Raw genomic sequence first — 47,074 nt, forward strand, 5'->3', positions numbered from 1 at the left:
AAAGCATTAAAATTTAAAATTTATCTATTTTATGAGTCCTTTTTCTTGACATAGTACCACTGCCCTCCAGAAAGCTTTAAAATTCGACGATGAATCTGTTCTTGATCTAAACCTACTTTTTCCAATAATTCAATAGCTCTTACTTCTTTATCATTTTGATGCACATTCGCAATATCCATAGATAGAGTAACATTTTCAAGTGCCGTTAACTTATTTAATAAGTACTGACTACTCCTCACCGCAAGCAGTGAGGGTTCTTAACTGACAACATTATGCAGCAATCGTACATTAAGTATTATACAAAAAATTTTTACAGTTCTTAATAAGGATTTGTGCTATAATCTACAATTGAAAATATAACTAGAGGTATAAGAAAGTGAAGAAAAAGACAATAGTTCCGTTGATTGTATTTCTTGTAGGAATATGTCTATTGAGTGTATTTACATATAATTCGAATGTTCAAATTCAAAAAGATAGGCGCACGATCGCAAAATTAAATGCAGTGACATATGGTCAGCGTATAGAAAATGATATTGAAAATGGAATTGAAATAACAGATACATTAAAACAGGTATTAATAAATGGAAATGGCCAAATCATAAATTTTTCCAAAATAGCCGAAAATCTAATGTCTTATTCTATACAAAGTGTGCAATTAGCACCGAATGGAGTGGTAACGAAAATTTATCCTGAAGAAGGAAATGAAGAAGGTAAAATTGATTTATTAAATGATTCAAAGCGAGGTGAAATTTCAAATTACGCAAAAAATCATAATATAACCATTATCCAAGGTCCTATTAAATTGAAACAAGGAGGTTCTGGGCTTGTTGTTCGCAATCCCATTTATCTAGAAGATGAAAATGGACAAGAATATTTTTGGGGATTTACAATTGTGATTTTACGCGTTCCTGAAATTTTTGAGGATTCGACAAACGCTTTATCTAAATTTAAATATAATTATCGACTTTCAAGAGAAGCGTCTGTTTTAGATAAGAAATATGTAGAGGTTGATGCGAATTGTGATAAAATGATTTGCCCAGCCACTTATAATTTGACTGTTGGAAAAGAAAAATGGAAATTGGAAATCATGCCTAGAGCAGGTTGGAGCAATTCTAAAACATTATATTTAATTTTCTTTGGAGGACTATCCTTAGTTCTTCTACTAACTGAAATTATAAGAGTCTTATTCCTATTGGATGAAAGAAGAGTTGAATTAAAAGAACTGGCCCATAAAGATGGACTGACTAAGCTTTATAATCGTTATGGATTTGATGAAATAGCAGAAAAGAGGATTTCAAAGAATCCCAAAGAGCCTTGTGTAGCTGTATTGTTAGATGTAGATGATTTCAAACTTGTGAATGATATGTATGGACATGCCTACGGAGATAAAGCTTTAATTAGTTTAGCTGAAAATATGCGAGAATTCTTTCCATCTTCGGCATTGCTTGGAAGAAATGGTGGAGATGAATTCTGTATTCTTTTGTCAAATTGTACGGTTGAAGAAGCGAAGGAGGCTTTGATTCAATTCACAAAAACTCCAAAAACATTTTCGTATAAAGGGCAAACATATTCTTTTTGTATCTCACTTGGTTATGCTGAATATCCAAATAATGCGATTGAAAGGTCTCAACTCATGCGTTGTGCCGATGCTGCACTTTATGAAGTGAAGCTTCATGGTAAAAATGGGTGTATGGCATATAGTGAAGAATTTCAATCGAAAGTTCGCAAACAACTAGGATTTGTGTTAAATGATATTTCTGAAAATTTACCTGGTGCTTTTATTATTTATCGAGCGGATAAAGAGAATGATGAAATTTTTTACGCAAATAAAGAATTTTTAGATATGGCTGGATATGAAAATCTAGATGCATTCTTTAATGGCACAAAGAAAAGTTTCCGAAACTTAATTCGTGAAGACCAACAAAAAGCGGTAGAAGCAAGTATTTGGAATCAAATTGAAAGTGGAAGTAAGAATGACTATATTCATTATCAATTAAGAAGACAAGATGGAACCTATATTCCTGTACTTGATCAAGGAAGAATTGTGGAAAGCGAACGTTTTGGTCGAGTTTTCTATGTTTTATTTATGGATTGGCAAGCTATGCAGTCGCATTATAGTGAAAAGTTTAACGCAAAAGATGTGTGATAATTTTTGTCACACACCTTTTTTCGTGTGTGCCGGGCATGGCATGAGTTCAGTTGGAGTTAAACCAACCACAGGTAGTTACCGCCAAGTGTAGTGAACCACAAGCCGTTGACAGTGATGTCATGGGTGAAGGAAGTGGTGTAGCAATTCTTTTGAGCGTACGCACAGAAACTTGATGAGGCTAAATGGTGGATGAGAGTGCACGACAAATCAAAGTCCAAAAGGTAAACGTAAAACCAAGACAGTAAATCAAGACGTTGTGAAAGAAATAGGACCCATGTCTTACCCCGGGAGGTCTCATGGACAAGGAATTCTAGTAAACTTTAAAATCAGTGATAGTACCCTTGTAGCGAAAAAGGTTAACCATGAGAATTCAGATGAAGTCATAGTAGGTAGCAATACTGAAGGACTGAAACGTTTATAGAGTGCGAATCTCTATTAGCAATGTTTGGATAGTCCGAATATGAGAATAGCCTAGAACTATGGAGCGTAACCATAGATGGTAAAGGTAATTGGGATGTTTCCAGATAAATTTACAAATAGAAGGAGGAGCAGCAAATGGAATTGATTGAAAAGATTTTATGTGAAGAGAATCTACAGAAAGCAATTCGAAAGGTCAAGAAGAACAAAGGTGCACCAGGTGTGGATAAAATGACTGTGCAAGAGATTGAGGAATGGTTTAATCAATATAAGGAAGACCTAATTTCCAAAATTTTGAATAAACAATACAAGCCCATGCCTGTCAAAAGTGTCTATATTCCTAAACCTAATGGTAAACAAAGACCATTAGGAATACCAACTGTTGTAGACCGAGTAATCCAACAAGCTATGTTACAGGTACTAAGTGAAATCTATGAACCAGTATTTAGTGAACACAGTTATGGCTTTAGACCAAATCGTAGTGCACACATGGCGATGGAAGAAGTGCTTAGCTATCTAAATGAAGGCTATGAATGGATTGTTGACCTGGATATTGAGAAATTCTTCGACACAGTAAATCATGATAAATTAATTTCAATCTTAAGAGAGCGTGTCAATGATAGTAAAACATTACATTTGATACGAGCATATCTTCAGGCAGGAATTTTGGATAAAGGACTAGTAAGTAGTTCTGCTATTGGAACACCACAAGGTGGTCCAATTAGTGTAATTCTTTCAAACATCTATTTAGACAAGTTTGATAAGGAGCTAGAATCTAGAAATCTTCGCTTCGCTAGGTATGCCGATGACTGTATCATTTTCGTTAAAAGCGAAATGAGTGCAAATCGTGTAATGAAATCAGTGACATCGTGGCTAGAAAGGAAACTATTCTTGAAGGTTAGTGCAACAAAGACTAAAGTAGTTAGACCAACTAAAGGTCAATTTCTTGGTTTTACATTTTATAAGAATAGTGGCGAGTGGAAATGTTGTCCTACTAAAGATAGGAAGAAACGTCTATACACAAATATTCAAAAATGGATGGAAAGAAAACATGCAGTTTCAAGACCTCTATCAGTTACATTTGAAAAATTGAATCCAATGGTCAGAGGTTGGATACAATACTTTAAAATCTCGAGTATCAAAGGATTCTTGGATAAATTTGGCCAGTGGTTACGTCATAAAGTTAGATGTATCATCATTAAACAATGGAAAAGACCGTTGCGCATATACAAGAATCTTATGAAACTAAATAAAGCATGCAGAAGTAATCTCACCCACGAAGATATATTTAAATGCGCTAACTCCAGACTAGGATGGTACAGGAGAAGTACTGGGAATATTGTAAATTTTCTTCTTTCTCCTACTGTTCTAGGCATAAAGAAAGGAGATAGACCAGGTTTGGTCAATCCCCTTATTTACTATCTTGAGATTTTGTGATTCGTTTTAGATTCGATATAAATGTAGAGCCGTATACGAGACCCGTACGTACGGTTCAATGGGAGGGGCAATAATCCTTGTGTTATTCCTCTACCCTATTTTATAATGAAACCATGGAAAATAAAAATTTAATTTATCAAATACTAATTAGTTTTGTGTTGGTTTCTGTTTTAACGAATATGGCATGTTTGTTTATTCGTAACAGCGTAATTCAACAAGAAAAATTAAAGGCAGAATATACAGTAAATTCAACAATTAATCGTGTTGAAATAAAGCTTGAGTCGTATATTGAAAAAGTAGGCTTTTTAAAGAAGACCGTTGAGGCTGGAATTGATTTAGACGATGCTTATTTTGAATCTGTGGCATCTAGACTATATGGAGATGATCCGGCTGTTAAGACAATTGAACTTGCGCCAAATGGAATTATTCAAAATGTATATCCATTTAAAGAAAATCAAAAAGCTATTGGCATGGATATGTTGGCAGAACATGAACGTAAAGAGGCTGCTACTTTGGCAAAAGATACAAGGAAATATACATTAGAAGGTCCTTATGATTTAAAACAAGGTGGAAAAGGAGCATTATTATACGATCCCATCTATGTGAATGAAGAGTTCTGGGGATTTTCCATTTTAGTCATTGATTGGGATGCATTTTTAGATGAAGTTCACTTAAGTGATTTGAAAAAAGCATCTTATAATTTTGTCATTTGGAAAACGGATCGTGTCACAAAGAAAAAGATTATTATTTCTCAAAGCTCAAAAAATATAGATTCAAATACATTGTTGGTCAAGTGTAAGCTTCCCAACAATAAATGGAATTTTGAAATTGTGCCAAAACAAGGTTGGATCAATACATATGTAATGATAAGTTTAGCTGTCGCTAGTATTTTGATCGATTTTCTAGTAACGGCAGCCATTGCCCAATTTGAAATTCGCCATCGAAAAGATTTAGAGTATGCGACTCAAATTGAGATGGAGGCCAAAAAAGCACAAGAGGCAAGTGCGGCAAAATCACGTTTTCTATTCAGTATGTCACACGATATTCGTACGCCAATGAACGCAATTATGGGATATACGGAATTAATGGAAAAGAATGTTGGAAATATTGAAAAAGAAAAAGATTATTTATTAAAGATTCGAAATTCGAGTACATTTCTTTTAGATTTGATTAATTCCATATTAGAAATGGCACGCATTGAGAGCGGAAAAGAAACATTAAATATAAAGGCATGTAATATATATGATATTATTGAGTCTTTGAATTCAGTCTTTGAAAAACAAGCCGAACAAAAAGGCTTGAAATATCAATGTACCACAAAGATTCAACATCCATATGTATATTGTGATCGAATTAAGTTTGAAGAAATATTGTTGAACATTGTAGGTAACTCTATTAAATATACAAATGAAGGTATGGTTTTAATTCAAATTGAAGAAGGAGAGCCCGGCCATTTTCAATGCATGATTCAAGATACAGGTATTGGAATGAGTGAAAAGTATCTTCCACATGCCTTTGAAGATTTTACTAGAGAAAAATCGGGTGCACAAACTACTGTAAAAGGAACCGGTTTAGGCCTATCTATTGTAAAATCTTTGGTTGATTTGATGAATGGTACGATTGAAATATCAAGTAAAGTGAATTGTGGAACAATCACGCAAATGGAATTTCATTTTGAAATAGCTGGTGAAAATGAGTTAGAGAATAAACAAGAAACGAATATTATAGATCTTAAAGGAAAACACATCTTACTTGCCGAAGACAATGATTTAAATGCTGAAATTGCGGTAACGCTATTATCGGATTGTGACTTGATTGTAGATCGAGTAGATGATGGTATTTCTTGTGTTCAAAAAGTCAAAGAAAATAAGTATGATCTTATTTTGATGGATATTCAAATGCCAAATATGGATGGATATCAGGCTACGCAAAAGATACGTGAATTCAGTGATATTCCAATTGTTGCGATGACTGCCAATGCCTTTGAGGAAGACAAACAAAAGGCTTTATCCGTTGGTATGAATGACTATATCGCAAAACCAATGGATATGGATACAGTCATGTTAACTATATCAAAAGTATTAGGATTTAAGTGTCCTGTTTGTGGACAGTACGTGTTTAAATCTGGACCCGGAAGCTATGAAATATGTCCAATATGTGGATGGGAAGATGATAAGGCACAATATGAAGATCCCACTTTAGCTGGTGGAGCGAACCACTTAAGTTTGAAGGAGTATAAGAAACAATATGAAAAGAATCATCAATAAGTATTTACTGTTATTCTTCTGTATATTCTCTTTGGTTCTTCCAACGGGATGTGAGGTTAAGGAACAAAAACAAGTTGTCGTTGATTATCAAGAATATCATTTTCGTAATGAAAGCCTATTAGAATCACACTATGAAAAACATGGTAAAGAAATGGGTTTTGCATCCAGTGAAGAATATGAAATGGCTGCAAGTGATGTTATCAATGATCCAAAATCCTTACACAAAACGGAAAAGGAAGATGGAGATGACATATATTATAAAGAGGATACGAATGAATTTGTAGTTGTATCAACAGATGGGTATGTCCGAACGTATTTCAATCCAGATGCGGGTAAGAAGTATTTTGACCGACAATAAAAAAAGACCGAATATCAGATGTAAAATCTGAATATTCGGTCCTTTTAGTTTATTAGGCAAAAACCTTTTCTGTTTGTTTGTAAATACTCTTGTTTAGAATACGAACTAAAACTGGGATGACAATCAATTGAATAATGATACCTGGAAGACAAGTAATAAAGCTAGCTGTCATAAATACAGATAGTGTGTAGCCTTGTGTACTTAGGATAAATGTGCTGACGAATCCATTCACAATTCTTCCTGCAAGCATCGCAATAATCAAACTCATATATAATTTTGTCATTTCATTTTTTTGTGGAATATATTGTGTACATAGACCAGCCACAAGACCATAAACACCAAGTTCAATGATCATTTTAGGTAACATCATTGCAGGAGGCATACCTGTCATTACACTTGAGATAAATGGCGTGATGATTCCGCATGCCAAACCATATGGTGCTCCGCAAAATAATCCACAAATCAATACGGGAATGTGCATTGGTAAGAACACACTTCCGGCATTTGGGATAACATGAAATGCGATAGGAAGTAAGACTCCTAGGGCAATGCATAAGGCGCAAGATACTAATTTTTTTGTGATACTATTCATTGTAAAACTCCTTTTTTCGAAAATATAAATTGTTTTAGCTAGAAAACAAAGGTTTACTAAGCCTTTTGGCAAGTCTGATTGTTATGCAGAGTGAAATACTTTTTAAGCTTGTACATATTGCTCTATGTAATCTATATCTAAAATATATATTTTTTTGTTGACGATTGTGATTACGCCTTCGTCTTTTAGTTTACTTAAAATACGATTTACACTGTTACGAGTGGATATTCCACAAAAACCTGCTATATCATCGTTTGTAACTTGAAAATCAATGAGTGTGCCATTTTGTGTTTTACGACCAAACAAATGAATTAACTGATATAAAAATGCACAAACAGCTCCATTTTTCCCATTCATTGTCATGACTTGTTGGCGGAAAATAGCTTCAGATAATTTGTCTCTATAATATGAATTGACATAGTCCTGTAGCTTTTTATCTTGGTTTACATAGTCCCAAAATAATACTCTTGGTATTCTATAAAAGGTTGCCACATCACTTTCAATACGAACATTAAATGGGGCTGATGTATATTGACTGACTTGATCTCTTAATAAAGAAATAATATCGGGGGCCTTTATATAAGAAATAATAAATTCACGTCCATCCCGTAAAATAATACTTGTCTTAATGACACCTTCCTTTAATACATATGTGTCTTGTTGTTCAAGTCCATAATAAGTTAAATAGGTGTGCCTTTTCTTTTCAATTACAGGCATATTTTTTTCTTTTAAAAACTGCAAAAAGTACTCACTATTCATAACAGATTCTCCTTTACCAATTCCGTAGTATAACATAAAACATATTTTCTGATACACCAAATGTTAACAACAAAAGTAGTTTCAAAAAATATCATTTTGGCTTATATTAATGCCTGAAAAAAAAGGAGAGATAAAGATGTTTGAAATGAATGTACCTTATGATAAAGGTCAAATGAAAATCAAATTAGAAGATAAAAATCTAGCTGGAGTGCTAGAGGGAAGACAAAGTGATTATCAAACTTCACTTTCAGAAAATGAAATTGTAGAACAGTCACTTGACAATCCTATTGGTTCAAAAAGTTTAGAAGAATTAGCTAAGGGAAAGAAAAATGTGGTCATTATTAGTTCAGATCATACGCGTCCTGTACCTTCAAAAATTATTACACCCATTCTTTTAAGAAGAATTCGTAGTGTATCACCTGATGCACGTATTCGTATTTTAGTTGCGACAGGTTTTCACAGACCAAGTACGCATGAAGAGCTTGTAGCTAAATATGGAGAAGAAATTGTTAAAAATGAAGAAATTGTAATGCACGTATCTACAGATGATTCTGCCATGGTCAAAATTGGACAATTACCAAGTGGAGGAGACTGCATTATTAATAAAGTGGCAGCTGAAGCCGACTTATTAATTTCAGAAGGATTTATTGAAGCCCACTTCTTTGCAGGATTCTCTGGAGGAAGAAAATCAGTATTACCAGGCATTGCTTCTTATAAAACAATCATGGCAAATCATAGTGGAGAATTTATCAATGATAAAATGTCACGTCCAGGAAATTTACAACACAATTTGATTCATGAAGATATGGTATATGCGGCAAGAACAGCCAAGCTCGCATTTATTGTCAATGTTGTTTTAAATGGAAATCATGAAATCATTGGTTCTTTTGCCGGAGATATGGAAAAAGCGCATGAAAAAGGCTGCGATTTTGTTCGCTCTTTGGCAAGTGTAAATAAAGTAGATTGTGATATCGCAATCAGTACGAATGGTGGATATCCTTTGGATCAAAATATTTATCAGGCAATCAAAGGAATGACAGCTGCTGAAGCTACATTAAATCCAGATGGCATTATCATCATGATTGCAGGATGTCGTGATGGACATGGAGGGGTAGGCTTCTACCATAACATTGCTGATGTTAAAGATCCAGAGGAGTTTGAACAAAAAGCTATCCATACACCTCGTTTAGAAACCATTCCAGATCAATGGACATCACAGATCTGTGCACGTATTTTAGCACATCACAAAGTAATCATGGTTTCCGATTTAGTAGACCCACAACTTGTAAAAGATATGCACATGGATTTAGCGGCTACAGTCGACGAAGCTTTACAAAAAGCGTTTGAAATTAAAGGAAAAGATGCCAAGGTTGCCGTCATTCCTGATGGTTTGGGTGTCGTTGTAAATATTTAAGGAAGGAAATTTGAATTTATGTTACACAATTTAATTGCGGAATTTTTATCAACAGGACTTATGATTTTATTTGGTGTCGGTGTACACTGCGATGAAGTTTTGACAAATACAAAATATCACGGAAGTGGACACATCTTTGCAATCACAACATGGGCTTTTGGTATCAGTGTTTGTCTATATATTTTTGGCGGAGTTTGTATGAATCCTGCCATGGTACTTGCACAATGTATTTTAGGTATGCTTCCATGGACAAGCTTTATTCCATACGTTATTGCCGAATTTTTAGGTGCACTTGTAGGAGCTTTGATTTGTTACGTGATGTATAAGGATCATTTTACAGAAAGTGAAGGAAATGTGAATCCAATCGCCATTCGTAATATTTTCTCTACCAATCCAAACTGCAGAAATTTGCCAAGAAACTTCTTTGTCGAAACACTCGCAACAACTGTTTTCTTAAGTGCTATTTTAGCGGTTGCCACAAAATATGAAACTCAATTACCAATTGGCGTTGGACTTATTGTATGGGCTGTTGGTATGGGTCTTGGAGGAACAACTGGATTTGCGATGAATCAAGCTCGTGATTTAGGACCTCGTTTGGCATTCCAATTATTACCAATTAAAAATAAAGCCAATAATGATTGGCAATATGGACTATTAGTTCCAGGAATTGCACCTTTTGTAGGAGCTGCAATTGCTGCTTTATTCTGTCATTTATTTTTAGGTATTTAATAAAAGAGTGAATATTCAAAACAAAATTGAATATTCACTCTTTTTATATTTTCTTTTGTGTTTTTAAATCATACAGGGCAATAACTAAACAGAAGATTTCAGAAATTGTACAACTGATCCAGATTCCATTTTCTTTGAATAGTGTTGTACATACAAACAAAGAAAATAAGACAAAGATGATTCCTCGAGAAATGGATAGTACGAAAGCTTTTCTAGGTTCTTCTAAAGCAACCATGTAGCCGCTTGTGATTACGACATGTCCCATAATCAAGAAGACAAAGCTAAATTGACGAAGGGCTGTAATCGTATTGAAATAACTTGTAGTATCTTTAGGAATAAAGGCAGCTGTAATATTTGGTGCAAACACTTCTACAATTAAGAATAATAAAACTCCAGCACAAGAGACTAAAACACGTGCATATTTATGGAAAGTTGAAACGGCTTTTTTATCGTCTCGACCATAGTAATAGCTAACTAAAGGCTGTGTTCCTTGACTGGTTCCAACCATTACCATCAATACAAGATTATAAATATACATCAAGACTGTAAAAGTAACTAATCCATCCGTACCAAGGAGTTGATTGATACGATAATTAAATACTGTAATCATAATGCCTGGAGAGATTTCGGAAATACAATCGGGAAGTCCTAAAGGTAGAATTCTAGAATATTCATGCCATGGATAGCTTGCCTTCACAAAATGGAAGTGTGATTTATGGCTAAACGCAAAATGATAAAAGAAGAAACAGAATGTCACAAGCTGAGATAAACCTGTAGCTAATGCAGCTCCATCAATACCCATGCCAAATAACCCCATAAATAATGGGTCTAGAATTAAGTTAGTTCCAGCACCTAGACAAATACCCATAATAGATTTTTGTGGAAAGCCATCAGCTTTTAAAAGTACTTCAAAACAATAGGAAACAATATAAAAGAAAGAGAAGCAGGATAATACCTTTATATAAGTGTCTGTATAGTTAAAGACATCTGCGTTGGCGCCTAAAAATTCAGTTATATGATGGGAATTTAAGAAGGATAAAATCGCAATACAGAATGCTACACAAGAAATCGTAATTGTGTTCATTGTGAATACTTCATGCATTTTTCTTTCTTCATTCGCACCTCGATAGATGGACATAACAGTACTTGAACCAATCGCAAATAATACACCTATTGAGAAAATGGTTGTGACATATGGACTTGCCACATTTATGGAAGCTAATGCCGTATCACCTTCATAATGGGCAACGAATATACCATCGACTAATGTATATAAATTAAAGATTACCATTGAGCATATGGATGGTATGACAAATTTAAGATATTGTTTTAACATAAAAAACCTCCATCTAAACTGTAAACCTTGGTATAATACTAAGGTCAAGGATGGTTATATGAAAAAATATTATAAAATTAATGAAATCGCAAAATTATACAATATTAAAACAGATTCTCTTCGATATTACGAAGAAGTAGGATTGATCAGTCCTATGCGATCCCAATCCAATTATCGTTTGTATACACTGAAGGATATTTATATTTTAAATATTATTCGTGACTGCTTAAAATTGGGTTATGATACGCATCAAATTAAAGATTATTTAGATAATCGAAGTGTGAATAATACAATTGTGTTTTTAAAGGAAGAAGAGAAATTGATTCAAAAACAGATTCGAGAATTGAATGTGACATTGAATTCCATTCAAACTCGAATTGCATCTTTAGATTATACGAAGCATATTCAATTCAATACTTTTCAGGTGGAATCTTTTCCCAAAAGATATTGTCGGTATCTAAAAGAAAAGATTGATCAAGATGAAAAAATTGATTTCTTATTGACTAAGCTTACGGAATCGATGGAAGAAGATATTTCTGTGTTAGGAAACATGGATTCCGGAAGTATTGTAGAATATAAAAATGATGAATATGTCTATACAAGTGTGTTTGTCTTAACTCAAGAAGAAAAGTATGACTTCATTCTAGAGGAAGGCCTATATTGTACGTATACATACACAGGGGAATATGATCGTACAAATCAAATATTTTATAAAATGAAAGATTGGATCACAGATCACAACTACACAATTGAAGGTCCATTTTTAGAATTTTTATTAATTGATATACATGAAACAAAAAAAGTGGAGGAGTATATTACTTCCATCCACGTTAAGGTTAAACCAAGATGATAAATCCAGATTCAATAGGTTTATATTCTTCTACATCCATAGAATCATAATAAAGATCTCCATTTGAGTCTAATACTAGAATTCGATGATCGTCACAAAGAGTTGGTAAAGTTTCTAATGTGTTGTTGATTTTATAAACCTTATTTTCGTTTTCAAATAATTGAGAATTATATGGTTCTATATTATCTTCACAAATATAGGTATAGCTTGCACAATATAGCTTACCATTTTCAAAATAAGGCTCAATACGATCTCTAGAACCATTACAAGGTGTGTTTAGATAGCTTTGTGCATGCGCATCATCTATAACTTCAATTGGAAATTCAGATAATACAGGCTCAGATTTATTGCCATGAACAATTAATGACATTGTATCTTCAGTCCTGTTAAATTCCACACTACATAACATTTGATTAGTGACAATATCATAATAGGTTGTATCACACACGATATATTTCTTATTTAATCTTGCTTTCCAAACGGAGTTTAGTTCTTGTTTCTTAGCTTTTTGTGCAAACGCAACCGTACGATTTCGTGTTGTCTTTAAAAGATAATTTCCTTCAAAGAAGATTTGATTTCCTTTTTCATTGGTCCATTTACCATCTGCATAATCCAACAAATCACTCATGACCCAGCCTTTTTCCGTTTTATCTTGCACAACCATACTTGATTTGATGGTTGTGATTTTTTGTAAACCAAAGGCATGGGCATAAATTCCTGAATAATCTGGATATGTATTTGGTTCTAAATAGGTATTGAATAGGCGCATTAAAGTTGTAGGAACATCGAGTCCACAATCATGTGTTTCACTTAATGCTAGTACGGCATTGTATTTTGGAACAATGATCAGTCTTGAACTAAAGAACATACTGTTTCCACCTTTAGCTAAAACGCCATCACCAAAATCATAATCTGGATCATGGTGTTTGACTAGATCCCAGCCTAAGCCAAAATCAATGGCTCCTAGATCCGATTCTAGAAAAGTAGCTCCCCAGGATTTCGCCATTAAAGCTTTGGATTCTTCACTAATAATGGAATTGGGTTCAAGAAATAATTGTCCAAACTTACATAGATCAATCATGGAAGTCGTAATGCCTCCAGCTCCTTGAATAGGAAAGTATTCTTTTGGTTTCTTTCCTTCAGAAACTAAAGGATAATTTGAATCAATTGTATATGTTGTATTTGTGCTTTTTGCGCCAATCTTTTCTGTAATATATTTCTTTAAGACCTTTTCATAAGGCATGTTACGCACTTTTGAAACGACCATTTCAGCTAATGTAAATCCATCATTACAATATGTACTATACATTCCTGGATCTGCCTTTAGAGTGCTTTTTGATAAATAGTTTAATACTTCACTATAGTAGTCAAACTTAGAAGTCGTATTCACACTAAAATGTTTCCATTGTGTTCCTGGAAGTCCACTTGAATGATCTAAGCACATGCGTACTGTGATATCTTTATATCTTTCATCTTTCATTTTAAATTCAGGAAGAATATTTGCAACTTTATCTTCTAATTGAATTAATCCTTCATCTACTAGCTGCATGATGCATACAGTACAATAAATTTTTGAGATGGAACAAACATTAAATGTGCAATCCGTCGTAATCGGTTGATTATTGATTTTGTCAATGACACCAATCGCATCGGCACATACAATTTTTCCATTCTGCATGAATGCATAGCTGCAAGCTGTATAGTCTGGTTTTACCATAGCTTTTAATAATTGTGTAACTTGATTTTCCATATGATTTCTCCTTTTTAAAATAAAACGAGAAGATAATAAACCTTCTCGCTAGTCTGCAACGGCATCAATTAAAATGCTGTGATAGGCATTCACAATATCGTCTACTGTTTCTTCAATATTCGCATTGTTGGCAGCTACATAAGCAGCGTATTTTTGGTACAATGGGTATCTTTCTTTATGCATTTGTTGAAGGGCTTGTTTAGAACTTGATAGAGGTCTATTTGGATCAGAACTGATTAATTTATCGATATCGCGATCAATGAAAATCGTGATTCCATTTAAACGCAAGAAGTCCATATTGACTTTATGCTTAACGACACCACCACCTGTCGCAATAATTTTATTGTTCATTTTACTAGCTTCAATTGCTACTTCAGTTTCAATCGCTCTAAATCCAGCTTCTCCAGATTCCTGGAAGATTTCTGGTATGCTTTTTCCAGCCTTGGCAATAATCATATCGTCTAAGTCAAAAAATTCTTTTCCAAGCTTTTCTTCAAGCATTTTACCAATTGTTGTTTTACCAGCACTTGGCATACCAATCAATACAATGTTACAACGATCTTTCAACATTTCTTTTTTGATTTCATCAATGATGGAATCATCAAAAGACATGTTTTCAAAAATTTCAAATGTATATTTTGCCTGCGCAATCAACATCTCCAAACCAATCACACGCTTGATGTCTGCTTCTTGAGCTTCAAAACATAAACGAGTAAGAATTGGGTTGTATACAACATCCAATACACATTCTAATTTGTGGAACCAACTTACATCAATGGGTGCATTCATAATATTTGGAAACATTCCAACAGGACTTGTGTTCACTACAATGTCTGCATCTAAATGCGATGTATACATTTCATCATAGCTAATGGCACCACGATTGGCACTTCTTGAAACAATCACAATGTCTTTGGTTTTTTCATGTTCACAAACGGCTTTAACAGCCGCACAAGCACCGCCATTGCCAATGATCAAGACTTTTTTGCCTTCCATATGCACGTTGTGTGCTTTAACCATATATAAGAATCCGCCAAAGTCTGTATTGAATCCTTTTAATTTACCATCCACATTGACAATTGTGTTGACAGCACCAATGGCCTTGGCACTTTCATCCATTTCATCCAAATATGGAATGACATCTTTTTTATATGGAATAGTTACGTTGATTCCTTTGAAATCTTTCTTTTCCATAAATTCTTTGAATTCATCTTTATTTAATTCCACCAATTGGTAGTCATAATCTTTTACATTCTCAATCTCTGCAATTCTTGTCTGAATTTGTTTGGAGAAACTATGCCCTAAATGCTCACCTATCAATCCGTATTTCATATCATTTCCTCTTTTCTAGAACATCTCTTTAAATGTTAAAAAAAGCATTTCGAAGTAGAAATGCTTTTGTGTAACGCCCTGAAACTTAAAAATAACCATTGTATACATATGGCTTTGTTCAGGGCTATTTAAAGTAAAAGTAATAATGTCTTGAATTGTCCATACGCATAGAATACACCATTTCATTGAAACTGACAACCCTAAAATGAAAATGAATGTAAAAAAACAGAAAGTAGTTTCAAAAGTGTATAATAAAAGTGGTGATTATTATGAATGGCGGATTTGTGGCATGTATTATCTTGGCAGTGTTGTTTCTTGTTTTAGGAATATTGTTTGCGATACTAAAAGAAAAAGGAGCATATTTTGTTTCTGGTTTTCGTACACTAAATCATCCGGAAAAATATGATAAAGCATCTATTTCTTTGGATATGCGAAATCAATGTTTTACATATTCATTGATTCTATTCCTAGGAGCTATTCTTTCCTATTTCATATCTGCCATTATCGCTATACCAACCTATGTTATATGGGGTATTGTTTTCTTTAAGTCTGTACATTTGGATGCAGAAAAGGCATTCGAAAAGTATTTGATCCATTCGAGCATGTAAAGATCTTTGACATCTTGTATATGATTTAATATGCGTATTGACAGGTAGAATGAGAATGTTTATAATCGCTCTAAATCTAACGATTGAAGAGGAACTATTTATGTTTCATAATCGTTTGTCAGATAAGGACAAAAAGGTTGTAGATCAAGCAGCTCAAAATGCGCATGATTATTCGCGTGAACAATGTGATAAACGTGTGTCAGATCGTTTAAGTATCATTAAAGAGAGTGGTACAAAAGAAATCGATTTATCATAAGAAGTATTAAATGAAATGAGAAACCGTTCAAGTTCGGTTTATGAAGAGATCAGACAACAAGTCGGTGATGCGTTGTTTGATGCATATACAAAAAATATGAATAAAGGAGAATAAAAAAATGAATACAGTAACAATGAAAAATGTTGCATTTGGTGCAGGTGTACCAAAGATTTGTGTTCCTATTTGTGGGAAAACAAAAGAAGATGTTTTAGAACAAGCGAAAATCATTCTTGATACACCAGCTGATATTATCGAATGGCGTATGGATTGGTTTGAAGGTGTTGAAAATACTGTGACTGTAGTTGAAATGGCTAAAGAATTACGTGAAGTATTTAAAGAAACTCCAGTCTTAGCTACTTTCCGTTCTAAAAAAGAAGGTGGAGAATTAGAAGTATCTACTGAATATTATGTTGAATTAAACTGTGCCGTTGCCAAAAGTGGATATGTAGATGCAGTAGATGTTGAATTATATACAGGAGATAAAGAAGTTGAAACGATTGTAACGACAGCTCATGAAAATGGAGTAAAAGTAATCATGTCGAACCATGACTTCTTTAAAACACCATCAAAAGAAGAAATCATTTCTCGTTTGTGTGCTATGCAAGAAAAGGGTGCAGACATTCCTAAAATTGCGGTGATGCCTCAATCTAAAAAGGATGTATTGACATTATTGTCTGCTACTAATGAAATGGCTGAAGAACATGCAAATCGTCCAATTATCACAATGTCTATGGAAGCTACTGGCGTTATTTCTCGTTTAGCTGGTGAAGTATTTGGTTCTTGTTTGACTTTTGGTGCAGCTAAAAAGGCGAGTGCTCCAGGTCAAATGGGTGTGAATGATCTTAAGACAGTTCTTGAAACTTTACACAAAAGCTTATAATCAATAAGGCAGGTTAACCTGTCTTTTTTTTGTTGACATTAGATATCAAAATGATATCATTTAGATAGTGGAGGTGCTTATATGACAGAAAAAGTTTTAAGCAACAAAAAGAATGGCATGGCCATGATGATATTATGGATTGTCTTATACCTTGTAGCTTTATTGATGACAATACTTGGTGCATCATTCGTTTGGCCTTTATTTATTATTGGTGTTGTATGGCTATGCATTGGTTGGATTCCATTTCTTGGCTTAAAAGTGTTAAAGCCACAAGAAGCTTTAGTTTTAACGTTATTTGGTAAATATGTAGGTACTTTAAAGGATGCTGGATTTTATTTTGTCAATCCTTTTTGTCAGGCTGTCAATCCTGCCGCAAAGACAAAATTAAATCAGAGTGGGGATGTGGATGATGGTTCTAAGAAGAGTATTTTACAAGCACAAAATAATGGAACGGTAGAAATGACTTCTAAAAAAGTATCTTTGAAAATCATGACTTTAAACAACAATCGTCAAAAAATCAATGATTGTTTAGGAAATCCAGTTGAGATTGGAATTGCCGTAATGTGGCGTGTTACAGATACCGCAAAAGCTGTGTTTAATGTAGATAATTATAAGGAATATCTTTCTTTGCAATGTGATAGTGCATTAAGAAATATTGTTCGTATTTATCCTTATGATGTCGCTGAAAATGTAGATACAACAGGTGATGGTATTGCTGATGAGGGAAGTCTTAGAGGTTCAAGTGAAGTAGTAGCTTCTAGAATTCGTGATGAAATTCAAAGTAAAGTAAAAGATGCAGGTCTTGAAATCATTGAGGCAAGAATCACATATTTGGCATATGCACCAGAAATTGCAGCGGTAATGCTTCAAAGACAACAGGCAAGTGCGATTATTGATGCGCGTAAGATGATTGTGGATGGAGCTGTTGGTATGGTTGAAATGGCGTTGGATCGTTTAAATGAAAATGGGGTTGTAGAATTAGATGAAGAAAGGAAAGCGGCTATGGTTTCAAACTTATTAGTCGTACTTTGTGGAAACCATGATGCGCAGCCAGTCGTTAATTCTGGCAGTCTGTATTAATGGAAAAGAAACAAATTCCTTTGCGTCTTTCAAAAAAATTGTATGATCAAATCGCTTCATGGGCAGAAGATGATTTTCGCAGTGTCAACGGACAAATTGAATACTTGTTGACAGAGTGTGTAAAACAAAGAAAAAAGAATGGCAAATATGTCAGTGATACGATGGATGAGCCTATTGAATTGGACATTAAGTAAGAGAGTGTAGAAATACATTCTCTTTTTAACTTGAAAAAGTATTGATTAATTAAAAGTTTTACAGGTTTACACTGTAAAAATTGTTAAAAATATATACTTTATTTGGTATACTTAGAATAAAGAAGGTGATATTGTGATTATTAATAGACATGATTATATAGAAGCTATAACTCCATTCATTGGTCAACCATTAGTGAAAATCTTATCTGGCGTAAGGCGTTGTGGAAAATCAACTATCTTTGAGATGCTGAAAGAAAAATTGCTTGCTTCTGGAATTGAGAAAAAATGTATTATCTGTAAAAGATATACAGATATGGATATAGCGCAGAATGTTACGGCTAAACAAATGTATGATGAACTAGTTTGTGAATCAAGAGATAATGATTATTCATATTTGATTTTGGATGAGATTCAAGAAATATCGGGATGGGAAAAGGTAGTAAATTCTTTGTTGGAAAAAGGAAATTTCGATATTTACGTGACTGGATCAAATTCAAAATTAATGTCGAGTGAGATCTCAACTTATTTAACTGGAAGATATGTACAAATACCTGTATATACATTGTCATTTAGTGAGTATTTACAATTCAAATCTAAAAGTCAATTATCAAAAAGAGAGTTATTGAATGAGTATATACGTTTTGGCGGTTTTCCTATTGTCGCATTAAATGAATATGAATCAAATGCGGCATATCAAATTGTGAATGGCATATATTATACAGTTGTTTCTAGAGATATAGTAAATCGTCATCGCATTCATAAACAAGAATTGTTTGATCGTGTTGTAAAATATGTGGTTGAAAATACAGGTAAGACATTCTCGGCCAATTCAATTTCTAAATTCTTAAAGAGTGAGAATCGACAACTCTCAAATGAAAGTATATATAATTATTTAAGATGGTTAGAACAAGCCTTTATTATTTATCCATGTAGACGATATGATTTGCAGGGTAAAAATATTTTGAAAACACAAGAAAAATATTATTTGGCAGATATTTCATTGAAATATGCTTTGTTTGGATATAATCGAAATATGTTAGATGCCGTAATGGAAAATATTGTGTATTTAGAACTAAAAAGACGAGGCTATGATGTTTATGTTGGAAAGTTAGGTACAAAGGAAATCGATTTTGTCGCTATTTTAAGAGATGAAAAAATCTATGTACAAGTCTGTGTTCAATTACCCGAAAATTCAGATCGTGAAACTTCGAATTTGAAGGATATTCAAGATAATTATCCTAAGTATGTAGTAACGTTAAATGATTTAGATGTTGGAAATGATGAGGGAATCAAAATTGTGCATCTACAAGATTTTTTATTGCAAGATCGATGGATATAATAGTCATTTTGATAGAGTTGTACATTGTAATGTATATGTAAAAAACATAAAATACTCTAAAAATAGGAGGTATATTTATGTATACAAATAATTATTCAAATTCAGTAAGTACAAATTCACTATATAAAGTATACAGCTGGATGGTGGTAGGACTTGGAATTACGGCAATCACTTCTGCATTGTTGTATGCTTCAGGTATATTCATGTTCATTATTCAGATTCCAATGATTTCATTATTATTGTTGGTGGTACAAATTTCACTCACAGTCTCAATGGGACGTCAATTATCACGTAATACACCTGCTTCTACAATGAAGACAATGTTTATTATTTATTCACTGACAATGGGAATCAATATGACATCATTGGCTTATGTATATAGTGCCGGACAGATTGCTGCTGCATTTGGCATTAGTGCAATTTACTTTGCATGTTTAGCTATTATTGGAAAGACGACTAAGATGAATCTTAGTAAAGTAGGAAACATCTGTTTGATTGGATTGATTGCGATGATCTTTAGTCAATTTTTCTTTATGTTGTTTAGAGTCAGCATGGACGTACGTCTTTGGAGCGTGATTGGATTACTATTATTTACAGGACTTACAGCTTGGGATATTCAAAGAATGAATTATATGTTAAATGGCTATGAAGATGAAAAGATATCGATTTATATGGCTTTACAGTTGTATTTAGATTTCTTAAATATTTTCTTATACATTTTACAATTACTTGGACGTAGAGATGATTAATTTCATCTCTATTTTTTATGGTTGACAAAGTAAACTAATACTGTATACTTTAATAGTTCACAAAATGAACTAAAGGAGTATATATGAAATTATTAAAGAGAATAGGAATTACAATAGTATGTTTATTATTGATCTGTGGAATAGGAATTGTTTGTCTGTTTCATAATGAATATAGTTCATTAAAATCATTAAAAAAAATCGATGCATATCCAATGTATACAATGGATTATAGTGCGGATTATGGATTGGATGAGTTTTTAGAAAAAGGTGCAAGCAATGATAAAGAGCTTGTCGAATTTGTGGTGAATCACGTAATGAAGGGGTTACCATTAAGTATTAAGATTCCAGATTTAGGTTGTTCTACATTTATTGCACATAATAAAGATTCAGGATATCTGTTTGGACGCAACTTTGATATGGATTATTCGCCAAGTGTGTTAGTGAAGACAAAGCCTAAAAATGGTTATGCCTCTGTATCTATGGTGAATTTAGGTTTTGTAGGATATAATGAAAAATATTTACCAGATACATTAAAAGATTCATTGGTAACTTTGGCAGCTCCCTATGCACCACTAGATGGGATGAATGAAAAAGGATTGGCTGTTGGCGTGTTATTGATTGATACAAAACCTACAAATCAAAATACTGAAAAAGTGGATATCACAACCACAACAGCGATTCGAATGATGTTGGATAAGGCAAAGAATGTGGATGAAGCGTTAGAATTATTATCTTCTTATGATATGCATTCAAGCGCAAACAGCTGTTATCACTTCCAAATTTGTGATGCATCTGGAAAAAGTGTTGCCGTAGAATATGTAAATGATGAAATGAAGGTTGTATATCCAGATAAGAATTATCAGTGTGTTACGAATTTCTTATTGACTCAACCGGAAGCAGAATTTAATTTTGGTCAAGACCGCTACCAAATTATTGATGAAAAATTAAGTTCCACAAATGGAAAACTATCGAATCGCGAGGCGATGAAGCTATTGGCGAATTGTTCACAGGATGCACATAAGAATAAAGAAGGAAAAATCTCAAAGACACAGTGGTCTTGTGTATATGATTTAAAGAAGAAGCGTGTAACGATATGTGTGAATCAAAATTATGATACGGAATATTCTATAAATGTGGTAGAATAGAACCATGAAAAAGAATGAACAAGTATTAGAAGCATGGCTTCAAATGACGACAGTTATAAACAATGAAAGAATCACCTCTGATTTACCTTATAATGAATCGATGATCTGTCGTTATTTATATCAAAATCAAAATCAAGATGTTACCGCAACGGATTTATGTAATTATATGCGCATGCAAAAGTCACAGATGAATCGTACACTAACGAGTATGGAGAAAAAGAACTTGATCACGCGTGTTCGTAGTGAACAGGATAATCGAAAGATTTATGTGACGTTGAATGATTCAATGATTCAAATTTATAAGAAACAACATGAAAAAATTTTAAAAATTGTAGATCAGTTATTTGATAAGATTGGTTATGAAAAACAATCTGAGGTCATAGAATTGTTTGATTTGATTACGCAAACCGCAAAGGAAATGTTGTAGATGCAAGCTGGGAAATCCAGCTTTTTTCTTACGTTTAATTTAGTTCGTTTTTTTGATAGAATAAAGATAGGATTTGTGAGGATGAGGGAAATATGAAAAAGACGAATTATGTTAAGGATGTATTGATTGTATTATTGGGTAATTTTATGGTGGCGGTTTCGGTTGCCTTTTTTGTTTTGCCAAATAATACATTGACCGGTGGAGTGGCCGGTGTGGCAGTGGCATTAAAGCCGTTGCTGCCATTTATTCCATCTGTATGGCTTATCAATATATTGATGATAGGACTTTATATTGTTGGTGCTATTTTTTTAGGAAAGGCATTTGCCTTGAAATCATTGATTTCTACATTTAGTTATTCATTCTTTGTTTCTTTGCTGACTTATGTAACAACATTATTTCCTAAAGAAACATTTGTGATGCAGCCCATGTTGGCAAGTATTTATTGTGGTTTGATTTCAGGGATTGGATTAGGTCTATGCTTTAGAGTGAACGCAAGTACAGGAGGGATGGATATTCCAGCCTTATTGATTCATAAATATACGCATATTTCTTCTGGAAATTCTGTTATGATCATTGATGCGTTAACAGTGCTTTTAGGAGTAACAACATATGGTATAGAACCAGCCTTGATTGGTGTTCTTTCTGTGTTCGCATCAGGCTTCGCAATTGATAAAACAATTTTAATTGGATCAAGCACGGCAATCAACTGTATGGTTGTTTCTGACAAATGGGTAGAAATTAAAAATCATGTATTAAATAAAATGGAACGTGGTGTTACAATTTTAGAAGGTAAAGGTGGATACACCAATGAATCGAAACCTGTATTAATGATTGTAATTCCGCAAAAGCTTTACAGCAATTTAGAACATGAAATTATGCAGCTAGATCCACGAGCCTTTATTATAGTGAATAGTGTTCATGAAGTCGATGGTGAAGGCTTTACGTATGAGTTGGAGGATATAATGTGATGCCACAATTAGTTATTTGTGATATTGATGCGACCTTGGTCAATGAGAAAAAAGAATTAACACCAAGGACAAAAGAAGCTTTGATTAAGCTTCATGAAAAAGGAATTTATTTTGGGATTGCCTCTGGTCGTCCTGTTGATGAGTTAAAACGTAATAAAGAACGTTGGGATTTACCGTTTGATTTTGATTTTGTGATGGGTATGAATGGTGCGGAATTATGGGATGGTGTACATCAAAAATTCTACAGCTATTTCATGATGAAAAAAGAATGGTTAAAGGAAACAATGGAAATTATGAATGTTGTTGAATGCAATCCAATGGTGTATTGGAAAGGAAAAATTCGCTGTGTTCGTATTGATGATTGGATGATTCATTCGGCTTCGACATCTCATAAAGAATTAGAAGTAGTAGATTTAGAAGAATTGTATGCGCATGAGAATGCAAAAATCATGTTTCGTATGAAAGAAGAAGATATGCCTAAGGCAGAAGCATGGGTGAAAGAACATCCAAATCCTTATTATCATGGTTTTAAAACACAGACTACATTGTTAGAATTCTGTGATAAAAGAATCAATAAGGGTTATGGCTTACAAAAAATATGTGAACTAAATGACATGGATTTAAAGGATGTCATGGCCTTTGGAGATACATCGAATGATAATGAAATGTTGAAGGTTGCCGGATGCGGTGTCTGTATGATCAATGGTACGGATGATACAAAGGCTTGTGCAAATGCGATCACAAAATTTGACAATGACCATGACGGTTTAGCTGTGTATTTAGAAGAAAGTGGAATCTTATGTCAAAAGTATTAATTGTGGGTGGAGGTCCATCGGGTTTAATGGCGGCATATGCTGCTAGCTTGCAGGGACATCAAGTGGAATTGTTTGAGAAGAATAAACAATTAGGCAAAAAGTTACAGCTTACAGGACATGGACGTTGTAACGTCACAAATAATTGCTCGAAGGATGAATTTTTTAAGCATGTTGTGCATAATGAAAAGTTCTTATACAGTCCATTTTCGCAATTCTCCAATTTGGATATGATCAAATTTTTAAAATCCAATGGATTACCAACCGTTGAAGAGGATCATGGACGTATGTTTCCAGGATCAAATTCAAGTCAAGACGTTGTTTTATTATTTGTGGAATTGTTACGAAAAAACAATGTCATTCTTCATATGGATGAAGCGTGTACAGATTTAGTGGTTGAAGATGATAAAATTGTCGGTATTGAAACCAATAAAGGAACTTATACATGTGATGTGGTGATTATCGCAACGGGTGGCAAGTCCTTTGTTTCAACTGGAAGTAGTGGCGATGGATATACATGGGCTAGTGCACTTGATATCAAAGTCAGTGACTTATATCCTGGCTTAGTTTCTTTGCGCACAAAAGAAAAGTTTGATTTAGCAGGACTTTCATTACAGAATATTGGTATTCAGGTAAAGAAAGATAAAAAGGTTTTATATAAAGAATTAGGCGACATCTTATTTACACATGAAGGCTTAAGTGGACCAGGTGTTTTGGCTATGTCAAGTTATGTCATCAATAAAAATCCGGAAAGAATCCTATTGGATTTGATTCCAGATAAAACGATTGATGAAGTAGATATGTTGTTGTTAGAACGAATGAATCATTCTTCCAATAGACAACTGCATCATATATTAGAGACGATGATTCCTAAGCGTTTAGTGCAGTATGTGATGGATCGTTTAAGTATGGATGTTTATTTAAAAGCGAACGAAACAACAAAGGCACAAAGAAGAAGTATTAGTGAATTATTGAAGTGTCTAGATTTTGAGATTTCAAGCTTTGCGGGTTTTGAGCAAGCGATGATTACTGTAGGTGGAATTAAAACGAATCAAATTCAACCTCAAACGATGGAGTCAAAGAAAATCAAGGGTTTGAAGTTTGTGGGTGAAGTCTTAGACTTGGATGCTCAAACAGGGGGATATAACTTGCAGATTGCCTGGACAACAGGTTATGTTGCGGGTACTACAATAAAAGAAGGGACTGATTAAAGTCCCTTCTTAAATTTTGATGCAGGTATATGGCAATAAGCCCCTGGGTTTTTATCTAAATATTTTTGATGATATTCTTCTGCATTAAAAAAGTTTTTTAATGGTTCTAATTCAACGGCTAAAGCTGAATCGTATTGTTTTTGGATTTCATCGTATTTGATTTGAATCATTTCTAAATCTTTTTCATCAACATAATAAATGCCTGTACGATATGAAATACCAACGTCTTCACCTTGTTGATTGACAGATATAGGATCAATAATGTCAAAGTATAAGTCTAGAATTCTAGGTAATGAAATCACTGTATCATCATATTCAATTTCTAAAGTTTCTGCATGACCAGTCAAACCTTTTTTGACATCTTTATATACTGGGTTTTCTGTGTTACCATTCGCATAGCCAACGGTTGTCTTTAGAATACCATCAAACTGATCGAAATAGTGCTGCACACCCCAAAAGCAGCCTCCTGCTAGATATATTGTTTTAATCATTTTAATTTATAATATTTTCCTTTCGCATCCTTTTTAAAGCGACCCACTTTTTTTGCGTAATCACTCTCTATCCATTTCGAAAGCTTACACTTCTTTTGTTTGTTCGCTAAGATGGGCATTAAATACTTACTTAAATCATCAATAGATGCATAGCGGGTATTGATTTTTGGATATTTCTTTAATGCTTCTATTACCTCTTCATCACTTGCTTCATTTGGCTTTGTGGTATTTGTTTGTTTCTTTTGTTTTTGCGCCTGTTTAGGCTGAGACTTAGGCGTTTCTTCCTTTAAAGGCAACAAGAACGGGTCTCTTGTTTGTAAGATTTCGATATCGATATCTTTTCCTTGAAACAATAAGGCTTGTTTAATTCCATGAAACCCTTGGTCGTTTGTGACAAGAAGAATCTTTTTGGGAACTACATTCGCAACAATTTGTCCAAGTAAGGTTGCACAATAGATGTCCGCAAAATTCTTTTGACTTTGGTGTGTGTTGAAACAATAAGAATTCGGAAAATCCTTGGCAATCGCAAAGATTTGTTGCCAGCACTTTTGCCCTATTTTTTCAAAATTACCAAAGAAAAAGAAGACACTAGGACTTGTAGCGTTGAGTGTTTTGATATCAAATTGTTGAACATTTTCACAATCAATACAATAAAGCGTATAGTCTTCAAAATTGTCGATTTGGATTCTTTGAGGAGAAAAACTCATGCATTGAGAAAAGGCTCCAATAGAAAAAATAAGTTGTGACATTTCATTCATCCTTTCGTAAATAATTATAGCACATCGTGGTATTCTTGCCTTGAATTTGTTATAATAATCTTCAAAGGGGGAGTTTTAGTGGCATATTATCACATCTTAAAAGAACGTCGAACAAATCTAAAACTTTCCATTCAGGATGTTTCAAATCAGACGCGTTTAGCGCCTCAATATATACAAGCAATCGAAGAAAATAACCTAGATGTTTTCTCCGATGACCTTTCTTTTGTACGTTACTTTGTACATGCTTATTCCGATGCAATCGGTGTAAATTGGCAAGCCATTAGCGATGAAGTAGATATGGATGTAAATGAATTTGCTCATCAAAGAGATATGGCTTTAACTATGGCTCAAAGGCGCATGGTAGAACAAATGGCAAGTGTTCAAAAGAGTAAAAAGACAACCAAAAAAAGAAAGAAAAAGTCGTCTTCAGCGTGGTTTCAAAAACATGTTAGTCGTACGAGTTCTTCTTTAAGTACAAATCAAACAAAGGTAATCAAAGTGCTTGTCCTGATTGGAATTGTAGGATTATGTGCATTATCAGCTATTAATGTAGGACTTCGTTCTATTTCAAATCAGAAGCTCGCAAATCAAGAGGAGCTTCGTCAGCAGGAATTATCTAAAAAAGAAAAAGAAACCAACAAATTGGCAAATCAACGTCAAAAAGAAAAGGAAGCCCAGGCTTTGGTAGTTAAGAAGATTACAGGAGAAACCAATGCCTATCAGCTTTCTAATATACAGGATGATGTCAAAACACTAGATTTGACAATCACATTACCATCGAAATCAAAAATTACTGTGAAAAAAGATGGAGAAGCAGTCAATGATACTTCAAAAACGTATACGGGTACGTTTACGCAAAATCTAGAATTATCTGAAAACTGTACTTTTGAAATTAGTATCGAAACATATTCAGATAATGATATCACGGTAGATGGAAAAGAAATTGATTTTGACAAAACAAATTGGCAGGAAGAAAGTCCAGCTGTTATTACTTTACAGGTGGGTAAAGGAAATCAGAATGTGAATGTAAATACTGATTCACAAGATGAAAGTAATTATGATTATGGTTACGGAACAGATAGTTACTATAATGATAATCTTTATACACAGGAGGATGGAATATATGGCCAAAATGAATATACCGAACAGACTAACAATTATTAGAATCTTATTAGTGCCTGTTGTTGTAGCTGTTTATCTTTGTATGGATCCTAGCGTATGCATTATTGATGAAACAAGTGGATTGGCATTGCGCGATGTAATCGCATTTGTGATTTTTGCGATAGCTAGTATTACCGACTTCTTTGATGGAATGTTGGCAAGAAAGAACAATTGGATTACTTCCTTTGGAAAATTTGCGGATCCAATCGCCGATAAAATGTTAGTAAATACAGTGTTGATCTTGATGGTTTATTTTCATCAAGCCAATGTTATTGCAGTACTATTGATGATTGCAAGAGACTTAATTGTCGATGGCTTACGAATGAGTGCTGCAAATTCAGGAGAAGTGGTGAGCGCAGGAATCTTTGGAAAATTAAAAACGGTTCTTCAAATGTTTGCGCTTGTATTCTTATTACTAAAGGATTGGCCATTTGTCTATATGGGAATTCCTATGGATCAAATCCTATTATGGGCAGCTACAGTGGCATCTTTATATAGTGGACTTATTTATTTCAATCAATTAAAGAAATACGTTTTGGAGACGATGTAATATGAATCGTGCAAAACAACTTGTTTTATTATGTACAAAACATCATTTGACCCTATCAAGCTGTGAAAGCTTAACAGCCGGTCTATTCACAAGCACGATTGCTTCCGTTCCAGGAGCTAGTGCCGTTTTAAAAGGCGGTTTAGTTACTTATTTTACACCAATGAAAAATGTATTGGCTCATGTGGATGTGGACTTAATTCAAAAATATGGTGTAATCAGTGAAGAATGTGCCTATGCCATGGCAAAGAACACAAGAGAAATTATGGATGTGGATTATTGTGTTTCATTTACAGGAAATGCCGGGCCTAGCGCATGGGAAGAAAAGCCAGCAGGAAGAGTCTATTGTGCAATTGCCTCTAAAAAAGCGGTACGTGTTTATGGATTTCAATGTACGGGTTTATCTAGAAATGATGTGCGAGAACATGTTGTTTTAGAAATGGTGGATGTGTTGATTAACACAATTCAAAAGGAGAATGTATGCCAAAAGAAAAAGTAGAAACAAATAAAGATAAGCTTTTAAGTGATGTTTTAAATGAAATTGAAAGAGAATATGGTAAAGGCTCAGTCATGAAGTTAGGTGATCGAGCAGCCGTTGATATTGAACCGATTCCTTCAGGAAGTTTACTCTTGGATGATGCCTTAGGTATTGGTGGATATCCAAAGGGAAGAATTATTGAAATCTTTGGTCCTGAATCGAGTGGTAAAACAACACTTGCACTTCATGCGGTGGCTGAAGTACAAAAGAAGGGTGGTCGTGCTGCATTTATTGATGCAGAAAATGCGATTGATCCGGTTTACGCAAAAAATTTAGGTGTAAATATTGATGAATTGATTTTATCTCAGCCAGATTCAGGAGAACAAGGATTAGACATCATGTTGATGCTAGTTGAAAGTGGTGCTGTTGACTTAGTTGTAGTTGATAGTGTGGCAGCCTTAGTTCCACAGGCTGAATTAGATGGTGAAATGGGTGATAATCAGGTTGGATTGCAGGCACGTATGATGTCAAAGGCGATGCGTAAGCTTGCGGGTGCAATGAATCAAAATGATTGTACAGCTATTTTCATCAACCAATTACGTGAAAAAGTAGGGGTTATTTATGGAAATCCAGAAACAACTCCAGGTGGTCGTGCTTTAAAATTCTATTCATCGGTTCGTGTTGATATTCGTAAGGCGGATGCGATTAAGAATGGTACGGATATTGTTGGGAATAAAGTAAAAGTAAAAATTGTTAAGAATAAGGTGGCTCCTCCATTCAAGACGGCTGTGCTTGAAATTATGTATGGAGAAGGTATCTCTTATATTAGTGAACTCTTAGATTTATGTGTAGATGCCAACATTGTGAAAAAAGCCGGTGCTTGGTTTAGTTATGAAGGGGAAAAAATTGGCCAGGGTAAAGAAGCGGCCAAGGCTTATATCAAGGCAAATCCTGAATTTAAATCAATGCTAGAAGAAAAATTAAAGGAATTTAGAACAAAGGAAGAGGTAGAAGAGTAAGAGTTCTGAGTACAGAACTCTTATTTTCCATTTAGAGGTATATATGGCACGTTTAGAAAAAAACAATTATAATCCAATTCAAAAAGAAGAATTAAATGCTCCTGTTGTGTTTGTGGTGGATATGATCAAAGGCTTTGTGGATATGGGAGCCCTACATGATGAGGCAATTGGGAATGTAGAAGAAAATATTCAATCCCTATTAAATTGTTTAGATTGCAATAATGTTTTTGTATGTGATTCACACCCTCCAAAGACGCGTGAATTCAATTCGTTTCCAGTACATTGTGTAATTGGTAGTGAAGAAAGTGAAGTTGTCGATTCTTTAAAGCCATTTATTAAGCATGTAATTAAGAAAAACAGTACGAATACATTTATGGCGCCTGAATTTGAAGAGTTCTTAAACTCGGATTTAGGGTATTATCGTGATATAATCGTAACGGGTTGTTGTACAGATTTATGTATTCTCCATTTCGTGTTGAGCTTAAACACTTGGTTTAACGAACACAATATGAATGAATATCGCATTTTTGTTGTAGAAAACTGTACTGAAACCTATCACATACCAGAAGTACATGATGCACCATTCTGGAATGATATAGCCTTTAAAATGATGGAGGCCAATGGCATTCGTGTCGTTTCTGAAGTAAGGGAGTAAGATTATAAAATGAAAGACAAGAGAAATTTAAGTTTAGTCATGGACTTTTATGAATTAACAATGAGTCAATGCTACTTCAATAATGATAAAGATAAAGAAGTTGTATTTGATTTGTTCTATCGTAAAAATCCAGATGATGGCGGATATTGTGTATTTGCAGGCTTGGAACAAGTTGTAGATTATGTTTCTAACTTGCACTTTGAAAAAGAAGATATCGACTATTTGCGTTCTTTAAATCAATTTAGTGAGGGGTTCTTAGAGTATTTATCTACTGTGCGTTTTACTGGAGATATTTATGCGATTCCAGAAGGAACACCTGTATTTCCGCATGAACCATTGGTTCGTGTAAAAGCGCCGATTATTGAAGCACAATTAGTTGAAACAGCCTTATTATTGGCTATCAATCATCAGACTTTGATAGCGACAAAATCACGTCGTATTGTACAAGCTAGTGAAGGAAGAGCAGTCATGGAATTTGGTGCACGTCGTGCCCATAACTTTGATGCGGCTATTTTAGGAGCTCGAGCTGCTTATATTGCAGGCTGCGCAGGAAGCGCTACAACATATTCTGGTAAAGAATTTGGTGTACCCGTATTAGGAACAATGGCACATTCCTTTATTCAAAGTTTTGATACAGAATATGATGCATTTATGTATTATGCGAAGACCTATCCAAACGCATGTACTTTATTAATTGATACATATTCAACTTTAAAATCAGGTATTGTGAATGCAATCAAGATCGCAAAGGATTATCTAGAACCAAATGGATATCGCTTACAGGGAGTTCGTATCGATAGTGGAGATATGGCATATCTTTCTAAAAAAGTTCGTAAGATGTTAGATGAAGCGGGTATGGAAGATTGTAAAATTGTTGTATCCAATTCATTAGATGAATATGTCATTGAATCTTTAATTCATCAGCAAGGTGCTAAAATTGATTCGTTTGGTGTTGGTGAAAACTTGATTTGTTCAAAGAACTCACCAGTCTTTGGTGGTGTATATAAGATGGTTGCCCTTGAAAAAGATGGTAAAATGATTCCTAAAATCAAAATTAGTGACAATGTTGAAAAGGTAACCAATCCAGGTATGAAGAATTTGAATCGTATCATGGATAAAGAAACAGGTATGGCAATTGCTGATTTGTTGACATTAGAAGATGAAGTCATTGATACTACACAAGATTTAACAATCTATCATCCGATGTCACGTTGGAAATACAAAGTCATTCCAGCTAATACATATACAGTACGCGATATGTTGGTACCAATTTTTAAGGATGGTAAGTTGGTCTATGATTTACCTAGTCTTGAAGAAATTCGTGCTTATAGTGAAAAGGAACTTGCTACAATTTGGGATGAAATCAAACGTTTTGTATATCCACAAGAATATTATGTAGACTTAAGTGAAAAGCTATTGAATCTTAAGTTAGAAATGTTGAAAAAATATAAATAAAAAAAGGGAACCATTTGGTTTCCTTTTTAAATACAGCTTTCAAAGAATTCACGCATATCCTTCGCAAGAAGATCAAAGCTTTCTTTACCAAGATAAGCCATATGGCCACTTGGATATTCACCGATTATAACTCGACTTTGATCTAGATTTGAGTGAGTAGCTAAATATCTAGCATTTCCTGCAGTTGTACATAAATCATATAGACCTGAGGCAAAGAAGACTTTCATCTGTTTATTTCTTCGCATACAACCAGCTAAGGATTGAGCTGGACTTGTCTTAAATTCACGATTCCAAGTCATATTTACATCAAAGACCAATCCCTTTGAAATACGATCACTTGTAATATTTAATTCTTGACGCATGAGTCCGTAGGCAGTTTGGAAAGCTGGTGTATATTGTCCCATAGCTGGATCGTCTGCAATCACATTAGCTTCCATAATTTCTGGATCATCATTCCAAGTATATCGACCGTCATAGAATCCCAATGCCAAACCTTTATCTTCTAATAGTTTGTGCGCAAAACCCTTTTGCATATCCATATGTAGATGATGTCTTAACCAATAAGCTTTATCAATGCCAGAATAGTAAGCTAATTTATTGGCTATTTCTTCTTTGTTTGGACAAGCATCACCTAAAAATAAGGCTGTAACATATTCAGTAGATGCGAATGTAAAGGCTTCTTCAATAAAGTCTTTTTGAGAGATATTTTCTTTGGGGTTATGGAAATAATTCGTAGCTGCCATTGTGATCAAATCCGTAGCACTTGCTTCAACAGGAAGCTTTTCAATAAAGTAACTACCAAGTAAGAAGATACCACTTACACTAATACCCATTGTATCGGCTTTTTCAGGTCCTGCACCCATAAGTTCTCCGGCAAGTAGAGCACTTCTTGCTGTACCATAGCTTTCACCTGCAAGTAATACTGGTGAATTTCTGCGGTTGTAACGAGCTAAAAATTGTTCGATAAATTTAGAAACACTACGAACATCGCCATGCGTTTCATAAAATTCTTTTCTTGCCTTTTCTTGAATTAAACGACCTAAACCAGTTCCGACCGGATCAATAAAAACTAAATCACACAAATCTAATAAACAATGTGGATTGTCTTCTAATTCAAATGGAGGAACCGTTGGAAGATTTAATTCGTCATCTAGTTTGACGATTCTAGGACCAAATAATCCCATATGAAGCCAAAGACTGGCACATCCTGGACCACCATTATAAATAAATAGGATAGGGCGTTTTGAATTGTTTTCTATATCACTTCTAAAATAAGCATAGCTAAATATAGATGCGACAGGATTGTTTTCTTCATCTACAAAGAAATTATCTTCACAAATCGTATGATAGGGAATCGTTTTTCCTTGGATTTGAATACTTCCATCCGCTTCGTATTTTGATTTTTCTAAGTTTTCTTGAATACGCATTTACTTCACCTCGCAATTTTTTAGGAATTCATTAAAGATAGCTTGCATCTCACCATATTTATGTGACATAGCTTCAGGATGAAACTGAACAGCATAGATAGGGAATGACTCATGTTCAATAGCTTCAATGATTCCATCACTAGATTTAGCCGAAACCTTGAAATTTGGGGCTAAGTCTTTGATTGCCTGATGATGAAAGCTATTGACCATAGCTTCATCACCTAAGCTTTTATATAGAAAGCTATCCTTTTCGATGTGGATCTTGTGACTTGGATTTTCTCTTTTTTCCTGCTGTGCATGCTTCAATACACTTCTTTTACAATACGACAAATCTTGATATAAAGATCCCTTAAAATAGACATTTAACATCTGAATGCCACGACAGATTCCCAAAATAGGAATCTGTTTCTGACAGACATATTTTAACAACCGCATTTCATAATAGTCACGGTCTAAGCTTGAATCCCCTTGTAATGATTCTGGATTTTCATTATAAATCATTGGATTTACATCGATGCCACCTGTCACAATTAATCCATCTAACATTTTGGCTTGTGCTTGAATGGTATCAAAATCATTTGTGATAGGTAAAATAATTGGACATCCACCAGCGCGAATGACACTGTTGATGTAAGCTTCATTGATAAATTGTTTAGGTAGATTTTCTTTATCCAATTCATTACAAGTAAGACCGATTACAGGTCTATTCATCTTTTCCCTCTAAAAGAGCGATTTCAATATTCTTTGTTTCTTTAATGATGTATTTGCCTGGAATAGCTTCATCTACATATTCCATTTCGCCATTTTGGTTGTCATATGGATCATTTGGCAAGAAGTTTTTAGCTGGCACAAAATCACCTTGGAATTTTGATGAGCATGGCGTTCTAAATGGATCTAGATATCCAAAGTAAAAGTCTCTTCTTTCTAGATTGCCTGCTCGATAAGATCCGCCACCAAATGAACAATCGGCATACAACCATCCATAAGGAGCTACATAGAAACGAGCCCAATCGTGGTTACCAATTGTTTCTGGTGTAGTATAAAGTCCAGCTTGCCAAGTGGCAGGAATGCCCGCAATACGACATAGAGTAATAAAGGTTAAGGCTTGTAAACCGCAATCTCCCTTTAATCCAGTAGTGATATATTCTGGAATACATGGTAAAGTTGCATAAGCACGTACATAAGAATATGTGACATGGCTTGTGATATAATCGTAGATCAATTTAGCCTTTAATAATGGGTTAGTTTCTTCACCGATAATTTCTTTAACTAGATTCTTTAAATAATCTGTAAATACAACGTGTGGAGCATATTCTTCAAGGCAAGTATCTGGATGTTCGTCTGTTACAATACTTGGATCTAATTCTTCGTAGTGCATGTGATTGATGAATTCATATTCAACACTGAATTCTTCACCTTTTTCATATGGCTTTTCAATATAGACACATCTTTGATCTACATTGTTATCGTTGACTAGACCTTCATGAGATGTGTTTAATAGTTTAAAATTCTCAACCTGTGCATATTCTTTTGGAATTGGAAGCCATACACGAATGGTTTTACCCGGCTTTTCAAATGCAGGGTCTACTTTAAGACTAGTCTTTACATGAATCTTGCAGTAAACATCCTTTTCTTTCTTCATTTTATGCATTACATCATCTAATAAAGTGCTTGTAGAATTTTGTTTTTCAATTAAACGATCTGTATAAGCTTTACGCACTTTAATTAAATTTTCAAAGAAGTTGTCTTTAAAATACATTTTTCCTTCGATAAAGATCCATTCAAACGCGTTATCCTTAAATAGAGTATCGAATTCTTCACCTTTAAAATCTGCAATTTTTGATTTTAATAATGCGATCGCATCTTCTTTTGAATACGTAAAATCTTCAGGAAGACGAGAAATCAATTCTTTTTCAAGTTCTAAACGCTCCTTTAGTTTGGCAGGAATGTCTTTTTGAAGACGTAAATCAATCATTTCCTGCATTAATTTAAATTGCCCGTTCCATTTTAATTTCATTAAGTCTTCTGGAAGGGGCGTGTTCAATGTTGTCATGTTCATAATAGTTCACCTCGAATTGATTATAACCTATTATGAAAAATATTACACAAAAAAATGAAACTTATTGAAATAAATTCCGAATTAAATCATCCTGACTATATTTTTCCTGTGTTTCCTTATCGATACTCATTAAAGCAGGAGGTAGTTTTCTGTATGATTTATAATATTGAAGTACTAAAGACAATGCTAAGAAGGGAGCCCATTCTTGAAGTGTCATATTGTCTTTTGATTCTAAAAGAAATCCATCTTTTAAGATTTCTTTTCGTTTAGCACAATCCAATCCATATTCTAACTCATTGCCATAATTTGTGTTTAATATCTCTTCATTAAATGAAAGAATAGGACTTAAGTTATTTAATGGGGCATTCATACTATATTGATAGGTATGTCTATCGATTTGTTTCATCACTAATGTTTTATATTTCATGATTTTATTGTATCTCATAAAAGTTTTTAGTTCTGTTAAATATTATTAACATGGTATAATTCTGTAGGTGATAAAATATGACATTTGAACAAATGAATTTAGATAAAAATATTATACAAGCCTTACATACATTGGGTTATGAAAAACCATTACCCGTACAAGAACAGGTTATCCCTAATATTCTTTTGGGAACGGATTGTATTGTAAAGTCTAGAACAGGAAGTGGGAAGACAGCTTCTTTTGCGATTCCCATTATTCAAAATCTAGAAATTGACGAAAGAAGTCCTCAAGCATTGGTGCTTACACCAACTCGTGAATTAGCTTTACAGATTCAGCAGGATTTTGATCGCATTGGAACCTTCAAAAAAATTAAGACATTACCTATATTTGGTAAGCAGCCATTTAAGTTTCAAAAGGAAGATTTGAAACAAAGATGCCACGTTGTGATTGGTACACCAGGAAGAGTTTTAGATCATCTTCAACAAGACACACTAGATCCTTCTAAAATTAAATATGTTGTTTTGGATGAAGCAGATGAAATGTTAAATATGAACTTCTTAGATGAAGTCCAAGCTATTTTAAAATATATGCCAAAAAAACATGTAACATGTTTATTTAGTGCAACCTATCCAGAAGTGATTCAAAGAATGAGTAAGAAATATTTGTATAAACCAGCTAAGATTGATCTTACAAGCACAAATAAGCCAAATATAGTAGAAGAAGCCTATCATGTAAATGAAGAACATAAGGAATTGTTCCTTTTACACTTATTAGCTTTAAAGAAACCTGAATCTTGCATGATCTTTTGTAAGACACAGGCCAGAGTAGATGAAGTATGTGAATGTTTAGAAAAGAATCAAGTCAGTGTAGATAAGATTCATGGCGGTATGATGCAAGAAGAGCGCTTATCTCATATGCGACGCTTTAAAAAAGGAAAAGTACGTATTTTAGTATGTACTGATGTTGCAAGTCGAGGCATTGATGTCTTTAAAGTAGAGATGATAGTTAACTATGACATGCCTAGTCCCGTAGAAACATATACACATCGTATTGGTCGAAGTGGCAGGGTTGACGAACAAGGCTTAGCCGTTAGTTTAGTGAATGAATATGATGGGATTCGAAAAGAAAAGCTAGAAGAATATTTAGGTTACAATTTACCTTTTAAAGAAGAGGGTGAAGTCTATTTAAGTGATTTAGACGTACTTGATTCATTAAAAGAATCGAATCGTGTTGTGGTTGATAAATCAAAAGATTTAAGAAAGGGTATCACAAAAATATATTTAAATGGAGGAAAGAATAAAAAAATTCGTCCAGGCGATATTGTAGGGGCTATCTGCGAAATTGATGGAGTTACTGTAGATGATATTGGTGTAATTCAAGTACAGGACCATCAGTCTTATGTTGATATCTTGAATGACAAGGGAAAACTTGTATTAAAGAATTTAAAGACAATTAAAGGCAAAACATTACGTATTCAAAAGGCAAAAAATGGATTTGGTCACTAGACCAGATCCATTTTGTTGTACATTACTAAAATACGTGATTTGCACGTAAATAGGGAGTGAACTTTAATAGAAGTAAAAGATAAAGGTGATTGAAAGTATTCGTATATGTAATGAATCTTTTTCGTGATTTATATATAGTTATAATTTTGAATGATTAAAATGAGCCCAAATAGTTTTAAATAGAGCTATTTTGGACCTTTTTCTATGGCTTATAAATATTGTGGTTGTCTTTATGTTGAAATGTTATAACAATAGTTCTATAATAAAATTGAATGTTATAACAATTAAATGGGAGGCAATTATGGAAATTAAAGACGCAAAAGTATTTCATGATTATTTAAATGGTGTGATTGAAGGTAAGGATGTTAAGAAGAGTACAAAGCTATATGCGAGTGCGAAAACATTTTATAAGAGTGTGGATTCAAGTGTTTCAGATGATCAAATTATGTATGAAGTGTATTCCTATGAACATGATGGTTTGTGTTATGGATTGACTGTGATGCAGCCAGTATGCGTGAATGGGGAATGTAATGTAACGCGTGGACATTTTCATGAAAATTTGGATTGTGATGAAATCTATTGTGGTATGGCTGGTGAAGGTCTTCTTTTATTGATGGATGAAAATTATCATTGTCATGCTGAAAAAGTAAAATGTGGAAGTGTACACTATATTGATGGACATTTGGCACATCGCCTCGTGAATACAGGTAATACGGAATTAAAAGTGCAATGTATGTGGCCAAGGCATGCAGGTCATGATTATAAGCGTGTAGAAGAGCATCCTTTTACAGTAAGAGTGTTTAAGAAAAATGGTGAATTGAAAGTGGAGGAAGAATGAGTTATTTAAATTTTAAATCGGAATATGATCGTTTCCCTAAAACAACAATAAAGAATCATAAAGCGTTTCATGGTTATGATGAAATCTATCAGGAATTAAATCAGAAAATAAATAATTCGAGTGTTGTAGTCTTTGATTATTATCCAGGTGTAGATGAAGAGGAAGTATATGAATTGATCAAACGATTCAATTTTTCTTTAGAAATCAATATGCATAATATCTTTAAAGATGGCAAAACTATGACAGAACAAATGAAATATAATCTTACAGATGATCGTGTCTTTGGCAAGATGTATTATGGAAATCTTTTAGATTTTATGGATGAAGAAAAGCTTCAAAGGGCTAAAGATAAAGTGAATGAATGTAAAGACTCTGTCATTATATATGGTGTAGGTGCAGGTTTAATTACACATGGTGATATATATGTCTACTTTGATATGGCACGATGGGAAATTCAATTACGTTATCGTAAAGGAATGCCAAATTATAATGCGACTAACTATGATGAAGATATATTAAAGAAATATAAGCGTGGATATTTTATTGAATGGCGTATAGCAGATAAACATAAGGCTGAAAGATTTGAAAGTTTTGATTATGTAGTAGATACAAATGCATCAAATGATCCTAAAATGATTTCAAAAGATACATTTATCGAAAGTTTAAAACGATTAGCTCAAAAACCATTTCGAACTGTGCCTTACTTTGATCCAGGCGTATGGGGTGGTCAATGGATGAAGGAAGTGTGTAACTTAGATACAAATCAATCAAACTACGCATGGAGCTTTGATGGTGTACCTGAAGAGAATAGTATTCTATTTGACTATGATGGAGTTACATTTGAGTTACCAGCTATGGATTTAGTGTTGTATCAACCAAAAGAATTATTGGGTGAACAAGTGTATTCTCGTTTTGGGGCAGAATTTCCAATTCGCTTTGACTTTCTAGATACGATGGAAGGACAAAACTTATCTTTGCAGGTACATCCATTAACGGAATATATTAAAAAGAATTTTGGCATGAGCTATACACAGGATGAAAGTTATTATATTTTGGATGCCAAAGAAGATGCACATGTATATCTAGGTTTAAAAGAAGGTATTGATAAAGAGGAAATGATTCGTGATTTAGAATCTGCACAAAGAAAAGAAATTGTATTTGATGCCGATAAGTATATTAATAAGTTTCCGGCAAAGAAGCATGATCATTTCTTGATTCCAGCAGGAACTTGTCATTGTTCTGGAAAAAATGCGATGGTACTAGAAATCAGCGCAACTCCGTATATTTTCACTTTTAAATTGTGGGACTGGCAAAGACTAGGCTTAGATGGCCTTCCAAGACCTATCAATATTGAACATGGTAAGCATGTTATTCAATGGAATCGCACGACAGAGTGGGTCAAAGAAAATTTAGTGAATTCAATTTATGAAGTAAAAGAAGAGGAAAATGATTGTAAGATTGAGCATACGGGTCTTCATGAATTGGAATTCATTGAAACTAGAAGATATACAGTAAAGGATAATTCATTTCATAAAACATATGGTACAGTAAACATGTTAAATCTGATTGATGGAAAGAGTGCCATTATTGAAGGAGATTTTGAACCGTTTATTGTGCATTATGCAGAAACCTTCATTATTCCTGCAAGTATAAAAGAGTATACAATCAAGCCTTATGATTGTGATGAAGTGAAAGTATTAAAGGCATATGTAAGAAATTAAAAAAGTGACAACCTAGATGGTTGTCATTTTATGTGTTCGCTTCTGTGCATACATCCTTTGATCCGCTATCTGCAGAATTTTTAATAGAGAAGTTCTTTCGTTTGCATCAATATAGACAGTTCCAAAGCTAAAGCTTTGCGGATAATCTTTTGCGTACTTTGAGAATTCTTCATTGATAAGTTCCATTTTAATGTTGATGGATTCAATGGATCCGTTCTTGAATAGAATACAGAATTCATCTCCACCCAAACGAGCAATAATATCTTCTTCACGAATATTTGATTTTAGAATATCTACAAAATCACAGATATAGGTATCTCCCTTGTCATGGCCAAAATGATCATTTACATATTTTAAATGGTCTAAGTCACAGTAACATAGAGTTGCAGGAATTTTCTGGTCTAAAAACTTCTGCATCTCATCTTTAAAATAATAGCGATTGCCAACTTGTGTTAATGCATCAATCTTTGCCTGTTGATGCAAACGATCCTGTTCGTGTTTTTCTTGTGTAATATCATGAATAAAATGGGCATAGGCTAGTTTATCTTCCCATTCCATACCAATGGTGACAATATGATAGTATCGACTGTCTTTATCTTTCATGTTCCAATCACAAGGATTATTTATTTTTTTTATAAAATGTGAATATCCCTGCGAATCGCATAAAATATTATTTATCCCACAAAAAACGAATGAATTTAAGGGAAAATAGCCTTAAATATATTGACTTTCCCTTATTGCTTATTATAATTTAAGGGAAACAAGATACTTTAAGGGAAAAATGAAAGACAGGTGTTTAAATAATGAGACCGTTTAACTATTCAAAAATTAAAGAAGAAAAGTGGGATTCAGAAATTCTTGGTCTCATAGCAGCAATATACAAGTTCGCAGGGAAACAAGAACTATATCTTAAGCAAAGACCATACGAGTTGGAGAAACTTGTGGAGATAGCAAAGATTCAGAGTACCGAGGCTTCAAATGCGATAGAGGGTATTGTAACAACCAATACAAGAATTAAGCAGTTGGTGGAGGAGAAGACCACACCAAAGAATAGAGATGAAGAGGAAATCGCAGGATACCGTGATGTATTAAATATTATCCATGAGAGTTTTGATACGATTCCTATTACACAAAACTATATTTTACAGTTGCATAAAATATTGTGCAGCCATATGAATAATCCACTCGCTGGGCGAACCAAGACTGTACAGAATTATATTAGTGCCACATATCCAGACGGACGTACGGAGGTGCTGTTTACACCATTGGCACCATTTGAAACACCAGAGGCTCTTGATAGAATCTGTGAAGAGTACAATAAGGTAATTGGAAATTATGAGGTGGAGCCATTATTGGCTATTCCAATTTTTATACATGACTTTCTGTGTATCCATCCATTTAATGATGGTAACGGCAGAATGAGCAGATTGCTTACAACTCTTCTACTTTATCGTAGTGGATTTTATGTGGGTAAGTACATCTCGCTTGAAGCCAAAATTGCAAAGAATAAGGATTTGTATTATGAGGCTTTGGGTCATTCACAGGATGGCTGGCATGAAGGAGAAGAGGACGCAGTTCCTTTTATCAAATATTTACTTGGAACAATTCTTGCTGCTTACAAAGATTTTGAAGACCGATTTGAAATTGTAGAAGAGAAACTTCCGGCAATTGAGATGATTCGTAAAGCTACACAGCAAAGGATTGGGAAATTCAATAAGCAAGATATTCGAGAACTATGCCCGGCACTCAGTGTGAGTTCTATAGAAGGTTCACTTCGTAAGCTTGTAGCAGAAGGAGAACTTCGCAGGGAAGGCAGAGGGAAATCTACATTTTATGTTAGATTGAAATAAGAATCAGCCCAATTTCGTTTTTAGAACATGTTCCCGTGTACGAAAAATGGGCATTTTGGCATTTTATTATAAAAAAAGAGATGAGCTGAACTCCATAAGCGATAAAATTCACTTACTCGTTACAGTCCCTTTCTTAGCTTTTTAATGCATCTAATTCTTCTTGGGTTAAAGCTCTAAATTCACCTAATGGTAAATCATCTAGTTTTAAAGGACCAAACTCAATGCGTTGAAGATAGGTAACTGTACAATTTGCCTTTTCAAACATTCTTTTGACTTGGTGAAACTTACCTTCATGAATCGTTAGATACGCTTTATTTGTATCTAAGATTTCAAGCTTAGATGGAGCTGAAGTAAATTCTTCAAATTCCATTGGAGAATTAAAGAAATCTATGGCATTTTCTGGTAGAGTTCCATCAAATTCGACATAGTATTTTTTATCAACATGTTTTTTTGGTGATAATACTTCATGTGTTAGCTTGCCATCATTACTAATGAGTAGAAGTCCTTCTGTATCGATATCCAATCTTCCTACTGGATATAGATCGTGTCTTTGACTTTGAATAAGCTCCATTACTGTTGGATACATTGCATCTTCGGTTGCACTTACATAGTCTTGTGGTTTGTTTAACATGTAGTATTCAAATTCCACATAGCTTACAGGCTCATCATCCACACAAACACGATCATCATCCTTAACGTTATAGTCGGCTTTTTTTACTGTTTCATCATTGATAGTAACCCACCCGTTTTTGATTAGTTTTTTTACATCATTTCGTGTGCCAAATCCCATATGAGATAAGTATTTGTCAAGTCTCATTGATAACGCCATCCTTTCGCATATTTATTTTTTAAGGATCCCTTCGAAAGCTTCGCAAAGCCTAAAGGGAAGTTATTTACACAAACAAGTGTCCATCCTGATGTTTTGGAATCTAAATCCTTTACATCTAGAGTTTCACCTTTTAAATATTTAATAACACGCTCATCTTCAATTGTGAAGTTTAATACATTTTTAAATTGTTCAGGACAAAGGGCAAGGGCAAGGCTTTGAGCTGGTTCAAAATGTTTACCTTTTAATTGACCTAATAATAAGCCTGATCTAAGTACGCGATAGCCTTTGTAGGCTTGAAAATCTGTATTTAACCAAATAACCTTGTCTTTTTTGACTTTGATTGTGCCTTTATTTAATTTAACCAATCTTAAAAAATCAGTAACACAATCATCTATTGTATCGCTTGGCTCAAGTTTTATCTTTTTATGTTTAGATTCTCCATCCTTTGAAAGTAAAGCCACAAAATGACCTTCTCCTTTAATTTTATGAGGATAGAGACGTACACACTCTTCCATATTTATACCTGGTTTCATGCCCTCTACCTTTTCGATTGGCATGAGGTGCAAATCTGAATGTTGATCTAATACAGCTTGAATGACCTCTTCATTTTCATGAATCGAAAAAGTACATGTTGAATACACAATAGATCCGCCTGGTTTCAACATGGATACAGCTGCATTTAAAATATTTTTTTGAATAGGCGGATAGAATGTATCATCCTTTTCAATCCAGCTTTTAATTAAATCGGGTTCTTTACGAAACATTCCCTCACCACTGCAGGGGGCATCCACTAAAATCTTATCAAATGTTTCAGGATAGTACTTTTCCATATTTGTTAAATCTTCACTGGTTATCCAGGCATTGTCACAACCAAATAATTCAATGTTCTTTAGAAGCCCCTGACATCTTGAAGAACTAATATCATTGGATATTAATAATCCTGTATGATTGAGCTTTGTAGCAAGCTTTGTGCTTTTTCCACCAGGAGCGGCACACGTATCTAATACAGTATCATTCTCGGCTACAGGGAGAATTTGTGCTGGAAGCATAGCACTTGGTTCTTGAAGATAATAAAGTCCTGCATAATAGTAGGGATGTTTACTAGGCTTATCTTGACTAGAATAATAGAAGCCGTCTGTAGTCCATGGGATGGGCTCAAGCTTAAAGGGTGAAATTTTTAAGAATTCTTCAACTGAAATCTTAAGTGTATTCACTCTTAAACCGTAGTATCTTTCATGATCAAAGCTATTTAAATAATCTTCATATTCATCTTGAAGAAGTGCCTTCATTTGTTCTTTAAATTTAACTGGTAATTCCATTATAAATCAAATGCCTTTCCTAATGTTTGAACGGCACGAACTTTGTCTTTTTTTTCAATTGTTAGTGAAATGGAAATCTCACTTGATGTGATCATATAATATTTGATGTTGTTTTCACTTAAGATATTTAATACTTTACTCGCAATACCAGAATGCGTAGAAATTCCAAGTCCAACTAAAGATAATTTGATATATCCAAGCATTTGATGTACTGGATATTCCTTTGAGGCATGCTCCATAATTTGATTACTCTGTTCTTCAGAACAGTATAATGTAAAGTTGGCAAGTCCTTCATCGTCTAATTGTTGTGAAATGGTGTCTAGGTTGATATTTAAATCGGAAATCATTTTAAATAGCTTTCCTAAATAAACTCCATCATTCGGTAAGTGCATAAAGCGCATGATCGCATAGTCGTCTTTTACACTTAAGCCTGTAATTGGCATATCTTCTAATTCTTTATGCATAATCCAAGTTCCTTTCTCTAAATCTGTTTCCAAAGCTTTTCCTAAGAAAAGGGGAACGTTATATTTACTCGCAAGCTCAACGCTACGTGTTTCTAATACACCAGCTCCAAGACATGCCATCTGCATCATTTCTTCATAAGAAATCGATTTTAATTTTTTAGCACGTGTATATAGACGTGGGTCAATGGTATAAACACCCGCAACATCAGTAAAGATATGGCATTGATAGCCTAATTTTGCGGCAATCGCAACGGCTGTTGTGTCACTTCCACCACGTCCTAAGGTTGTAATGTCTCCATATTCAGTAGCTCCTTGAAAACCAGCGACAACGACTACTTTTCCTTGATCTAAATGGGATTGAATCGTTGTTGTATCAATATCTTTGATCAAGGCACGCGAATGATGTTTACTCGTAAGAAAACCAGCTTGATATCCGGTTAAGCTAATCGCATCCACTCCAATTGAATTCATTGCAATCGCAAGGAGTGTGATGGTTTGTTGCTCACCCGTAGATAATAGGGAATCCAATTCTCTTTTATTTGGATTGTTTGTGACAGTATGAGCCAGCTCAATTAATTTATTTGTGGTTTTTCCCATGGCACTCGCAACAATGACTAGATTATGACCTTTTTCTTTCATTGCCTTCGCATGCTGGGCAATGGCCTGAATCTGTTCAATTGTTCCAACGCTGGTTCCACCATATTTTTCAACTATATTCATAATTAATCTCTCCAACTCCAACATTTTAACATAATAAAAGCTGTCTTAGACAGCTTTTATTCCATTAATATATACATTTTTGATTGTGTTAGTCAAATCCAACAAGCTTTTTGTACAGATAATAAAGTCTGCATCTTTTCCAACTTTAATCGAACCTACACGATTATCTAAATGTAAGATTTTAGCTGGATTGATTGTGATGGCTTTAATGGCTTCATTTTCTGGAAGTCCTGCTTTATGGGCAAGAGCCGCATTTAATGGCAGATATTGTTGGGGATTAAATGGGGAATCGGTTGTAATCGCAAATAAGATGCCTTTTTCATACATCTTATTTGGCGTTCCAAATGAATCGTTGGCACATTCAAATTTATCCTTGTGACAAAGACTTGGTCCACAAATACATGGAAAACCACTTTCTTTAATCTGGTCTAAGATTACTTGTGAGTCTGTCGCATGATCTAAGGTGATTTCAATATCATATTCCTTTGCGATACGAATCGCTGTTAACATATCATCTGCTCTATGGGCATGACATTTTAATGGGATTTCTTTTTTAATGACAGGAATCATAGCCTCTAGCTTTTGATCATAGTCTACGTCTTTACCGGATTCTTTTTTAGCAAGGTATTCCTTTGTTTTCTCTAAAGTTTCTCTTAGCAGAGCACTGATTTGCATACGTGTATCGATGCTCTTTCCTTTATAGCAATTCTTTGGGTTTTCTCCAAAGGCTGCCTTCATTGCGATCGGATTTTGAATGGTCATTTCATCAATACAATTTCCTTTGGTCTTATACGCAAAGAAAGTTCCACCAATCACATTGGCACTTCCAGGTCCTGCGGCTACCGTTGTGATACCTGCATTTAATGCGACTTCAACGGTTTCATCCATTGGATTACAACCATCAATTCCTCGCATGTTGGGTGTAATGGGATTTGTGATTTCATTTAAATCATTTCCTTCAAAACCAATGGCTGTTTCTTCCATGCCCAAATGACAATGGGCTTCAACCATACCTGGATAGACTCTAAGACCTGTAAGATCTTGAATTTCTTCATTTTCTGGAATTAGATTGGTTCCAATCTCAGTAAATTTACCCTTGTCGATTCTAAAGTCACCGACAAAGGGTTCTTGTTCCATTGTGTAGATAGTTGCGTTTTTAAAAAGCATTAAGCTGCCTTCTTTCCATCTACATAAACGGATTTAATTTCATTTTGCGTATCCAAAATATTCTTAGTACAAACGACAAAGTCTGCGTCTTTTCCTACTTTAATAGATCCAACACGATTATCTAAGCCTAAGATTTTAGCTGGATTGATTGTGATGGCTTTAATAGCTTCATATTCTGGTAAGCCAGCCTTTGCGGCAAGAGCTGCACTTAATGATAGGTATTGTTGAGGAATAACAGGAGAGTCTGTAATAATAGAGAATAAAATACCAGCTTTATATAGTTCGTTTGGTGTTTCAAAAGACATGTTCGCAAGTTCAAATTTAGATTTGTGAGTTAATGCTGGTCCACAAATACAAGGGAATCCACTCTCTTTGATTTGAGGAAGGATACAACGAGCATCTGTAACATGGTCCAATGTGATTTTAATATTTTCTTCTTTCGCAATACGAATAGCTGTTAAGATGTCATCGGCTCTATGTGCATGACACTTTAATGGAAGCTCTCTTTTTACAACTGGAATCATAGCCTCTAGCTTTTGATCATAAGCTACATCTTTACCTGCTTCTTTTTTCTCCATGTATTCTTTAGTCTTAGCTAAAGTTTCTCTTAATAAGGCACTGATCTGCATACGTGTATCAATTTTCTTTCCCTGATAACAACGCTTAGGGTTTTCTCCAAATGCTGCCTTCATTGCGATTGGATTTTCAATAGCCATTTCATCAATGCAGTTACCCTTTGTCTTATACGCAAAGAAAGTACCACCAAGTACATTAGCACTACCAGGGCCAGCAGCTACGGTTGTAACTCCACCCTTTAATGCAAGTTCTATAGTTTCATCCATTGGATTACATCCATCGATTCCACGCATATTTGGTGTGATAGGATCTGTGATTTCGTTCACGTCATCTCCTTCAAAGCGAATGGCTGTTTCTTCCATACCTAAATGGCAGTGACTTTCAACCAAACCAGGGAATACATATAGACCATTTAAATCTTGAATGTCTTCACCTTCATCTGGCGTTAGATTCTTTCCTACTTGTGTAAATACACCCTTATCAATTTTAAAATCACCAACAAATGGTTCTTGTTCCATTGTGTAAATAGTTGCGTTTTTAAATAACATT

Annotated in this window: 47 protein-coding genes; 29 read left to right on the top strand and 18 right to left on the bottom strand. The window is 34.2% G+C overall.

Translation table 11 applies throughout. From position 1 onward, the window contains the following. Positions 1 to 29 precede the first annotated feature (29 nt). Complete coding sequence (locus DWY01_RS07735) at positions 30 to 179, bottom strand: hypothetical protein (protein WP_199519924.1); 150 nt, start codon at positions 177 to 179, stop codon at positions 30 to 32. A gap of 197 nt (positions 180 to 376) precedes the next feature. Here DWY01_RS07735 and DWY01_RS07740 point away from each other — a divergent pair, with 197 nt between their 5' ends. From DWY01_RS07740 to DWY01_RS07755, 4 genes are all read left to right on the top strand, one after another. Further along, positions 377 to 2,146 (top strand): diguanylate cyclase domain-containing protein, encoded by a 1,770-nt coding sequence (locus DWY01_RS07740; protein WP_117995571.1) that lies wholly within the window; start codon positions 377 to 379, stop codon positions 2,144 to 2,146. 558 nt (positions 2,147 to 2,704) lie between these two features. Beyond that, entirely contained in the window at positions 2,705 to 4,003 is a 1,299-nt protein-coding gene (gene ltrA / locus DWY01_RS07745; protein WP_117995572.1) for a group II intron reverse transcriptase/maturase, read from the top strand. Positions 4,004 to 4,116: 113 nt separating this feature from the next. After that, positions 4,117 to 6,270, top strand: coding sequence for a response regulator (locus DWY01_RS07750; protein ID WP_147332173.1), 2,154 nt, complete (start codon positions 4,117 to 4,119; stop codon positions 6,268 to 6,270). Continuing rightward, entirely contained in the window at positions 6,251 to 6,628 is a 378-nt protein-coding gene (locus tag DWY01_RS07755) for a hypothetical protein (protein WP_199519925.1), read from the top strand. Before DWY01_RS07750 ends, DWY01_RS07755 begins: the two co-directional genes overlap by 20 nt. A gap of 52 nt (positions 6,629 to 6,680) precedes the next feature. On the opposite strand, the gene DWY01_RS07760 is transcribed toward DWY01_RS07755, so the two are convergent. Both DWY01_RS07760 and DWY01_RS07765 read right to left on the bottom strand, forming a co-directional pair. Further along, on the bottom strand, positions 6,681 to 7,220 hold the full coding sequence (locus DWY01_RS07760; protein ID WP_117995574.1) for an ECF transporter S component: 540 nt from the start codon (positions 7,218 to 7,220) through the stop codon (positions 6,681 to 6,683). Positions 7,221 to 7,322: 102 nt separating this feature from the next. Further along, complete coding sequence (locus tag DWY01_RS07765; protein ID WP_117995575.1) at positions 7,323 to 7,979, bottom strand: Crp/Fnr family transcriptional regulator; 657 nt, start codon at positions 7,977 to 7,979, stop codon at positions 7,323 to 7,325. A 136-nt stretch (positions 7,980 to 8,115) separates the two neighbouring features. On the opposite strand from DWY01_RS07765, the gene larA reads away from it, so the two are divergent. Both larA and larD read left to right on the top strand, forming a co-directional pair. Continuing rightward, positions 8,116 to 9,393, top strand: coding sequence for a nickel-dependent lactate racemase (larA, locus tag DWY01_RS07770; protein ID WP_117995576.1), 1,278 nt, complete (start codon positions 8,116 to 8,118; stop codon positions 9,391 to 9,393). Between the two features lie 18 nt (positions 9,394 to 9,411). After that, on the top strand, positions 9,412 to 10,122 hold the full coding sequence (gene larD / locus DWY01_RS07775) for a D/L-lactic acid transporter LarD (RefSeq protein ID WP_117995577.1): 711 nt from the start codon (positions 9,412 to 9,414) through the stop codon (positions 10,120 to 10,122). A gap of 43 nt (positions 10,123 to 10,165) precedes the next feature. Here the strand turns inward: larD and DWY01_RS07780 are convergent, their stop codons facing one another. Further along, positions 10,166 to 11,458: an MATE family efflux transporter gene (locus tag DWY01_RS07780; protein WP_117995578.1), complete on the bottom strand. Its 1,293-nt coding sequence runs from the start codon at positions 11,456 to 11,458 to the stop codon at positions 10,166 to 10,168. A 58-nt stretch (positions 11,459 to 11,516) separates the two neighbouring features. Between DWY01_RS07780 and DWY01_RS07785 the strand changes: the two genes are divergently transcribed. Next, a complete protein-coding gene (locus DWY01_RS07785; RefSeq protein WP_158553679.1) occupies positions 11,517 to 12,308 on the top strand; it encodes a MerR family transcriptional regulator in 792 nt (263 codons plus the stop codon). On the opposite strand, the gene DWY01_RS07790 is transcribed toward DWY01_RS07785, so the two are convergent. After that, positions 12,295 to 14,058 carry a serine hydrolase gene (locus tag DWY01_RS07790; RefSeq protein WP_117995580.1) on the bottom strand — a complete coding sequence of 588 codons (1,764 nt, stop codon included), beginning with the start codon at positions 14,056 to 14,058 and terminating at the stop codon, positions 12,295 to 12,297. The genes DWY01_RS07785 and DWY01_RS07790 overlap by 14 nt on opposite strands. Positions 14,059 to 14,106: 48 nt before the next feature. Continuing rightward, positions 14,107 to 15,390 (bottom strand): shikimate kinase, encoded by a 1,284-nt coding sequence (locus DWY01_RS07795; protein ID WP_117995581.1) that lies wholly within the window; start codon positions 15,388 to 15,390, stop codon positions 14,107 to 14,109. Between the two features lie 269 nt (positions 15,391 to 15,659). Here DWY01_RS07795 and DWY01_RS07800 point away from each other — a divergent pair, with 269 nt between their 5' ends. From DWY01_RS07800 to DWY01_RS07850, 12 genes are all read left to right on the top strand, one after another. After that, positions 15,660 to 15,998, top strand: a complete 339-nt coding sequence (locus tag DWY01_RS07800) for a DUF3784 domain-containing protein (RefSeq protein ID WP_117995582.1) — start codon at positions 15,660 to 15,662, stop codon at positions 15,996 to 15,998. A gap of 55 nt (positions 15,999 to 16,053) precedes the next feature. Beyond that, positions 16,054 to 16,254 (top strand): hypothetical protein, encoded by a 201-nt coding sequence (locus tag DWY01_RS11445; RefSeq protein ID WP_147332174.1) that lies wholly within the window; start codon positions 16,054 to 16,056, stop codon positions 16,252 to 16,254. Between the two features lie 118 nt (positions 16,255 to 16,372). Beyond that, on the top strand, positions 16,373 to 17,134 hold the full coding sequence (gene aroD / locus DWY01_RS07805; RefSeq protein ID WP_117995583.1) for a type I 3-dehydroquinate dehydratase: 762 nt from the start codon (positions 16,373 to 16,375) through the stop codon (positions 17,132 to 17,134). Between the two features lie 81 nt (positions 17,135 to 17,215). After that, positions 17,216 to 18,214: an SPFH domain-containing protein gene (locus DWY01_RS07810; RefSeq protein ID WP_117995584.1), complete on the top strand. Its 999-nt coding sequence runs from the start codon at positions 17,216 to 17,218 to the stop codon at positions 18,212 to 18,214. Then, a complete protein-coding gene (locus DWY01_RS07815; RefSeq protein ID WP_117573687.1) occupies positions 18,214 to 18,408 on the top strand; it encodes a PTS ascorbate transporter subunit IIC in 195 nt (64 codons plus the stop codon). Before DWY01_RS07810 ends, DWY01_RS07815 begins: the two co-directional genes overlap by 1 nt. A gap of 133 nt (positions 18,409 to 18,541) precedes the next feature. Beyond that, entirely contained in the window at positions 18,542 to 19,747 is a 1,206-nt protein-coding gene (locus DWY01_RS07820) for an ATP-binding protein (RefSeq protein ID WP_117995585.1), read from the top strand. A gap of 77 nt (positions 19,748 to 19,824) precedes the next feature. After that, a complete protein-coding gene (locus tag DWY01_RS07825; protein ID WP_117995586.1) occupies positions 19,825 to 20,496 on the top strand; it encodes a Bax inhibitor-1/YccA family protein in 672 nt (223 codons plus the stop codon). 83 nt (positions 20,497 to 20,579) lie between these two features. Further along, the gene (locus DWY01_RS07830; protein WP_117995587.1) at positions 20,580 to 21,641 is read left to right on the top strand and encodes a C45 family peptidase; all 1,062 of its coding nucleotides are present in this window, start codon (positions 20,580 to 20,582) and stop codon (positions 21,639 to 21,641) included. A 4-nt stretch (positions 21,642 to 21,645) separates the two neighbouring features. Then, positions 21,646 to 22,068: a MarR family winged helix-turn-helix transcriptional regulator gene (locus tag DWY01_RS07835; protein ID WP_117995588.1), complete on the top strand. Its 423-nt coding sequence runs from the start codon at positions 21,646 to 21,648 to the stop codon at positions 22,066 to 22,068. Positions 22,069 to 22,160: 92 nt separating this feature from the next. After that, on the top strand, positions 22,161 to 23,036 hold the full coding sequence (locus tag DWY01_RS07840) for a YitT family protein (protein WP_117995589.1): 876 nt from the start codon (positions 22,161 to 22,163) through the stop codon (positions 23,034 to 23,036). Beyond that, positions 23,036 to 23,851 (top strand): Cof-type HAD-IIB family hydrolase, encoded by an 816-nt coding sequence (locus DWY01_RS07845; protein ID WP_117995590.1) that lies wholly within the window; start codon positions 23,036 to 23,038, stop codon positions 23,849 to 23,851. The genes DWY01_RS07840 and DWY01_RS07845 overlap by 1 nt, the downstream gene beginning before the upstream one ends. Beyond that, a complete protein-coding gene (locus DWY01_RS07850) occupies positions 23,836 to 25,059 on the top strand; it encodes an NAD(P)/FAD-dependent oxidoreductase (RefSeq protein WP_117995591.1) in 1,224 nt (407 codons plus the stop codon). The genes DWY01_RS07845 and DWY01_RS07850 overlap by 16 nt, the downstream gene beginning before the upstream one ends. Here DWY01_RS07850 and msrA read toward each other — a convergent pair. Continuing rightward, positions 25,056 to 25,547: a peptide-methionine (S)-S-oxide reductase MsrA gene (msrA, locus tag DWY01_RS07855; RefSeq protein WP_199519928.1), complete on the bottom strand. Its 492-nt coding sequence runs from the start codon at positions 25,545 to 25,547 to the stop codon at positions 25,056 to 25,058. The two genes, DWY01_RS07850 and msrA, sit on opposite strands and share 4 nt — an antisense overlap. Next, a complete protein-coding gene (locus DWY01_RS07860) occupies positions 25,547 to 26,299 on the bottom strand; it encodes a hypothetical protein (protein ID WP_117995593.1) in 753 nt (250 codons plus the stop codon). The genes msrA and DWY01_RS07860 overlap by 1 nt, the downstream gene beginning before the upstream one ends. A gap of 87 nt (positions 26,300 to 26,386) precedes the next feature. On the opposite strand from DWY01_RS07860, the gene DWY01_RS07865 reads away from it, so the two are divergent. The 6 genes from DWY01_RS07865 to DWY01_RS07890 are packed head-to-tail and all read left to right on the top strand — an operon-like array spanning position 26,387 to position 31,623. Continuing rightward, the gene (locus tag DWY01_RS07865; RefSeq protein WP_158553680.1) at positions 26,387 to 27,472 is read left to right on the top strand and encodes a RodZ family helix-turn-helix domain-containing protein; all 1,086 of its coding nucleotides are present in this window, start codon (positions 26,387 to 26,389) and stop codon (positions 27,470 to 27,472) included. Further along, positions 27,432 to 28,019 carry a CDP-diacylglycerol--glycerol-3-phosphate 3-phosphatidyltransferase gene (pgsA, locus tag DWY01_RS07870; protein ID WP_243001992.1) on the top strand — a complete coding sequence of 196 codons (588 nt, stop codon included), beginning with the start codon at positions 27,432 to 27,434 and terminating at the stop codon, positions 28,017 to 28,019. The genes DWY01_RS07865 and pgsA overlap by 41 nt, the downstream gene beginning before the upstream one ends. Position 28,020: 1 nt before the next feature. After that, on the top strand, positions 28,021 to 28,515 hold the full coding sequence (locus DWY01_RS07875; protein WP_117995595.1) for a CinA family protein: 495 nt from the start codon (positions 28,021 to 28,023) through the stop codon (positions 28,513 to 28,515). After that, positions 28,497 to 29,513 carry a recombinase RecA gene (gene recA / locus DWY01_RS07880; RefSeq protein ID WP_117995596.1) on the top strand — a complete coding sequence of 339 codons (1,017 nt, stop codon included), beginning with the start codon at positions 28,497 to 28,499 and terminating at the stop codon, positions 29,511 to 29,513. Before DWY01_RS07875 ends, recA begins: the two co-directional genes overlap by 19 nt. Positions 29,514 to 29,556: 43 nt before the next feature. Then, a complete protein-coding gene (locus DWY01_RS07885) occupies positions 29,557 to 30,168 on the top strand; it encodes a cysteine hydrolase family protein (RefSeq protein WP_117995597.1) in 612 nt (203 codons plus the stop codon). A 9-nt stretch (positions 30,169 to 30,177) separates the two neighbouring features. Then, the gene (locus DWY01_RS07890) at positions 30,178 to 31,623 is read left to right on the top strand and encodes a nicotinate phosphoribosyltransferase (protein WP_117995598.1); all 1,446 of its coding nucleotides are present in this window, start codon (positions 30,178 to 30,180) and stop codon (positions 31,621 to 31,623) included. Between the two features lie 26 nt (positions 31,624 to 31,649). On the opposite strand, the gene DWY01_RS07895 is transcribed toward DWY01_RS07890, so the two are convergent. From DWY01_RS07895 to DWY01_RS07910, 4 genes are all read right to left on the bottom strand, one after another. Further along, positions 31,650 to 33,050 carry a S10 family peptidase gene (locus DWY01_RS07895; protein WP_117995599.1) on the bottom strand — a complete coding sequence of 467 codons (1,401 nt, stop codon included), beginning with the start codon at positions 33,048 to 33,050 and terminating at the stop codon, positions 31,650 to 31,652. After that, complete coding sequence (locus DWY01_RS07900; protein WP_117995600.1) at positions 33,051 to 33,761, bottom strand: gamma-glutamyl-gamma-aminobutyrate hydrolase family protein; 711 nt, start codon at positions 33,759 to 33,761, stop codon at positions 33,051 to 33,053. Continuing rightward, positions 33,754 to 35,109: a transglutaminase-like domain-containing protein gene (locus tag DWY01_RS07905; RefSeq protein WP_117995601.1), complete on the bottom strand. Its 1,356-nt coding sequence runs from the start codon at positions 35,107 to 35,109 to the stop codon at positions 33,754 to 33,756. Before DWY01_RS07905 ends, DWY01_RS07900 begins: the two co-directional genes overlap by 8 nt. Before the next feature lie 61 nt (positions 35,110 to 35,170). After that, complete coding sequence (locus DWY01_RS07910; RefSeq protein ID WP_117995602.1) at positions 35,171 to 35,536, bottom strand: hypothetical protein; 366 nt, start codon at positions 35,534 to 35,536, stop codon at positions 35,171 to 35,173. Positions 35,537 to 35,613: 77 nt separating this feature from the next. On the opposite strand from DWY01_RS07910, the gene DWY01_RS07915 reads away from it, so the two are divergent. From DWY01_RS07915 to DWY01_RS07925, 3 genes are all read left to right on the top strand, one after another. Then, positions 35,614 to 37,041 (top strand): DEAD/DEAH box helicase, encoded by a 1,428-nt coding sequence (locus DWY01_RS07915; protein WP_117995603.1) that lies wholly within the window; start codon positions 35,614 to 35,616, stop codon positions 37,039 to 37,041. 301 nt (positions 37,042 to 37,342) lie between these two features. Continuing rightward, positions 37,343 to 37,879: a glucose-6-phosphate isomerase family protein gene (locus DWY01_RS07920; RefSeq protein WP_117995604.1), complete on the top strand. Its 537-nt coding sequence runs from the start codon at positions 37,343 to 37,345 to the stop codon at positions 37,877 to 37,879. Continuing rightward, entirely contained in the window at positions 37,876 to 39,600 is a 1,725-nt protein-coding gene (locus DWY01_RS07925) for a class I mannose-6-phosphate isomerase (RefSeq protein WP_117995605.1), read from the top strand. Before DWY01_RS07920 ends, DWY01_RS07925 begins: the two co-directional genes overlap by 4 nt. Before the next feature lie 12 nt (positions 39,601 to 39,612). On the opposite strand, the gene DWY01_RS07930 is transcribed toward DWY01_RS07925, so the two are convergent. Beyond that, positions 39,613 to 40,203, bottom strand: a complete 591-nt coding sequence (locus tag DWY01_RS07930) for a GGDEF domain-containing protein (RefSeq protein WP_117995606.1) — start codon at positions 40,201 to 40,203, stop codon at positions 39,613 to 39,615. Positions 40,204 to 40,403: 200 nt separating this feature from the next. On the opposite strand from DWY01_RS07930, the gene DWY01_RS07935 reads away from it, so the two are divergent. Then, entirely contained in the window at positions 40,404 to 41,450 is a 1,047-nt protein-coding gene (locus tag DWY01_RS07935; protein ID WP_117995607.1) for a Fic family protein, read from the top strand. Between the two features lie 133 nt (positions 41,451 to 41,583). On the opposite strand, the gene DWY01_RS07940 is transcribed toward DWY01_RS07935, so the two are convergent. The 5 genes from DWY01_RS07940 to DWY01_RS07960 form a co-directional block, all read right to left on the bottom strand. Further along, positions 41,584 to 42,267, bottom strand: a complete 684-nt coding sequence (locus DWY01_RS07940; protein WP_117995608.1) for a pseudouridine synthase — start codon at positions 42,265 to 42,267, stop codon at positions 41,584 to 41,586. Next, positions 42,264 to 43,598 (bottom strand): RsmB/NOP family class I SAM-dependent RNA methyltransferase, encoded by a 1,335-nt coding sequence (locus tag DWY01_RS07945; RefSeq protein WP_117995609.1) that lies wholly within the window; start codon positions 43,596 to 43,598, stop codon positions 42,264 to 42,266. The genes DWY01_RS07940 and DWY01_RS07945 overlap by 4 nt, the downstream gene beginning before the upstream one ends. Then, positions 43,598 to 44,782 (bottom strand): aspartate kinase, encoded by a 1,185-nt coding sequence (locus tag DWY01_RS07950; RefSeq protein WP_117995610.1) that lies wholly within the window; start codon positions 44,780 to 44,782, stop codon positions 43,598 to 43,600. Before DWY01_RS07950 ends, DWY01_RS07945 begins: the two co-directional genes overlap by 1 nt. Positions 44,783 to 44,827: 45 nt before the next feature. Further along, on the bottom strand, positions 44,828 to 45,949 hold the full coding sequence (locus tag DWY01_RS07955; protein ID WP_117995611.1) for an amidohydrolase: 1,122 nt from the start codon (positions 45,947 to 45,949) through the stop codon (positions 44,828 to 44,830). Next, positions 45,949 to 47,074 (bottom strand): amidohydrolase (locus tag DWY01_RS07960; RefSeq protein ID WP_117995612.1); only part of this gene is annotated, 1,126 nt, incomplete at its 5' end. The genes DWY01_RS07960 and DWY01_RS07955, both read right to left, overlap by 1 nt.

Origin of the sequence: Eubacterium sp. AF22-8LB (assembly GCF_003458715.1) — a bacterium.
In the GTDB taxonomy this organism is placed as follows: Bacteria; Bacillota_I; Bacilli_A; order Erysipelotrichales; family Erysipelotrichaceae; genus Holdemanella.

Excerpts from the sequence above, each read along its gene's own strand:
- DWY01_RS07955 (WP_117995611.1), bottom strand. The coding sequence starts at position 45,949 with ATGCTTTTTAAAAACGCAACTATCTACACAATGGAACAAGAACCCTTT.
- DWY01_RS07850 (WP_117995591.1), top strand. The coding sequence starts at position 23,836 with ATGTCAAAAGTATTAATTGTGGGTGGAGGTCCATCGGGTTTAATGGCG.
- larA (WP_117995576.1), top strand. The coding sequence starts at position 8,116 with ATGTTTGAAATGAATGTACCTTATGATAAAGGTCAAATGAAAATCAAA.
- DWY01_RS07760 (WP_117995574.1), bottom strand. The coding sequence starts at position 7,220 with ATGAATAGTATCACAAAAAAATTAGTATCTTGCGCCTTATGCATTGCC.
- DWY01_RS07895 (WP_117995599.1), bottom strand. The coding sequence starts at position 33,050 with ATGCGTATTCAAGAAAACTTAGAAAAATCAAAATACGAAGCGGATGGA.
- DWY01_RS07735 (WP_199519924.1), bottom strand. The coding sequence starts at position 179 with ATGGATATTGCGAATGTGCATCAAAATGATAAAGAAGTAAGAGCTATT.
- DWY01_RS07910 (WP_117995602.1), bottom strand. The coding sequence starts at position 35,536 with ATGAAATATAAAACATTAGTGATGAAACAAATCGATAGACATACCTAT.
- DWY01_RS07755 (WP_199519925.1), top strand. The coding sequence starts at position 6,251 with ATGAAAAGAATCATCAATAAGTATTTACTGTTATTCTTCTGTATATTC.
- DWY01_RS07815 (WP_117573687.1), top strand. The coding sequence starts at position 18,214 with ATGGAAAAGAAACAAATTCCTTTGCGTCTTTCAAAAAAATTGTATGAT.
- DWY01_RS07875 (WP_117995595.1), top strand. The coding sequence starts at position 28,021 with ATGAATCGTGCAAAACAACTTGTTTTATTATGTACAAAACATCATTTG.
- DWY01_RS07750 (WP_147332173.1), top strand. The coding sequence starts at position 4,117 with ATGGAAAATAAAAATTTAATTTATCAAATACTAATTAGTTTTGTGTTG.
- DWY01_RS07790 (WP_117995580.1), bottom strand. The coding sequence starts at position 14,058 with ATGGAAAATCAAGTTACACAATTATTAAAAGCTATGGTAAAACCAGAC.
- pgsA (WP_243001992.1), top strand. The coding sequence starts at position 27,432 with ATGGCCAAAATGAATATACCGAACAGACTAACAATTATTAGAATCTTA.
- DWY01_RS07860 (WP_117995593.1), bottom strand. The coding sequence starts at position 26,299 with ATGTCACAACTTATTTTTTCTATTGGAGCCTTTTCTCAATGCATGAGT.
- DWY01_RS07835 (WP_117995588.1), top strand. The coding sequence starts at position 21,646 with ATGAAAAAGAATGAACAAGTATTAGAAGCATGGCTTCAAATGACGACA.
- aroD (WP_117995583.1), top strand. The coding sequence starts at position 16,373 with ATGAATACAGTAACAATGAAAAATGTTGCATTTGGTGCAGGTGTACCA.
- DWY01_RS07945 (WP_117995609.1), bottom strand. The coding sequence starts at position 43,598 with ATGGAATTACCAGTTAAATTTAAAGAACAAATGAAGGCACTTCTTCAA.
- DWY01_RS07780 (WP_117995578.1), bottom strand. The coding sequence starts at position 11,458 with ATGTTAAAACAATATCTTAAATTTGTCATACCATCCATATGCTCAATG.
- DWY01_RS07915 (WP_117995603.1), top strand. The coding sequence starts at position 35,614 with ATGACATTTGAACAAATGAATTTAGATAAAAATATTATACAAGCCTTA.
- DWY01_RS07845 (WP_117995590.1), top strand. The coding sequence starts at position 23,036 with ATGCCACAATTAGTTATTTGTGATATTGATGCGACCTTGGTCAATGAG.
- DWY01_RS07800 (WP_117995582.1), top strand. The coding sequence starts at position 15,660 with ATGAATGGCGGATTTGTGGCATGTATTATCTTGGCAGTGTTGTTTCTT.
- DWY01_RS07940 (WP_117995608.1), bottom strand. The coding sequence starts at position 42,267 with ATGAGACTTGACAAATACTTATCTCATATGGGATTTGGCACACGAAAT.
- DWY01_RS11445 (WP_147332174.1), top strand. The coding sequence starts at position 16,054 with ATGTTTATAATCGCTCTAAATCTAACGATTGAAGAGGAACTATTTATG.
- DWY01_RS07795 (WP_117995581.1), bottom strand. The coding sequence starts at position 15,390 with ATGAAATACGGATTGATAGGTGAGCATTTAGGGCATAGTTTCTCCAAA.
- recA (WP_117995596.1), top strand. The coding sequence starts at position 28,497 with ATGCCAAAAGAAAAAGTAGAAACAAATAAAGATAAGCTTTTAAGTGAT.
- DWY01_RS07890 (WP_117995598.1), top strand. The coding sequence starts at position 30,178 with ATGAAAGACAAGAGAAATTTAAGTTTAGTCATGGACTTTTATGAATTA.
- DWY01_RS07900 (WP_117995600.1), bottom strand. The coding sequence starts at position 33,761 with ATGAATAGACCTGTAATCGGTCTTACTTGTAATGAATTGGATAAAGAA.
- larD (WP_117995577.1), top strand. The coding sequence starts at position 9,412 with ATGTTACACAATTTAATTGCGGAATTTTTATCAACAGGACTTATGATT.
- DWY01_RS07785 (WP_158553679.1), top strand. The coding sequence starts at position 11,517 with ATGAAAAAATATTATAAAATTAATGAAATCGCAAAATTATACAATATT.
- DWY01_RS07840 (WP_117995589.1), top strand. The coding sequence starts at position 22,161 with ATGAAAAAGACGAATTATGTTAAGGATGTATTGATTGTATTATTGGGT.
- DWY01_RS07885 (WP_117995597.1), top strand. The coding sequence starts at position 29,557 with ATGGCACGTTTAGAAAAAAACAATTATAATCCAATTCAAAAAGAAGAA.
- DWY01_RS07950 (WP_117995610.1), bottom strand. The coding sequence starts at position 44,782 with ATGAATATAGTTGAAAAATATGGTGGAACCAGCGTTGGAACAATTGAA.
- DWY01_RS07830 (WP_117995587.1), top strand. The coding sequence starts at position 20,580 with ATGAAATTATTAAAGAGAATAGGAATTACAATAGTATGTTTATTATTG.
- ltrA (WP_117995572.1), top strand. The coding sequence starts at position 2,705 with ATGGAATTGATTGAAAAGATTTTATGTGAAGAGAATCTACAGAAAGCA.
- DWY01_RS07810 (WP_117995584.1), top strand. The coding sequence starts at position 17,216 with ATGACAGAAAAAGTTTTAAGCAACAAAAAGAATGGCATGGCCATGATG.
- DWY01_RS07935 (WP_117995607.1), top strand. The coding sequence starts at position 40,404 with ATGAGACCGTTTAACTATTCAAAAATTAAAGAAGAAAAGTGGGATTCA.
- DWY01_RS07930 (WP_117995606.1), bottom strand. The coding sequence starts at position 40,203 with ATGAAAGATAAAGACAGTCGATACTATCATATTGTCACCATTGGTATG.
- DWY01_RS07925 (WP_117995605.1), top strand. The coding sequence starts at position 37,876 with ATGAGTTATTTAAATTTTAAATCGGAATATGATCGTTTCCCTAAAACA.
- DWY01_RS07905 (WP_117995601.1), bottom strand. The coding sequence starts at position 35,109 with ATGAACATGACAACATTGAACACGCCCCTTCCAGAAGACTTAATGAAA.
- DWY01_RS07765 (WP_117995575.1), bottom strand. The coding sequence starts at position 7,979 with ATGAATAGTGAGTACTTTTTGCAGTTTTTAAAAGAAAAAAATATGCCT.
- DWY01_RS07825 (WP_117995586.1), top strand. The coding sequence starts at position 19,825 with ATGTATACAAATAATTATTCAAATTCAGTAAGTACAAATTCACTATAT.
- DWY01_RS07920 (WP_117995604.1), top strand. The coding sequence starts at position 37,343 with ATGGAAATTAAAGACGCAAAAGTATTTCATGATTATTTAAATGGTGTG.